The following is a 56,160-nucleotide window of genomic DNA, read 5'->3' as shown; positions in this document are numbered from 1 at the left end:
GCGCGGCTGCTGGCGACGTACATGTAGGGCGCGTCGTCGAGCAGGCTCTGGCCCAGGGCGCCGCTGGTCAGCGAACCGGCGGTGATCACCGTGTACGAGGTCGGGGCGCTCAGCAGGCTGGTCAGGCGCAGGCCAAGCTGCGCGCCGCTGGCGACGGTGGCCGCGCCCGACACCACCAGGCGGGTGTTGGTCGAGGTCGCCGGATCGGCGGTGAACACCAGCTTGCTCTCGGCGCCGAGGTTCAGGCTGGTGATGTTGATCGTTTCGGCCTTGGTCAGGCCCAGCGAGCCCTTGCCGATGGTGACGTCCAGCCGGCCGTCGCTGTCGCTGATCGAGCCGATCACGGCCGCGCCGCCGTCGATGCGGAACACGTCGGCGCCGTCGCCGAACGAGATGTCGCCCACGACGGTGCCGTTCAGCACGTTGAAGGTGTCGGCGCCCGAGCCGAAGCGGATGGCGCCGATGATGGCCGGCTCGTCGGCGTCGTCGACGCCGTCGCCGTCCGTGTCGGTGTCGGCCACGCCGTCGGCCCCGTCGTCGCCGTCGTTGACGCCGTTCTGGGTCAGGGTGACGCCGGTGGTGTTGCGGCTGACGTCGATGGCCACGGCCTTGCCGGTGACGACCTCGTTGCTGGCGTCGGTGTCGCTGTCGTCGGTGTCGAGATCGTCGTCCGTGGGCGAGATCGAGGCGATGATCGAGCCGGTGTTCTCGATCGAGGTCAGGCCGCCCGAATAGTCGATGACGCCGTAGGCCGTGCCCTTCTCGCCGACGACGGTCGCGTTGATCACGCCGGCGTTGCGCAGGGTGTTGGTCCCGCCGCCGGCCTCGATGGCCACGCCGCGGGCGTCGAACACGCCTTCGGAGACGCTGTAGGCGACGATCGTGCCCTTGTTCCAGATGGTCGGGGCGTTGCCGCCCGCGGTGACCCGGACGGCGGTGCTGTTGGCCTCGTAGGCCTGGGCGGTGATCGAGGCGTCCGAACGGAAGCCGCCGGCGATGTTGGTCGCCTGGCCGGCGTTACCGCCCAGTTGCACGCCGGTGGCCGTCACGCCGTCATACAGGCCGTTGGCCGTGATGGAACCCTTGGCGATCACGCCATAGGCGTTGTCGCCCGTGCCGACCGCGCCGACGGTGATCGCGCGGGTGTCGGAGCCGACCAGCAGGGCCGGGGCGGCGCCATAGACGGTCAGCGCGCTGTTGCCTTCCGAGGCGTCCTCGACGCCGTCGCCGTCTTCGTCGGTCTTGGTGGTGTCGTTGTCGGCCGGGCGGATGTCGAGCAGCACGCCGCCGCTGACGTTGCCGGCCACGCGGACGGCCGAGCCGCCCTGCAGCAGGTCGTCGGCGTCGAGCTTGTCGCGCACCGTCTTGTCGGTGGGGCGGCTGGTGTAGCGGTAGCCCGTGGCGCTGACGCCGCCCTGCACCACGAAGGCGCCGGTGACGTCGCCGTCGACGGCCACGCCGACCGAGTTCTCGCCCAGGACGCTGACGCCGCCGTTGATGGTGACCTTGCCGGTCACCGGGGCGGCCACGCGCACGCCGTAGCTGTTGTTGCCGGTGACTGCGATCGTGCCGCCGTTGGTCAGGTTGCCGACCAGGGCGCTCTCCAGCGAGATGCCCGCCGAGTTGTTGCCCTCGATGGTGATCGAGCCGCCGGTGGCCAGGATGTCGCCGGTGAAGGCGCCGGCGCCGGTCAGGCGGATGCCGTAACGGTTCTGGCCCAGCGCGAAGGCGCCGTCGATGTCGCCGTCCGAGTCGGCGTCGGTGGCGGTGTAGTCCTCGTCGAGCGTGATCGTGCCGGTCTGGGTGACCGTGCCGGTCGTGCCGCCATTGATCAGTATGCCCGTGGAATCGTTGACGCCCTGGGTCGTCAGCGAGCCGGTGTTGGTGACCTTATTGTTGCTGTTCAGCGTCACCAGCGCGCCGGAGGCCGTCAGCTTGATCGTGCCGCCCGTGTCGATCTTGACATCGTCGGCCGCGCCGCTGGTCCCAGCGGAACCGGTGGCGATCGGGGTCGTCCGTTCGGAATTGATGACGGTCTCGGCCTGCGCGGCCAAGGCCATGGCCATCAGAGGAGCGGCCGCGACCGTCGCGACCAGGACCTTGCGCTGCATACGAACCGACCACCCTAAGGAGAATACCCTCGACCCCCGAGATTGCGTCATGTTGCGGCGAAATTGCGGTGACCCGCCACAGTCGACACGTATCCAGGGGTTCCCCGTCTATCCCATGAGATCGGGCGGCGCCATATCTGCTTCGTCGAATCATCGCTTCGTCACAAAACTGGCCTACGAGCCTTGGTCCCGCCGTCGGGCCGTTCGAGGCCCGCGTCGCCAGATGGAGCCCGGACCCCCGCCATGCCCACCGTCTCCCCCCCTTCGCCGGTCGCGCCGGATCGCTGGGGCGGCCCCTTGGCGGGCGCATGGGCCGGGGCCTGGACGGCGGTCGCCGGCGGGCCGGTCGCCCTGGTGGCCATGACCGCGCTGGGCGCGGCCCAGCCGGGCGTGGCCTTGCCGGCCGCCGTGCTGCTGGGCGGCGGCGGCGTCTTCCTGCTGCGCCGCCTGCGCCGTCTGATCGAGGACGCCTCGCTGGTCGCCATTCCGGCCGCCGCGACCGCCGACCGCGCCCCGCCCTTCGCGGTGATCCTGGAGAACCTGCCCGAACCGTTGATGGTCATCGCCGCCGAAGAGGCCGACGACCTGACCGGCCGCCGCTTCGTCTTCGCCAACGCCGCCGCCCGCGAGCGTTTCCGCATCAAGGAGAGCGCCCTGCTGGTCACCGCCGTGCGCAGCCCCCAGGTGCTGGAGGCGGTGGACGAAAGCCTGTTCGGCGGCGTCGAACGCACCGTGGAATGGACCGGCGTCGGCTCGCAGGGCCGCGACTGGACCGCCCACGCCCGGCCGCTGGGCCGCGACGACCGCGGCTCGCAGTTGGCCCTGCTGGTGCTGCGCGACGAGACCGACGTGCGCCGCAGCGAGCGCACCCGCGCCGACTTCCTGGCCAACGCCAGCCACGAGCTGCGCACGCCGCTGGCCTCGCTGTCGGGCTTCATCGAGACCCTGCGCGGCCACGCCAAGGAGGATCCGGGCGCCCGCGACAAGTTCCTCGGCATCATGCAGGCCCAGGCCGAGCGGATGTCGCGGCTGATCGACGACCTGATGAGCCTGTCGCGCATCGAGCTGAACGAGCACATCGCCCCGGCCGGCCGCGTCGACCTGGCCATGGCCGCCCAGGACGTCATCGACGCCCTGGCCCCCCAGGCGCGCGACAAGCAGGTCAGCTTCGACGCCATCCTGCCGCCGCGCGGCTCGGCGGTGGTCGAGGGCGACCGCGACCAGATCGTTCAGGTGGTCCAGAACCTCGTCGACAACGCCATCAAGTACACGCCCAAGGACGGCGTCGTGCGGGTCGAGATCTTTCCCGGCCTGACCCCGGCCACGGCCGTGGCGCCGCGCGACCCGGCCGCCGCGCGGCTGTCGCTGCTGACCCCCGACCATTCGGAGTCGGAGTCGCTGTTCGCGGGCCTGCGGGTCGGCGACAAGGGGCCGGGCATCGCCCGCGAGCACCTGCCGCGCCTGACCGAGCGCTTCTACCGCGTCGAGGGCCAGAAGAGCGGCGACCGCTCGGGCACGGGCCTGGGCCTGGCTATCGTCAAGCACATCGTCAATCGTCACCGGGGCGGGCTGCACGTGGAGTCGACCCAGGGCGAGGGGGCGACCTTCGGCGTCTACCTGCCGATGGCCAAAACCTTGCCCGACAAGGACTTGGCCACAGCTGACGGGGCTGCTCCGGGCGGTGTCGTAAAACTGTCGTAGAAACGTCGCATAAGGTCGGCGCCCGGCCGGCATAGATCGGTCACGGGCGGGGCGGCGCAACGGGCGCCGTGCTCGCATCCTACGCGCAAGACCGCTTCACGCATGCTGACCTGGCTCTCGCTCCTCTTCCTGGCGCTGTTCGCGCTGGCGGCGTTCCTGCTCGGTCGGGGCCGAGCGCTCAAGGCCGCCGGCGGCGCTTCGGTGCGCCTCCACTCGCTGCCCAACTATTACGGCGCCTACGCCGCCCTCTGGGCCGGCGCGCCGGCCGCCCTCCTGCTGCTGCTCGGCGCCGTGTTCGGCGGCCGACTCGAGGAGGCGGTCCTGCAGGCCGAACGTCCGGCGGCCGTCTCGGCCCTGACGTCCGACCGCCAGGACGTCTTCTTCAGCGACGCCCGCGCCATCGCGGCCAAGGAGTCGCCGTCGGAGGTGGTCTACGAGGGCGAGCTGAAGACCGCGCTCGACGCCAAGGTCGCCGAGTCCCGCAAGATCACCGCCATCGTGCGCTACAGCACGATCGGCCTGGCCTCGCTGGTGGCCCTGATCGGCGTGCTGCTGGCCCTGCCTCGGGTGGGCCTCGAATTCCGCGCCCGCAACCGGGTTGAAGGCTGGATCAACGGCCTGCTGATCGCCTGCTCGGTCGCCGCCGTGCTGACCACCCTGGGCATCGTGCTGTCGCTGGTCTGGGAAAGCTGGCGCTTCTTCCAGAGCGTCAACCCGCTGTCGTTCCTGTTCGGCACCGAGTGGAGCCCGCAGATCGCCATGCGCGCCGACCAGGTGGCCTCGTCGGGCGCCTTCGGGGCCGTGCCGCTCTTCGCCGGCACCTTCCTTATCATGCTGATCGCCATGCTGGTGGCCGCGCCCGTCGGTCTCTACTCGGCGATCTACCTCTCGGAATACGCCAGCCGCAGCATGCGCTCGACGATCAAGCCGCTGCTCGAGATCCTGGCCGGGGTGCCGACCGTGGTCTACGGCTTCTTCGCCGCCCTGACCGTGGGTCCGCTGTTCCGCGCTGGCTTCAACGCCATCGGCGCGGTGCTGATCGGCGGTCCGCTGGACGGCGTCGGTCAGTACCTGATGGAAGTCCAGAACCAGATGGCCCTGGTGGCCGGGGTGGTGATGGGGATCATGCTGATCCCGTTCGTCTCCTCGCTGTCGGACGACATCATCAACGCCGTGCCGCAATCCCTGCGTGACGGCAGCTACGCCATGGGCGCCACCAAGTCCGAGACGGTCAAGCGGGTGATCCTGCCGGCCGCCCTGCCGGGCATCATGGCCGCCATGCTGCTGGCCGTGTCCCGCGCCGTCGGCGAGACCATGATCGTGACCATGGCGGCGGGCCTGCAGGCCAAGCTGACCGTCAACCCGCTCGACACCGTCACCACCGTGACCGTGCAGATCGTCACCCTGCTCACCGGCGACCAGGAGTTCGACAGCCCCAAGACCCTCTCGGCCTTCGGCCTGGGCCTGACGCTGTTCGTCGTGACCCTGGCGCTCAACATCATCGCCCTGCGCATCGTCCAGAAGTATCGGGAACAATATGACTGACGCCGCCATCACCGCCGGCGCCGCTCCGCACGGGCAGGGCCCCCGCGCGACGCTCTCGGCCGCCGAAGCCCGCCTGAAGAAGCGCTACCGCTCGGAAATGTGGTTCAAGGCCCAGGGCATCGCCGCCATCGTCGTGGCCATGATCTTCCTGGTCGTGCTGGTGGGCCGCATCGTCGCCCAGGGCTACACCACCTTCGAGACCCACTCGATCAGCGTGCCGGTCTACCTGAACCCGGACCGCATCGACCGCACCGCGCTCGACGGGGTCAACTACGACTACATCGTCGCCGAGGCGGTGATGAAGAAGCTGAACATCCAGGACGACGACCTGGGCACCACGTCGGGCAAGGTCATGGACCTGGTCTCGCGCGACCTCGGCTTCCAGCTGCTCGACAAGATCAAGGCCGACCCGTCGGTGATCGGCAAGACGATCACCGTCACCGGTCCGGTCAAGGCCGACGCCGACCTCTACTACAAGGGCGAGATCAAGCGCGCGACCGCCGAGGAAGACCGCAAGCTCGACAACCAGCAGCTCGGCTGGCTGGACCAGCTGGAGAAGAGCGGCACCGTCAAGGGCGGCTTCAACTTCGGCTTCTTCACCAAGTCCGACTCGACCGAGCCTGAACAGGCCGGCGTGCTGGGCGCGGTGGTCGGCTCGGCCCTGATGCTGATCATCACCGCCATGATCGCGGTGCCGGTCGGGGTGATGGCCGCCGTCTATCTAGAAGAGTTCGCCCCGAAGAACCGCTGGACCGACGTCATCGAGGTCAACATCAACAACCTCGCGGCCGTCCCCTCGATCGTCTACGGCCTGCTCGGCCTGGCCCTGTTCATCAACTGGCTGCACGTGCCGCGCAGCTCGCCGCTGGTCGGCGGCCTGGTGCTGGCCCTGATGGCCCTGCCGACCGTGATCATCGCCACCCGCTCGGCCCTGAAGGCCGTGCCGCCTTCGATCCGCGAAGCCGCCCTCGGCGTCGGCGCCTCCCGCGCCCAGACCGTGTTCCACCACGTGCTGCCGCTGGCCATGCCCGGCGTGATGACCGGCGCCATCCTGTCGCTGGCCCACGCGCTCGGCGAAACGGCCCCGCTGCTGATGATCGGCATGGTCTCGTTCGTGCCCGGCGTGCCGGAAGGCTTCACCGGCGCCTCGACCGTGCTGCCGGTGCAGGTGTTCATCTGGGAGAACGCGTCGGAACGCGCCTTCCACGAGCGCACCGCCGCCGCCATCCTCGTCCTTCTGATCTTCATGATCGTCATGAACGCCGCGGCCGTCATCCTGCGCCGCCGCTTCGAACGCCGGTGGTAGGATCCATATGACCGTCACCAACCCCAACGCTCTCGCCCTCGTCCAGGGACACGCCATGCCCACCCAGAACCGCGACGGCGGCGTCGCCGCGCCCGTCATCCACACCGCCGTGCCGCAAGGCCATGGCGTGGTCGAGACCCGCGACTTCAAGATCCGCGCCCGCGACGTCAACGTCTTCTACGGCGACAAGCAGGCCCTGTTCGACGTGGCGCTGGACATCCCGGCCAAGTCGGTCACGGCCTTCATCGGCCCGTCGGGCTGCGGCAAGTCGACCTTCCTGCGCTGCATCAACCGGATGAACGACACCATCCCGTCGGCCCGGGTGCAGGGCGCGATCGAGATCGACGGCGCCGACGTCAACGCCAAGAGCGTCGACCCGGTGGTGCTGCGCTCGCGCGTCGGCATGGTGTTCCAGAAGCCGAACCCCTTCCCGAAGACCATCTTCGAGAACGTCGCCTACGGTCCCAAGATCCACGGCATCGCCACCCGCAAGGACGAGCTCGAGGCCATCGTCGAGAGCAGCCTCAAGAAGGCCGGCCTGTGGAACGAAGTCGCCGACCGCCTGCATCAGCCGGGCACCGGCCTGTCCGGCGGCCAGCAGCAGCGCCTGGTGATCGCCCGCGCGATCGCCGTCTCGCCCGAAGTGATCCTGATGGACGAGCCCTGCTCGGCGCTGGACCCGATCGCCACGGCCAAGATCGAGGAGCTGATCGACGAGCTGCGCAGCCAGTTCTGCATCGTCATCGTGACCCACTCGATGGCCCAGGCCGCCCGCGTCTCGCAGAAGACGGCCTTCTTCCACCTCGGCAAGCTGGTCGAGAGCGGTCCGACCGAGGAGATGTTCACCAATCCTCGCGACAGCCGCACCCAGGACTACATCACCGGCCGCTTCGGTTAAGCGCAGGCGGAAGGAAACAGGACATGACCGAGCATACCGTCAAATCCTACGGCGAAGAGCTGAACCACCTGACGGCCGAAGTCACCCGCATGGGCGGCCTCGCCGAAGCCCAGGTGGCCGACGCCATCGAGTGCATCGCCCGTCGCGACGCGGGCCTGGCCCAGAGCGTGGTCGGCCGTGACGAGCGCCTCGACACCCTGCAGGTCGAGATCGAGCGCAAGGCGTTTCGCCTGATCGCCCTGCGTCAGCCGATGGCCGTGGACCTGCGCCACGCCGTCGCCGCCCTGAAGATCTCGATGAACCTCGAGCGCTGCGGCGACCTGGCCAAGAACATCGGCAAGCGCGCCCTGATCCTCAACGACGCCGAGCCGATGAGCGCCCTGACCCGCTCGATCGAGCGCATGGGCCGCCTGGTGCAGGGCCGCCTGAAGGACGTGCTCGACGCCTACACGGCCTCGGACGTGCAGCGCGCCATCAGCGTCTGGAGCAGCGACGAGGAAGTCGACGAGCACTACAACTCGATCTTCCGCGAACTGCTGACCTACATGATGGGCGATCCGCGCACGATCAACGCCTGCACCCACCTGCTGTTCGTGGCCAAGAACCTCGAGCGCATCGGCGACCACGCGACGAACATCGCCGAGAACATCCATTTCGAGCTGACGGGCGAGGAGATCATCTCCCAGCGTCCCAAGCTCGACGTGATCGCTCAGTAAGCCTCTGGAGGGCCGGTCGACGTGACTCCGTACGTTCTGGTGGTCGAGGACGAGGACGCCCTGGCCACTCTGCTGCACTACAATCTCGACAAGGAAGGCTACCAGGTCTCGGTGGCCGCCGACGGCGAGGAAGCCCTGACCCTGGCCAGCGAGCGCGCGCCGGACCTCGTCATCCTCGACTGGATGCTGCCCAAGGTCTCGGGCATCGAGGTCTGCCGCCGCCTGCGCGGCCGCACCGACACCCGCAACGTGCCGATCATCATGCTGACGGCGCGGGGTGAAGAGAGCGACCGCATCCGGGGGCTCGACACCGGCGCCGACGACTACGTGGTCAAGCCGTTCTCGATGGTCGAGCTGACCGCCCGGGTCCGCGCCGTGATGCGCCGCATCCGCCCGGCCCTGGCCGACGACCGCATCACGGTCGGCGACATCATCATCGACCGGGTGGCCCACCGCGTGAAGCGCCAGGGCAAGGAAGTGCACCTTGGCCCGACCGAGTTCCGCCTGCTCGACTACCTGATGCAGCACCCGGGCCGGGTGTTCAGCCGCGAACAGCTGCTGGACGCGGTCTGGGGCTCGGACGTCTATGTCGAGGCCCGCACCGTGGACGTCCACATCGGTCGCCTGCGCAAGGCCCTGAACGGCGCGGCCGAAGCCGACCCGATCCGCACCGTCCGCTCGGCCGGCTACTCGCTGGACGTCGAAGCGGCCTGACGAAAAGAGGGGACGGCGCGTCGCGCGCCGCCCCCGTTTCATCCGAAGCCTAGGCGCCGGTGTCGGCCAAGATGACCGCGTTGATCACCGAGGCGCCGTCGTCGCTCAGCCGGCGGGCGACGAAGTAGCGGCCGTCGAAATAGAGGTCCGCCAGCTTCCTGCCGGTCGCGCCGGCGCCGAACCAGAAGCCGTAGTTCGGCGCGCCCGCGCCCGTGGCCGCGGAGGCCTGGATGACGCTGAACATCGGCGCGGTCAGGGCCGCCGTCCCGACATTGAGCTTGCCGGTGTTGCGTTCCGACTGGGCGCTGACCGCCGCCTTGCCCGTGTAGTTGTACGGGTCGTGGATCACCACGCGGCCGGTGGCGATCAGGGCGTCGGGGATGTCGAACGTGGGCGTTCCCTTGCAGGGCAAGCCCAGATCGATCTTGCAGAGGCCGGTGAAGCCCGCGTCGATCTTGATGGCCACGCCGGCGTCGTCGAACACAGGATTGATGATCGTGACGTTGTCGGCGGTCGCGCCGACCCGGATCTTGATCGGCGCGACGCGGAAGATCGTACCGTCGATCACCGTGTCGCCGTTCTGGATGTCGACGCCGATGTCGGCGGCGACGATGCGGCCGCCCCGGATATTGGCGACCACCTCGCGATGGGCGCCCTGCACGTCGCCGCTGCCGGTGCTGTTGATCCGCACGCCGGTGCTCTGGGACTCGGTGTGCAGATTGACCAGATGGATGGCGTAGGCGCCGTTGAGGATGTCGACCCCGACATTGCCGTCGGCGGCGGGATAGTCGATCTGGCAGTCGGTGGCGAAGACGTCGTTGGCGCCGTCGAACACCATGCCGCGCGCGGCGCCGTAGGCGAAGAAGCGCTCGATGCAGGTGAACTCGTTCGTCCCTTCCAGATAGAGGCCGACGCCGGACCGCTTCAGGTTGGCCGGCGTGGCGTCGTCCACATGGGCGGTGACGAACGGCCAGAAGTGCACGTCGACGATGCGCGAGACGTCCCTGGCGCCCTTGAGCCGGATGCCGTTCTTGCCGTCCAGCCGCAGGTTGCTGAGATTGATCCGGCCGCCGTCGATGCCGGTCCCGGAGAGGCCCGTGCCGCCGGCTGGGGCGGTCATGTCGGCCAGCACGCAGGTGTCGAAGCCGGCGATGAAGGCGTTGCGCACGGTCGCGCCGGTGCGGTTGGCGGTGACGCCGACCCCGCTGTAGTCGGCCAGCAGGGCGGTGATCGCCGCGGTGGTCGTCGGCGGTTCGCTGGCGTCGGGCAGGTCCTGCACGATCGACAGGTTCTCGATCGCCGCGCCTCGGCCCAGGCTGAGGGTCGCGTTGGGCACGAGACGGATCAGCGAGGGGCGGTCGAAGATCGACTGGCCGACGCGGGGCTGTTCGGCGGCGACGTCGTCTCCGCTGAGCACGGCGTCCTGGGGCAGGGCGACCGAGGTGGCGACGCGATAGCGGCCGGCGGCCTTGACCTTGCCGCCGGTGACGGCGCCGGCCGTGTAGCTGGCGAGGGCCGATTGCAGGGCGGGGCCGTCGTCGCCGGCGCCGGTTCCGGCCGCGCCGTAGTCCTCGGCCGAGCGAATCTCGGCGATCTTGGCGTCGACGGATCGAGTCGTCGCGCCGGCGCCCGGTTGGGTGTAGGTGACCATGGGAAATATCCTGAACTTTGAAAAGGCTTGAAAAATGCCGCCGGCCAGGCCGTCGGTTCAGGTATTGTTCGGCATGGCTGCGACCATATCGGTCGCCGGGAGATCAGCCGCCCCGCAGCCGCTCCAGGATCCCGCAGTCGGCCACCGTGTCGCTGTGGCAGTGGTCGAGCATCTCGCGCAGGTCCTCGCGCATGGCCTGAAGGTCGGCGATCTTGCGTTCGACCTCGGCCAGTTGGTCGCGGGCCAGGGCGTCGACCTCGCCGCAGGGGCGGTCGGTCGCGTCGGCGAGATCCAGCAGGGCGCGGATGCGGTCCAGGCCGAACCCCAGGTCGCGCGAGCGCTTGACGAAGGCCAGCCGCCGCTCGTGGGCGGCCTCGTAAGCGCGGTAGTTGCCGTCGGTGCGCGGCGGCTTGGGCAGCAGGCCCATGCGCTCGTAATAGCGGATGGTCTCGACCGGTACGCCCGTGCGGCGGGCGAGGTCTCCGATTGAAAGCGCTGACATGCTCTTGACCCTGTAGCGACTACAGGGTGCAGACATAGGCCCTCTTTCGAGGAGGTCCAGAGATGGCCAACTGCTGCGGCGATGATCTGTGCAAGGCCGACGCCCCCGCGCCCTCGGGGCGCTGGCGGCTGGCGCTGTGGATCGCTCTGGTTATCAACGGCGGCATGTTCCTGGCCGAGGGGGTGGCGGGCCTCTTGTCAGGCTCGGCGGCGCTGCAGGCCGACTCCCTGGATTTCCTGGGCGACGCGGCCAATTACGCCATCAGCCTGGGCGTCGCGGGCCTGGCCCTGACCTGGCGGGCGCGGGCGGCGATGCTGAAGGGCGCGACCATGCTGGCGTTCGGCGGCTGGGTGTCGGCCATGACCGTCTGGGGCGTGATCGCCGGACGCACGCCCGAGGCGCCGGTGATGGGAACCCTGGGGCTGATCGCCCTGGTCGCCAATGTCGGGGTGGCGGCGCTGCTGTTCGGCTTCCGCACCGGCGACGCCAACATGCGCTCGGTGTGGATCTGCTCGCGTAACGACGCCATCGGCAACGTGGCGGTGATGCTGGCGGCCGCCGGCGTGCTGGGCACCGGTTCGCGCTGGCCCGACCTGGCGGTGGCCGCGGTGATGGCGGGCCTGGCCTTGCAGGGCGGCTGGCAGATCGTCCGTCAGGCGCGGGCCGAGCTGCGTCAGGCCAAAACGCAGGCCGAGGCGCCGCCCCGCTTCAGCGTGGCGGCGCGCAGCCGCGGCTAGGGCGTCGTCTCCAGCAGGCGCGCGTCGTACTGCCGGGCGAAGGCCAGCGGATAGGACTGGCTGACCTGGTAGCCGGGGCCGTCGCGCCGGCGCATCAGGTAGAGCACCCAGGTGTCGCCGACCTTGGCGATCGGCTGGCCGTCGTCGCAGGCCGTCGGCTGGGCCGTGCGGCCGATCTCGAAGGCGGTTTGGTCCGGCGCGCCGACCACCGCGCTGGTCGCCGTGACCTGGGCGCTCCAGGGCCGATCCCGGTCGCCCTGGTCCTGGTCCAGGCCGTCCGTGTAGAGCGCCTGGTCGACCCGGGCCAGGAGCACGGCGTCGTAGGTGGTCCGGCGGATACGATCCTTGGCCGGCATGTTGTAGTAGCAGGCCTGGGCGGCGCCGGCCGTGGTCAGGGCTAGCCCGGCGCTCAAGGCGATGAAAGTCAGGCGGCGCATGCAGCGTCTCCCCCGCGAAATCCCTCGACCGCAATCTTGGCGGGAATTGTGGCGGGCGCGCGGCGTCAGGCGCCGATCGCGGCCGTCACCTCCTCGGCCGTCACGATGGCGTGGGCGTAGGTCGGGGCGTTGATGGCGTGGGCCGCGTGCAGGGCCTCGTCCGAGAACGCCGCCGTGGCGTCGGTGACCAGGGTGACGTGATAGCCCAGCTCGGCGGCGAAGCGGCCGGTGCCCTCGATGCAGGTGTTGGCCACCAGGCCGATCAGGATCACGTGGGTGATCTCGCGCTGCTTGAGGCGGTAGTCGAGGTCGGTGTTGGCGAAGCCGCTCGACCCCCAGTGCTCGGTGACGATCACATCGCCGGGCAGGGGCGCGAAGTCGGGATGCCACTCACCGCCCCAGGCGTCCTTCTCGAACACCAGGGCCCGGGCGCTGCCCTGCAGATAGGGCGAGGGATGCTTCCAGCCGTCCAGATCGCCCAGGGCGAAGCGGTGGTGGGGCACGACGAACAGCGGTAGTCCCGCGCTCCGCGCCGCGGCGACCACGGCCTTCAGCCGCCCGTGCAGGCCTTCGGCCCCCTGGGTCGCCGCCACCCTGGGCCACAGCTTGCCGCCGTCGGCCAGGAAGTCGTTGTAGGGATCGACGAACAGCAGGGCGGTGCGGCCCTGGGGATAGGCGAGGCTCATGGCGGGGCTCCCGGCGGCGAGGCCGTCAGGAGGCGCGCGATCGGCGCGCAGGGCTTGGATGATCCGGTCGTGGCGGGGGCTTTTACCGCCTCCCAAACTCCCGTCATTCTCGCCCTTGTGGCGAGAAGCCCTCTCTCCGCCGCAAGGGCGGATGGAGCGGCGTGCTGAGCACGCCGCCTGCGCCTCACGTGGAAGCGGAACCAGGGGTTCCCGCCACAAGGGCGGGAATGACGGGATGGAAGGAGAGTGGCGTAGTCGCTGAGCCCCAGCCCCTAGACCGCTTCCCCCGCCAGGTCGCAGGCCTGGGCGATGCTGTCGAACAGGGCCGAGACGGTGATCGGCTTGGCCAGGTGCAGGTCGGCGCCGGCGGCGAGGCACGCTTCCACCTGATGGGGCATGGCGTTGGCGGTCAGCGAGATGATCGGGATGCGCGGCCGGCCGGCGGCGCGCTCGCGCATGCGGATCTCGCTGATGGCGGTCAGGCCGTCCATCACCGGCATCTGGGTGTCCATCAAGACGAGGTCGAAGGCCTGGCTTTCATAGGCCGCCAGGGCCGCCTCGCCGTCGGCGGTGATGACGAGATCGGCGGCGCCGTCGAGCATCAGCTCCACGACCCGTTGGTTGGTGGGGTGGTCCTCGGCCAGCAGCACGCGCAGGCGTTCCGGCGCGGGCGCTCTGGTCGGGCGGCGGGCGGGCGCGGGCTCTTCGGGGGCGGCGGTGTCCAGGCGGGCGGTGAAGGTGAAGCAGGCGCCCTCGCCGGGCGTCGAGCGGCAGGCGATGTCGCCGTCCATCAGTCGCGCGAAGCGCCGGGCGATCGACAGCCCCAGGCCCGAGCCGCCGAACCGCCGGGTGATCGAGCCGTCGCCCTGGACGAAGCGCTCGAACAGGCTGGCTTGCACCTGCGGGGTAAAGCCCTCGCCGGTGTCCTCGACCGTGACGACCAGGCGGATGGCCTCGCCCTCGATCTGAGTGCGGGCGTGGACGGCCACATGGCCCTCGCTGGTGAACTTGACCGCGTTGCTGATCAGGTTGCTGACGATCTGGCCGAACTTCAGGGCGTCGCCGCTGACCCGGTCGTGGAAGCCGTCGTCGAAGCTCAGCGAGAAGTTCAGGCCCTTCTGGTGGGCCAGGCCCTCGAAGGTGGCGGCGGTGGCGATCAGCGCGCCGCGCAGATTGAAGGGGGCGGGCTCCAGCCCGACCTCGCCAGCCTCGACCTTGGCCAGATCCAGAATGTCGCTGAGCAGGGCGTTCAAGGTGCGGCCCGAGCCCAGGATCACGTCCATCATCTCGCGCTGGCGCGGGGTCAGCTCGGTCTGGGCCAGCACCTGGGCCATGCCCAGCACGCCGTTCAGGGGGGTGCGGATCTCGTGGCTCATATTGGCCAGGAACTCGCTCTTGGCGATGCTGGCGGCGCGGGCGCTCTCCAGCGCCGCCTCCAGCGCCACGGCCGAGGCCTTACGCTCGGTGATGTCCTCGCTGATGATCAGCAGCAGCTTCTCGTCGCCCTCGCCGGGGATGGCGATCTTCTTGGTTTGCAGCCAGCGGTCGCCGTTGTGCGGGGTCTTCAGCGGCTCCTCGTCGATGACCCAGACCTCGTCGCTCTCCAGCACCTTGCGGTCCATCTCGGCGAAGAAGGCGGCCTGATCGGCGGGGAAGAAGTCGGCGTCGCGGCGGCCGATCAGGGCCTCGCGGGGCACGCCCAGCAGCTCTTCGCCGGCGCGGTTGACCAGCACGAAGCGGCCGTCGCGGCCGTTCTTGACCACCAGCATGGCCGGCACGCTCTCGACCACGGCGTCGAGGAAGGCCCAGGAGTGCAGGGCTTCCGGCGTCGACGGCGTGGCGGGCGCGCCGGCGTCGGCCGGCGCGGCGTCGCGCGCGTTCGGGAGATTGTCTCTGGCCATGACCTCGCGGTTCGCCCCCTAAGGCGCGTCCAGCCCCGACGCGCGTATTCGCACGCATGGAAGCCCGCGAGCGGCGCCGCGGGCAACGGCGCCAAGCGTCGCAGGCCAGGGCGCGGGACGATAGGACGCAGCCCGACCTTGACCCGGGGCCGCGCCCGCGCGACATCCCCGGCTCATGGAAAAGCTGACCATCCTCCTCGTCGGGTCCGGCGGGCGCGAGCACGCCCTGGCCTGGAAGATCGCGCAATCGCCGCTGTGCGGCCGCCTCGTCGCCGCGCCCGGCAATCCGGGTATCGCGGCCGTGGCCGAGCTGAAGCCGGTCAAGGCCACCGACGCCGACGGCCTGGTCGCTCTGGCTCAAGAGATCGGCGCGGACCTGGTGGTGGTCGGCCCGGAATCGGCCCTCGAAGTCGGCCTCGCCGACAAGCTCGCCGAAGTCGGCATCCCCTGCTTCGGCGGATCGCAGCGCGCGGCCCAGCTGGAAACCTCCAAGGCCTTCACCAAGGACTTCTGCAAGCGCCACGACCTGCCGACCGCCGCCTACGGCGTGTTCGAGGACGCGGCTTCGGCCGGGGCCTTCCTCGACACCCTGGAAGCCCCGTTCGTGATCAAGGCCGACGGCCTGGCCGCCGGCAAGGGCGTGGTGATCGCCGAGACCCGCGAAGCGGCCGACGCCGCGGTGGTCGACATGCTGGGCGGCCGCTTCGGCTCGGCCGGCGCCCGCGTCGTCATTGAGGAGTTCATGCACGGCGAGGAGGCCTCGCTGTTCGCCCTCTCCGACGGCAAGACCGCCGTGCTGTTCGGCGCGGCCCAGGACCACAAGCGCGCCTATGACGGCGACGAGGGCCCCAACACCGGCGGCATGGGCACCTATTCGCCGCCGCCCGTGCTGACCGACGCCCTGGTCGAGCAGGCCTGGCGCGAGCTGATCGTGCCGACCGTCGAGGGCATGGCCGCCGAGGGCAACCCGTATGTGGGCGTGCTCTATGCGGGCCTGATGCTCACCCCGACGGGTCCCAAGCTCGTCGAGTACAACGCCCGCTTCGGCGATCCCGAATGCCAGGTGCTGATGCTGCGCCTGGAGAGCGACATCGTCCCGATCCTGCTGGCGGCCGCCAAGGGCGAGCTGGCTTCGGCCGAGCCGCCCAAGTGGCGCGACGAGGCGGCGATCTGCGTGGTGCTGGCGGCCGAGGGCTATCCCGACGCCCCCAAGACCGGCGGCCTGATCCAGGGCGCCGAGGCCGACTACGGCCACGAGGCCGAGATCTTCCACGCCGGCACGACCCGCGACGCCGAGGGAAACCTCGTGGCCTCGGGCGGCCGGGTGCTCAACGTCTGCGCCCTGGGCGCGACGCTGCACGAGGCCCGCGACGTGGCCTATGCGGCGCTGGGGACGGTCAGCCTGGAAGGCGGGTTCTATCGCAGCGACATCGGCTGGCGGGCGCTCAGCCAGCACTAGTCGGATCCCTGGAAGAACCCTTCCCCCTTGATGGGGGAAGGGCAGGGTTGGGGGTGATCTGCTGAACTGGCCGCCCGCGCCAGCCGCCGACGCCGTAGCCACCCCCATCCCCGACCCTTCCCCCATCAAGGGGGAAGGGGGTTTTGTATTGCGCCCGACGTCGTCGTCTCTAAACTCCCATTCAAACAAATGTTGGGAGTGAAGCGCCGTGGCCGAGCCGTCCGCTCAGGAGCTGAATTCGGGCACCAAGCCGGTCGATCCGCGCCATGCGATCGACGAGGCCGCCCTGGCCGCCTGGCTGGAGGCCAATGTCGAGGGCTATGCCGGCCCGCTGGAGGTGCGCCAGTTCAAGGGCGGCCAGAGCAATCCCACCTACCAGCTGGTGACGCCGGCCAAGCGCTACGTCCTGCGCCGCAAGCCGCCGGGCAAGCTGCTGCCCAGCGCCCACGCGGTGGATCGCGAGTTCAAGGTGATCTCGGGCCTGCACAAGGCCAGCTTCCCGGTCGCCCGGCCCTACGCCCTGTGCATGGACGAGGGCGTGATCGGCACGATCTTCTACGTGATGGACAACGTCGAGGGCCGCATCCTCTGGGACGGGACCCTGCCCGACTATGCGCCGCCTGAGCGTCGGGCGATCTACGAGGCCCAGATCGACACCCTGGCGGCCCTGCACACCGTCGACTACGCCGCCGTCGGCCTGGCCGACTACGGCAAGCCGGGCAACTACTTCACCCGCCAGATCGACCGCTGGACCAAGCAGTACCGCGCCAGCGAGACGACCAAGATCGACGAGATGGACCGGCTGATCGAGTGGCTGCCGGTCAGCGCGCCCAGCGACGACCAGACCTCGATCGTCCACGGCGACTACCGTCTCGACAACATGATCCTGCATGCGACCGAGCCCAAGGTGATCGCGGTGCTGGACTGGGAGCTGTCGACCCTGGGCAATCCGCTGGCCGACTTCACCTATTTCCTGATGAACTGGGTGATGCCGTCGGATCAGCGCGGGGGGCTGGCCGAGATCACCGACCTGACGGCCTATGGCATCCCGACCATCGACGAGGCCGTGGCTCGCTACTGCGCCGCCACCGGGCGGCAAGGCCTGCCGCAGCTGGACTGGTACTTCAGCTACAACCTCTTCCGCCTGGCCGGCATCTGCCAAGGCATCGTCGGCCGGGTGCGCGACGGCACCGCCGCCAGCGCCCATGCGCAGCTGATGGAGGCCCGGGTGCCGGTGCTGGCCAAGGGGGCGTGGAGCTTCGCCAAGAGGGCGGGGGCCTAGGGCCTTTTCCGAGACCAAACACAGTTTGCTTTCCTGGGCCTCGTGCCCAGGATCCATGGTTCAGCCTGCTCAGACCTTTCGAGAACGGCCGAGGTCTGAGTAGCCGCCGGCATGGGCCCTCGCCACTAGGGCGAGGGAGGCGATGATTTTTGACGGGCCTTGCTGGGTGGCCCTCTCTCCGCCGAAAGAAAATGGCGTGACAGCCGCGCCCTGACCCCGCCATCCTGCCGCCAAACGCCCCTGGGGAGGGGCGAAACGTTCCAGAGGGGCCTAACTCCATGCGTATCCGTTCCCTGGCCGCCGCCGCGCTCGGCGTCGCGGCCGCCGCCCTGTCGTTCGCCGCCGCCCAGGCAGCGGGCCCGCTGACGTTCGTCCAGGCCGGCAAGCTGCTGGCCGATCCGGCCACCGGCAAGGTCGAGACCGCCAAGACCGTGGTCGTGCAGGACGGCAAGGTGGTGCGCATCGCCGACGGCTACGTGTCCGAGCCCGGCGGGGTGGTGGTCGACCTCAAGGACCGCTTCGTGCTGCCCGGCCTGATCGACAGCCACGTGCACCTGACCGGCCAGCAGGGCCCCAATTCGCGCCTCGACGAGGTGACCCAGTCTTCGGCCGACCAGGCGATGGTCGGGGCCGGCTACGCCCGCAAGACCCTGATGGCCGGCTTCACCACCGTCGCCGACCTGGGCGCCGACAACGACGCCATCTTCGCCCTGCGCGCCGGCATCAAGCGCGGCGACGTGGTCGGCCCGCGGATCATCGCCGCCGGTTCGGCCGTGTCGATCCACGGCGGCCACGGCGACATCAACGGCTTCCGCGAGGACGTCATGCACGTGCTGCGGCCGGAGTCGGTGTGCTCGGGTCCCGACGACTGCCGCCGCGCGGTGCGCGAGCAGGTCTGGCGCGGCGCCGACGTGATCAAGATCACCGCGACCGGGGGCGTGCTCTCCAACACCGCCGCGGGCCTCTCCCAGCAGTTCAGCGACAGCGAGCTGGCCGCCATCGTCGAGAGCGCCCACCGCATGGGCCGCCGAGTCACCGCCCACGCCCACGGCGTCGACGGCATCAACGCCTTCCTCAAGGCCGGCGGCGACTCCATCGAGCACGGCACCTATCTCGACAATGAAAGCATCGCCCTCTTCAAGAAGAACGGCGCCTATCTGGTGCCGACCCTGATGGCCGGCGACTTCGTGGCCCGCATCGCCGCCAGCCCGGGTAACTTCTTCACGCCGGCCCAGACCGCCAAGGCCCTGGAAGCCGGCCCCAAGATGCTCGACATGGCCCGCCGCGCCCACGACGGCGGCGTCAAGATCGCCTTCGGCACCGACAGTGGCGTCAGCGCCCACGGCGACAACGCCTATGAGTTCGTGCTGCTGACCCGCGCTGGGCTCTCGCCGATCGAGGCCATCCGCACGGCGACGGTGAACGCGGCCGACCACCTGGGTATTACGGCCGAGGCCGGCTCGCTGGCGCCCGGCAAGGCGGCCGACCTGATCGCGGTCGAGGGCGACCCGCTGGCCGATGTTTCCGTGCTCCAGAAGGTGGATCACGTGATCAAGGGCGGGGTGGTCGTCAAATAATCCCTCTCCCCTTGCGGGAGAGGGTGGCCTCCCGGAGGGAGGTCGGGTGAGGGGTCGATAGTCCGTTCCGCCGCGTCGGCTGAACGACGGGGTACAGCCGTTCGCGTTTGAGAGACCCCTCATCCGTCGGCTTCGCCGCCACCTTCTCCCGCAAGGGGAGAAGGATTACGCCAGGCCCGCCAGCACCCGCGCCAGCGCCTCCTCATCCTCGAACCGCGCCCGTACCGGCCAGGCGGCCACCCGGTCGCGCCAAGCGGGCGGCAGGCGGATCCAGTCCTTCTCCGTCGTGACCAGGCTGGCGCCCAGGTCCCGCGCCCGTTCGGCGAGGCCCCGCAGGGTGTCCTCGCTGTAGGTCCCATGGTCGGGGAAGGGGGCGAAGTCGACGAGATCGCAGCCGGCGGCCTGCAGGGCGCGTTCCACCTTCCAGGGTTTGCCGACACCGGCGAAGCCCACCTGCGGCCCGCCCGGCGGCGGGGCGGCCGGCTCCAGGCGGGCGATCAGCACGGGCTTCGACGCCAGCAGGGCCAGCAGTTCCGGATCGGCTTCAGCCAAGTCGGCCGGCAGCAGCACGATCACCGCGTCGGCTCTCGCCAGACCCACGGCCAGGGGCTCGCGCATCGGCCCGGCGGGGAACACCCGGCCGTCGCCGAACGGCCATTCGTCGTCGCGGGTCTCGCCGTCGACCACCACCAGCGACAGGGTCTTGGCCAGGTCCGGGTTCTGGTGGCCGTCGTCCATGACGATGACCTGGGCGCCGGCCGCGGCGGCGGCCTTGGCCCCGGCGACGCGGTCGCGCGAGATCCAGATCGGGAAGTCCTGGGCCAGCATCAGCGGCTCGTCGCCGACCTCGCCGGCCTTGTGGCGCGCGGGATCCACCCGCAGCGGTCCCTTCAGCGACCCGCCATAGCCGCGCGACAGGCCGTGGGCCGCCACCCCGCCGTTGGAGAGCACCAGCAAGAGCTCGCGGACGATCGGCGTCTTGCCGACCCCGCCGGCGGTGAGATTCCCGACGCAGATCACCGGCGCGCCGGGATCTTCTGGGCTGGCCTTGGCGATGCGACGGGCCGTGGCGCTCGCCCACAGCCAGGACAGCGGCGTCAACAGGGCGCGGGTCAGGGGGGCGGGGCCGCCTTCGCGGCGATACCACCAGCGCGGGGTCGAGAGCTTCATGCGGCCGCCTCCGGTACCAGTTCCAGGATGCGCGACAAGCCGGCCCGGGCGGCGTCGTCGCGGGCCTCGACGAAGGCCTTGGCGCGGGCGGCCTGGGCCTTCAGCCGTTCGGGCGTCTCGAGCAGGACCGACAGCCGCTCGCCCAGCACCGAGGCGTCGGCATAGGCCACGCCCTCGACGGCGGCGAGGTCGCCGAAAGCCGTCAGCCAGTTCTCCACATGCGGGCCGGAGACCACAGGGCAGTCCAGCCGCGCCGGCTCCAGCGGGTTGTGGCCGCCGATCCCGGGGACCAGGCTGCCGCAGACCAGCGCCAGGTCGGCCAGGCGGTACCACAGGCCCATCTCGCCCAGGGTGTCGGCGACGATCACCTCGGCCACGGCGTCGTGGACCTGGCTGCGGCGCACGGCCTCGAGGCCGCGCTCGCGGGCCATCTCCAGGATCTCCTCGCCGCGCACGGGATGGCGGGGCACGATCACCAGGCGCGGGGCCAGGTGGAAACCGGCCACGGCGTCGAGGATGACCTCGTCCTCGCCCGGATGGGTGCTGGCGGCCAGCAGCAGCGGCCGGTCGGTCAGCTGGAAGCGCAGGCGGGCGTATTCGGCCTCGTCGACCGGCAGGGAGGCTGAGCCGAACTTGAGGTCGGCTTCGCCGGCCACGCTTCCGCCAAGGCTGGCGAAGCGGTCGGCGGCGCGGCCGTCCTGGGCCAGGATCAGGTCGAAGCCCGAGAACAGCCAGGCGGCCGCCAGCGGGCGCGCCTGCCAGCTGCCGTAGCTCCTGTCCGACAGCTTGGCCGAGACGAGGGCCAGCTTCGTCCCGCGCGCCTTGGCGGCCAGCAGCAGGTTGGGCCACAGCTCGCTCTCGACGAAGACGGCCAGGTCCGGCCGCCAGTGGTCGAGAAAGCGCGCGGCGCCGCCCGGGGTGTCGACCGGCAGATACTGGTGGATCGCGCCGGCCGGCAGGCGCTTGGCCAGCAACTGCGCCGAAGTGACGGTGCCCGAGGTGACCAGGATCGCCGCGTGCGGCCGCTCGGCCCGCAGGCGCTCGACCAAGGGCAGGATCGACAGGCTCTCGCCGACGCTGGCGCCGTGCAGCCAGACCAGCACGCCGCCGGGGCGCGGGATGGCGGGCTTGCCCAGGCGTTCGTTCAGGCGGGCGGGGTCTTCCTTGCCCTTGGCGGCGCGGCGGCGCAGCAGGGCCGGCGCGATCGGCGTCAGGGCCGTGGTCGCGGCGCGGTACAGCGCCAGGGAGAAGGGCAGGCTCACACGCTGCCTTCGGCCGCCAGGGCGCAGGGGTGGGCGTGGCCGCCGCGCTCGATCTGGATGGTCGAGTGGCCGATGTTGAAGCGCTTGGAGAGCTCGCCGCAGACGTCGTGCAGGAACTGGTCGTGGTCGCTCTCGTCGGGCCGGACGATGTGGGCGGTCATGGCCGTCTCGGTGGTGCTCATGGCCCAGATGTGCAGGTCGTGCACCTCGGCCACGCCCGGACGGGCGGCCAGCCAGTCGGCCACGGCCTTGGGGTCGATGCCGCGCGGGGCGGCGTCCAGCGCCAGGTCGAGGGAGTCGCGCAGCAGGCCCCAGGTGCCCAGCACGATGACCACGACGATGGCCAGGCTGACCACCGGGTCCAGCCACAGCCAGCCGGTGGCCCACATCAGCAGGGCGGCGACCACCACCCCGGCCGAGACGGCGGCGTCGGCGGCCATGTGCAGGAAGGCCCCGCGCACATTGAGGTCGTCCTTGCTGCCGCGCATGAACATCAGGGCCGTGGCGGTGTTGATGGCGATGCCGATGGCGGCCACGACCATGACCGGGCCGGTCTCGACGGGCTGCGGATCGGCGAAGCGGCGCACGGCCTCCCAGGCGATGGCGCCCACGGCCACCAGCAGCAAAGCCGCGTTGGTCAGGGAGGCCAGGATCGTGCCCTTGCGCAGGCCGTAGGTGCGGCGGCCCGTCGGGGCGCGCTTGGCCAGCACGGCGGCGCCCCAGGCCAGCAGCAGGCCCAGCACGTCCGACAGATTGTGGCCGGCGTCGGCCAGCAGGGCCAGCGAACCGGTGACGAAGCCGGCGACGGCCTCGGCCGCCACGAAGGCCAGGTTCAGCGCCGTGCCGATCGCGAAGGCGCGCCCGAAGTCGGCCGGGGCGTGGCTGTGGCCGTGGTGACCGTGGGAATGCCCGTGATGGTGGCCGTGTCCGTGGCCATGGGCGTGCCCGTGATCATGACCCTGGTGGTCATGATCGTGGTCGTGATGGTCGTGATCGTGGCCCGGATGGTCGTGCGGCATGGGGTCTACATCCCACCAAGGGAGGCGGGGATCAATATTCGAAGGAACCTCCCCCTGTGGGGGAGGTGATCGCGTAGCGATCGGTGGGGGGAGTGACTGCGAACTCGCCCGATGCCTGGGAACCTGAAAACGGCCCCCCACCGGCCTTCGGCCGCCTCCCCCACAGGGGGAGGTTCCTATAGGCCCACGATCTCCTCAGCCCGCCGCGTCGCCGCCGACAGCCGGGCCTCCCACTCGCCCACGAGCGCCTCGGGATCGTCGCCGCGGCCCGCGCCGGTGGGGCCGTCCCAGACCATGGCGGCCTTGGCGAAGGGCAGGGGGATCAGCGTCTGGTCCCAGGAGCCCAGACGGATGCAGGGCTTGGCGGCCAGGCCGACGAAGATCACCGGCGCGCCGGTGAAGCGGGCCAGGGTCGGGGTGCCCTTTTCCATGTGCTCAGCCGGACCGCGCGGGCCGTCCGGCGTGATGGCGATGCCGCCGCCGTCCTTCACCCACTTGATCATGTCACGGAAGGCCTGCTCGCCGTGCTTGTTCTTGCCAAGATCCGACTTCTTGGCCGACGAGCCGCGGATCGAGGGAAAGCCGAGCTTTTCGACCGTACGGGCGATGAACTCGCCGTCGTTGGACAGCGAGATCAGGGCGCGCATGTCCTGGCGGGCCGGGCTCTGCGGCCAGCTGAGCGGCGAGAGCGGGATGCGCGAATGCCAGAAGCACAGGATCGCGCCCGTGCCCTGGGTGCGGCCCTGCGCCCACACGCCCTCGGCCTTGTCCTGGCCCTCGATGGTCATGCGCAGGGTGGCGAACACCAGCTTGGAATAGCCGGCGAAGATCGACGACAGGATCTTGATGACGATGGGCGAGCGCAGGGGCCTCAAGAGGCGGTCTCCTCTGAGGGGGCGTCAGGCGCGTGGTCGAGGTCCTGGGCCTTGGCCAGGCGGGCGTAGAGGCCCTTGGCGCGGACAAGGCCCGCGTGGGTTCCGGTCTCGACGACGCGGCCCTTGTCGATGACGTAGATGCGGTCGGCGTGCTTCACGGTCGACAGGCGGTGGGCGATCAGGATCGTCGCGCGGCCGGCCATCAGCCGCTCCAGCGCCGCCTGCACGAGGGCCTCGCTCTCGGTGTCGAGCGCGCTGGTGGCCTCGTCGAGCAGCAGGATCGGGGCGTTCTTCAGGAAGGCCCGGGCGATGGCGATGCGCTGGCGCTGGCCGCCCGACAGACGCGCGCCGGCCTCGCCGACCCGGGTGGCGTAGCCCTCGGGCAGGGCGCTGACGAAGTCGTGGGCGGCGGCCTGGGCGGCGGCGGCCTCGATCTGCGCGTCCGTCGCGTCCGGCTTGGCGTAGGCGATGTTGGCGCGGATGGTGTCGTCGAACAGGAACGGCTCCTGGGTCACCAGGGCGATGCGGTCGCGCAAGCTGGCCAGGGTCACCGAGCGCACGTCGTGGCCGTCGATGCTCACCACGCCGCCGGTCACGTCGTAGAAGCGCGGGATCAGGTTCAGGATCGAGCTCTTGCCGCCGCCCGAGGGGCCGACCAGGGCCACGGTCTCGCCCCGGCGCACGGTCAGCGACACGTCCGACAGGGCCGGGGCGTTTTCGCCATAGGCGAAGTCGACATGGTCCAGGCTCACCGAGCCGTCGCCGGCCGGCAGGGCCTTGGCGTCAGCGGGATCGACGATGGCCGGCTCGACGTCCAGCGCGGCGAACAGCCGGCGGGCGGCGGTGAAGCCTTCGCTGAACACGGTCTGCAGGTTGGAAACCTGGCGCAGCGACTGGCCGGCGACCAGCAGGCCGCCCAGGAAGCCCAGGAAGTCGCCGGGCGTGATGCCGCCGCCCAGCGCGCGCCAGCCGGCGTAGAAGAACACCGCCGCGACGATCATCATCGTGAAGGTCTCGGTCGTCGGGGCGGCCATGGCCTTGGCGTTGCTGCCCTTGATCAGATGCTTCTGGCGGCGATCGACCACCTCGGCGACGCGGGCCTGCTCATAGGCCTCGCGGTTCTCCATCTTGACGATCTTGACCCCGTCCAGGCTCTCCATGATCGCCGTCGACAGGTTGGAGGTCTCGCCCATGGCGCCCTTGGCGGCCTTGCTGGTCTTCTTCGAGAACCGCCGGGTGATCAGGCTGACCAGCGGCGCGATCAGCAGCACGGCCACGGTCAGGACGGGCTCGTAGCGCAGCATGGCCACGATGGCGCCGACCACGATCAGGGCCTCGCGCACGTAGTTGATGACGCCGGTGGTCGCCGCTTCGCGGATCAGGCCCGCGTCGTACAGCATCGAGGCGACGTACGAGCCCGAATGGGCGCCGCGCAGGCGCGAGAGGTCGGCCCGCACCAGCTTGCCGAACAGGGCGACCTGCACGTCGCCGACCAGGCCGTTGCCGATGGCGCTGATGACCCGGGCCTGGATCACCTGGCAGATCCCGCGCGCGACGGCGATGCCGACGATGGTCAGCGGGATCGCCCACAGGGCCCCGGGCTTGGGATGGCCGATCAGGTCGTCGACGGCCGGCCCGGTGAGATACAGCAGTCTGGAGGTCAGATAGGCGACGGCGGCGGCCGTCACGACCGACACCGCCAGCCCCTTCCAGCGCGGCCGCAGATAGTCGCGCCAGACCCGCGCGGCCAGGGCGCGGTTGGAAAGCTCGGTCTCGGCGGCGTCGGTCATGGGCGAGGGGTCGGATTTCGAAAGGGGGCTGTCAAGGACGCCCGCGCATCAGTGCTGGGCCAAACGACACGGGGTTTTGCAATAATCCCCTGTGGGCCCTATCTAGGCGCGTTTTCAGAGGATCGCCACTTGGCCGGTTTCGACCTTTCCACGCGCTGGGGGCGCTTCAAGACCTACCTCCACTACATGTGGAACGATCACGCCTATCTGCGCGTGGGCTTCACCAACGCCCATTGGGTCAGCCCCGAGCTCGTGCGCACCAACCAGCCCTGGCCGTTCCAGCTGGCCTGGTGGAAGAAGCAGGGCATCAAGACGGTGGTGAACCTGCGCGGCGGCTTCGACGGCAGCTTCTACGCGCTGGAGAAGGACGCCTGCGAGCGCCTGGGCATGAAGATGGTCGACTTCACCATCACCTCGCGCGAGGTGCCGATCCGCCAGCGGGTGCACGGCGCCAGGGAACTGTTCGAGACGATCGAGTACCCGGCCCTGATCCACTGCAAGTCGGGAGCCGACCGGGCGGGCATCATGAGCGTGCTCTACGCCCACTATCGCCTGGGCCTGCCGATCGAGGAGGCCAAGAAGCAGCTGTCGGGCCGCTACCTCCACATCAAGGAGGGCAACACCGGCGTGCTCGACTACACCTTCGACCAGTACCTGGAGCGCGGCGCGCCCAAGGGCCTGACCTTCACCCAGTGGGTGGACAGCGACGACTACGATCCGGTGGCGATGAAGAAGACCTTCCGCGCCGGCATGCTCGGCAAGGTGCTGACCGACAAGCTGCTGCGGCGGGAGTAGGCAGGAAGGAACCTCCCCCTGTGGGGGAGGTGATCGCGAAGCGATCGGAGGGGGGCGTAGCTGCTGAGACGGCCAACGCCTCGGCAGCTGAAAACGTCCCCCCACCGGCCTTAAGGGCCGCCTCCCCCAGAGGGGGAGGTTCTCTCAGATCAAGCCGCGCTCGGATCCAGCAGCTTGTGGGCGTGGATGATGAAGTAGCGGGCGTGGGCGTTGTCGACCGTGGCCTGCGCCTTGGCCTTCCAGGCGGCGTGGGCGTCGTTGTAGGTCGGGTAGGCGCCGACGAATTCCACCTTCGAGAGGTCACGGAACTCGGTTCCGGCGACATCCTTCAGTTCGCCGCCGATCACGAGATGAAGAAGCTGCTTGTCGGACATGGGGGAGCACGATCCTGCGGTAGATTATGATTATGGCAGGTCGATATGCCCGACGCGTGACAGGATCAACGGGTGAAGCGCCCTATTCGCGCAAACCAAGCTCGGAACCGTCGGATTCGGCTGGTTGTAGGCGAATTTTCGGCCGAGGTGATCGGTAAGCAACGCTCCGGCCTCGTCGCAGATCAGGTCGGCGGCCGCCAGGTCCCACTCGCTCTTGGGGCTCAGCGCGATCGCCGCGTCGAAGGCGCCGGCCGCCACCAGGCAGACCCGATAGGCGATGGAGTTGCGGGCCTCGATCCGCATCGGCGGCCAGGGCGTGCGCCAGGCCGGGTGGGCGAACATCTTGGCGTCGCCCAGCATGGCCGAGCCGTCCAGCGCCTCGGTCGGGCTGGGGGCGATGGCCGCGCCGTTCAGGGTCGCGCCGCCGCCGAGGGTAGCGGCATAGGTTTCATCCAGGGCCGGGGCGTGGACGACGCCGGCGATCGGGCGGCCGTTCTCGACCACGGCCACCGAGACGGCGAACCACGGCCGGCCCTTCATGAAGGCCACCGTGCCGTCGATCGGATCGACCACGAACTGGCGCGCGGTGTCGAGCCGGGTCGGATCGTCGACCGTCTCCTCCGACAGCCAGCCGTAGTCGGGCCGGGCGGCGCGCAGGCGCTCCTTCAGCAGGGCGTCGACGGCCAGGTCGGCGTCGGTGACCGGCGAGCCGCCTTCCTTCGACCAGATCTTCACGCCGCCTTCCCGAGCCTTCAGGGCCAGGGCGCCGGCCTCGCGGGCCGCGTCGAGGATCAGGTCGAGGTCGCTCATCATTTGCCCGCGATCGCCAGGCCGTCGACCAGCAGGGACGGGCTGTTGCTGGCCCCGCGGATCTCCAGGTCGGACCCCACGACCAGCCGGCCGTAGATGTCGATCAGGTTGCCGGCCACGGTGATCTCGGTGACCGGATAGGCGATCTGGCCGTTCTCGAACCAGAAGCCCGAGCAGCCCACCGACCAGTCGCCGGTGTTGCCGTTCAGGGACGGACCGAACATCGAGGTGATGAACAGGCCGTCCTTGGCCTGGCCCATCAGGCCGGCCAGATCGAGTTCGCCCGGCTCGAGCGTCAGGTTGTGGGTCGAGACCCCGGGCGGGCCGGCCGAGCCGCGCGACGCGTGGCCGGTGGTCTCCAGGTTCAGCTGGCGGGCGCTGGCGCTGTTGAGCAGCCAGGTGGTCAGCACGCCGTCGTCGATCAGGGCGCGATGCACGGTGGCCACGCCCTCGTCGTCGAACGGGGCCGAGCCCAGGCCGCGCACGCGGTGCGGGTCTTCGGTCAGCTGCACGCCGGCGGCGAAGATCTTCTGCCCCAGCTTGTCCTTCAGGAACGAGGTGCCGCGGGCGATCGAGGGGCCGGAGATGGCGCCGATCAGCGGGCCGATCAGCGACATGGCCAGGCGGTTCTCGAAGATCACCGGGGCGGTGGTCGAGCCGATCTTGCGGGCGTTGAGGCGCGAGACGGCCTGACGGCCGGCCTTGTCGCCGATGGCCTGGGGCGTGGGCAGGTCTTCGGCGTGACGCACCGAACGGCCTTCGCCGCCGCGCTCCATGCCCGCGCCCTCGCCGGCGATGGCCGAAGCCGAGAGGCCAAAGCCCGTGGCCGCGTGCAGGCCCGAGAAGCCGTCGCTGGTGACCAGGCGCCAGGCCGTGGAGCTCCAGCTCGACGAGCCGCCGTCGGAATTGGTCACGCCCTCGACCGCGCGGGCGGCCTCTTCGGCCTCGCGGGCCTGGGTTTCCAGGGTCTCGGCGGTGGGTTCGTAGGCGTCGACCAGGTCGAGCTCGGGGAACGGGCCCTTGGCCAGGCGGTCGCGAGGCGCGAAGCCGGCGTAGGGATCCTCGGGGGCCAGGCGGGCCATGGCCACGGCGCGCTCGATCAGCTTGGCGCGGGCCTCGGGGCTGACGTCGGAGCCGGAGACGGTGGCGCTGCGGCGACCGACGAAGACGCGCAGGCCCAGGTCCTTGGCCTCCTCGCGCTCGACTTCCTCCAGCTCGCCCAGGCGTACGCCCACCGACAGGGATTGGCGCTCGGCGAACACGGCCTCGGCGGCGTCGGCCCCGGCCTTGCGCGCGGCGGCGACGACGTCATGCAACAGGTTTTCGTCCATGGGGCCTTATGACGAGCCGGGGCGGGCGGAGCAAGCGCCGCCGGCCCCGTGAAATTCAGGGAATGGCGTAGAACAGCAGGATGACGCCGCCGAAGACATAGGCCAGCCAGGTGCAGATCATGCCGACGGCGCGCGGGATCGACACCCCGCCGCTGCGCGACAGGCCCACGGCGTGGATCAGGCGGCCGGCGAACAGCACGAAGCCGACGCCATGCACGGCGATGATCGGCGCGCCGACCACGGCCAGCACCGCCAGCACGCCAAGGCCCGTGGGGATGTATTCGCTGGCGTTGCCGAAGGCGCGGATGGCCTGGGCCAGCTCCGGCACGCCGCCGTCGCCCAGGGCCACCTTGTGCTTCTGGCGCAGGCGCACGACCAGCAGCGACAGCACCAGCAGCAGGAAGACGTGCAGGCCGGCCCAGAGGGCGGCGGCGTGGCCGGCGGCGGAAACGTCCATGGCGCGGACCCTTCGGAACAGAAAGCGGGGCCGCATATGGGCCCGGCTTCCGCCCGGAAGGCAACTGGTAACGTGGCGTAAGGTTGAGTGTGGGGTCAGCGCAGGCTGTAGCCGCCGTCCGCGAACAGGGTGGTTGCGGTGGTGAAGCCGTTGCTCAGCAGGAAGAGCACCGCCTGGGCGATCTCGGCCTCGCCGCCGGGGCGGCCGACCAGCGAACCCGCCGTCTGACCGGCGAAGGCGGCCTCGCGCGCCTCGGCGGGACGGCGCGCCCAGAGGTCGCCGTCGATCGTGCCGGGGGCGACGACGTTGACCCGCACCGGCGCGAGGTCCACCGCCAGGCCGCGTCCGAAAGCCTCGATCGCGCCGTTGGCGGCGGCGTAGAGGGCCGCGCCTTTCGGTGGCCGGGCGCTGGCGGCGCCGGACATCAGCACCACCGAACCGTCGGGCGACAGCTTCGGCGCGGCGGCGCGGACGCAGCGCACCTGGCCCCAGAACTTGCCGTCGAACGGCGAGGCGATGGGCCGCTTCGTCGGGATGGTCGAAGGGGGCGATCGTGTAGGTCGCGGCCGGGGTGAACAGGTGGTCGATGTGGTCGAGGGGGGCGAAGAACCGCGCGACCGAGGCCGTGTCGAAGAGGTCTATGGTCGCGGCCTGGGCGTTGGGGCCGAGCTGCTGCTGGGCCGCCTCCAGCCGGTCGGCCGAGCGTCCGCCGATCACCACGCGGCCGCCGCCATCGACGAACGCCTTCGCGGTGGCCAGCCCGATCCCCGAGCCGCCGCCGATCACCACCAGGGTCTTTCCATCGTACTGCATGGCCGGAAGGCTAGGCGGCGGACGAGCACGACGGAAACGACTTGAATTCCGATTATTCCGGACTTCAGTGCGGGAATGATCTTACTCCCCTCCCTCGACCGCTATGGCGGCGTGCGGGCCTTCGTGGCCGTGGCCGAGCACGGCGGTTTCGCCGCCGCTGCGCCGGCGCTGGGCCTGTCGCCCTCGGCCGTGGGCAAGGCGGTGCAGCGGCTGGAGGCCCGGCTGGGCGTGCGCCTGCTGGCCCGCACCACCCGCAGCGTCGCCCTGACCGAGGACGGCCGCGTTTTCCACGCCCGCTGCGTCGCGGCCCTGGCGGGGTTGGCCGAGGCGGAAGCCGAGTTGCTGCAGGGCCGGGGCGAGCCGTCGGGCCTGCTGCGCGTGGCCCTGCCGCCGCTGCTCGGCCGGGCCTTCGTCATGCCCGTGCTGCTGGAACTGGCCGCGCGCTGGCCGGCCCTGAAGCTGGAGGTGACGTTCGGCGCGCGGGCGGTGGACCTGACGGCCGAGGGCGTGGACCTGGCGGTGCGCATCGGCGACCTCGACGACCGCGCGGGCCTGGTGGCGCGGCCGCTGGGCGTGCAGCGGCGCGTAGTCTGCGCGACGCCGGCCTATCTTGAGGCGCGAGGTCGGCCGAAGACGGTCGAGGACCTGCTGGGTCACGACTGCCTGGTCGAGGCCCGCGATGGCCGCCCGACGCCCTGGCCCTATGCCGATACGGACGGGACAGCGCGGCTGCTGGCGGTCGACGGCCGCCTGCGGATCGGCGACGCCCTGGTCCTGGCCGAGGCGGCGCGAGCCGGAACCGGGATCGCCATGGTCCCCCGCTGGGTGGTTGCCGAGGATCTCGCCGCCGGCCGGCTGGAGACGGTGCTCGACGGCGTGTTCGACAGTCCCCTGCCGGTGAACCTGGTCTGGCCGCGTACGCCGTATCCGAGCGCCAAGCTGCGGGCGGCGGTGGACGCGCTGGTCGCGCGGTATGGGGCGGAGCGGCCGTGGGAGGTTTGATCTGCTCCCTCTCTCTTTGAGAGAGGGAGGGGCCCGCGCCGCAAGGCGTGGGAGGGTGAGAGGTAACAAACTTGCAGAATGAAGCGCGGGGCTTTCAGGCTGCTGCTTTTCGCGGTTGGCCGCCTTTTCGGATTTGCTTGTTGACGGTGTAACCCCTCACCCTCCCACCGCTTCGCGGCGGGCCCCTCCCTCTCCCTATGGAAGAGGGATCAAGGAGCCGCCGCCCTACTTCTCCCGGGCGATGGGGTAGAGCAGGTGGCGCTGGTCGTAGAAGGGCGTGCGCTTGTAGAACCAGGCCAGGCGCGCGTCGGGGTCGGCGGCGAACTTGGGGTCGGCGGCCAGCTTGGCCTCGAACTCGGCTTTCAGCGCCGGATCGGCGGCCATCATCTTCTCGGCCAGCGGGGCGATGGCGTAGGGCTCGATATATTCGACGCGGCTCAGCACCTCGGGGACCATGCCCCAGGCGAAGACGCTTTCGCTCGACTGCGGCTCGAGCAGCAGCACGACGAGGTCGCCCAGCGGCTGGTCGGTGGGCACGCGCACCGAGCCCTTGGGGAAGGTCCAGTCGCGGGCCTCGGTGGTCACCTGCTCGACGCTCATCTGCACGTGGCCTTCGTTGGCGCGGGGCGCGAGCGTGGGGTCCACGAGGCGCAGCATCTCGACCGGGATGACCTTGGGTGCGTCGAGCGTCTCGACCTTCACCCCGTGCAGCTTCAGCCGCTCGATGATGTCGGCGCGATAGCTGGGCACCCAGTAGGCCTTGGGACGGGCCAGCTGCAGCGTCGGGTGCGAGCCGTAGAACGGCAGCTGCCAGAGTTCGGGGTCCGGTTCGCCCAGCCAGCGGATCTCGGTCTTGCCCGAGGCGACGCTGTCATAGGTCTCGTAGCGGATGCCCTTGAAGGCGCGGGTCGTGGTCGGCTTGTCGTCGGCGACGAAGTTGGCCGGGATGGTGGCCGGGCGCAGGGCGCTGTCGGCGGCGACGGCGGTGCGCAGCGTGTCGCCCTTCTGCGCCAGCAGCTTCAGCGCCGTCTCGATGAAGACGTAGGTCCCCAGCACCCGCTGGGCGTGGGGTTTCAGGCTGTGGTTCTCGATCAAGATGGTCGGCACGTGGGCGGCCGAGCCCCAGCCGTTGGAGAACCGCTCGCCCAGGCCGCCGTCAGACAGGCCGGCCTTGGGGTTACGCTCGTCGACGCCGAACACCAGCTCGCCGGGGATATGGCCCTCGGCCTCCAGGCTCTGGTTCATGGCCGGCTTGAAGGCCTCGTCCAGCCACTTGGCGGTGGCCGGCGAGCGCGACCAGACGCCGTCCTCGCCGTTGTAGCCGTAGGTGACGTCGTACTGGTAATCCATGCCGTCGGTGACGTGGACGTCGACGTAAAGGTCGGCGTGGTACCTGGCCTGGAGCCGCTTCAGCGCCTGCATCTCGGGCTGGTCGAGCTTCATGAAGTCGCGGTTGAGGTTCTGGTTGGTGGCGGTGTTGCGCCAGCCCTGGATGCGCGGCCCGCGCTGGTTGGGCCGCGAATAGGGACCCGAGCGCTCGTGACCGTCGACCGACAGGATCGGGATCAGCACCAGATTGACCTTGTCGAGCAGGCCGTCCTTGCCGTGAAAAGCCATGTCGCGCAGCAGCATCATGCCCGCGTCCTTGCCGTCGATCTCGCCCGGGTGGATGCCGCATTGCACCAGCAGCAGCGGCTTCTTCGGATCCAGCTTGTCGCCGTCCTTGCTGGCGATCACCGCGAAGATCGGCCGGCCTTCCGGCGAGACGCCGAAGTCCTCGACGCGCACCAGCTTGGTCGCCTTGTCGAGCCGGTCGAACCAGGCGCGGGTGTCGGCGTAGGTCGGCGAGAAGTCGTGTTCGGGATCGGCCTCGAAGGCGGTGACCCACGGATCGGCCTTGTCGCGGATCAGCGCCTGGCTGGCGCCCTGCCAGTGCGGCGCGGGCGGCAGGAAGGCTTCGTCCCAGGGGGCGACGTTGGGCGGAGTCTGGGCTTGAGACATGGCAGCGCTCGCGGACAGCAGAAGGACGGCGGTGGCGATCGGAAGGATGCTTCGCATGAGCCCTTTCCTTCACCATGCCCAGGCATGCGACAAGCGGTCAGTCTTCGAAGACGCGCCTTAGGATATCGAGAAGCTCCGAAAGGACGGCTTGCTCCAACGTTCCGACCTTGCGCAACATCCGTTCCCGATCAACCGACTTGATCTGGTCGGGCAACAGAAGACCACGTCTCCCTGCAAACTCCACCAGCGGCCGAAAAGGGGATGGGCGGCTTCCCGTCGTCATTGGCACGACGATGTGAACGGGCAGATGGTTCAGCCCGTCGGGGGACACCACCACGCACGGGCGTGTCTTCCTAATTTCGCTGCCGACAGTCGGATCCAGCCGAACCAGCCAGATATCGCCGCGCGTTACCACACCCAGTCCTTATCGTCGGTCAGAGGCGCGTCCAGCCACTCCCGTTCCTCTTCGGTCAGCCCTTCGGCGGCAATGGCCTTCGCCGCCTCGGCCCAGCCCTCGCGCGGGTCAGCCTTTACGGGCGAGAGGAAGACCCGGCCATTCTCGGCCACAAAATTGATGCGATCGCCGAGCTTGGCGCCGAGTGTCTCCAACACGGGCTTAGGCAGGATCACCCCCGCCGAATTGCCGATTTTGCGGATAGCCGAGGACATGACCTACTCCGTTCCAACAGAGTAATAACACGACGGCAGGGCGCGCACCATCCGCCCCCTAGCCTGCCGCTCCCTCTCGCCAGGCCTCGGCCTCTTCCAGCCAGACGACGAACCCGCACGGCGCTGACGTCTCGTCGGCCGCTGAGATCGTGGATCGCACGGCCTCGTCGATGTGGGCCAGACGCTGCTCGAACGACAGAGCCTGGGTTTCCCGGATCAGGTCGCCGCCGACCAGCGTCAGGTCCACGCGGGGTATCTCCAGCCCGTCGCGAAGCTCGAACACCTCCACGCCATAGACCACCTGGGCCTTGGCCTTGGCGTAGCCGAGCAGCTGGAGAAGCGCGTCGCGGTCGAGCAGGTCCGAGCCGCCGCCGGAGGCCGCGGCCGCCAGGATGGTCTCAAGTTCCGCGACGCTCTTCAGCTTCACGGCTTGGGTTTCCAGATCGGCTTGCCCTCGCCCGGCAGGCCCAGGCGCGACCACTTCTCGCTGACCGCGTCGACCACGGCCTGGTCCATGCGGATCTCCTCGCCCCACTCGCGATTTGTCTCGGGCTCCCACTTGTCGGTGGCGTCGAGGCCGATCTTGGAGCCGAGGCCGCTGACCGGGCTGGCGAAGTCGAGATAGTCGATCGGGGTGTGCTCGATCACCGTGATGTCCCGCGCGGGATCCATCTTGGTGCTGATCGCCCACATCACGTCCTTCCAGTCGCGGGCGTTGATGTCGTGGTCCACGACGATCACCCACTTGGTGTACATGAACTGGCGCAGGTAGCTCCACACGCCCAGCATCACCCGCTTGGCGTGGCCCGGATAGGCCTTCTTCATCGACACCACGGCGATGCGGTAGGAGCAGCCCTCGGGCGGCAGCCAGAAGTCGACGATCTCGGGGAACTGCTGGCGGATCAGCGGGATGAACACCTCGTTCAGCGCCTCGCCCAGCACTGAGGGCTCATCCGGCGGACGGCCGGTGAAGGTGGTCAGGTAGATCGGGTCCTTGCGCATGGTGATCGCGGTCACCTGGAAGACCGGGAAGGTCTCGACGCTGTTGTAGTAGCCGGTGTGGTCGCCGTAGGGGCCTTCCTCGGCGTGCTCGTCGAGCAGGACGTGGCCCTCGATGACGATCTCGGCCTGGGCCGGCACCATCAGCGGAACGGTCTTGGCCGGCACGAGGTCGAGCTTGGCGCCGCGCAGCAGGCCGGCGAACTGGTATTCCGAAAGCGTGTCGGGCACCGGCGTCACGGCGGCCAGGATCGTGCCGGGATCGGCCCCCAGCACCACGGCGCAGGGCAGGGGCTCCTTCTTGCCGGCCTTCTTGTGGCGGGCGTAATGCTGGGCGCCGCCGCGGTGAGCCAGCCAGCGCATGATCGCCTTGTCCTTGCCCAGCACCTGCATGCGGTAGATGCCGAGGTTGAAGTCGTCCTCGCGGTCGTCGCTGGGGCCCTTGGTGACCACCAGGCCCCAGGTGATCAGCGGCGCCGGCTCGCCCGGCCAGCAGGTCTGCACCGGCAGCTTGGAGAGGTCGATCTGGTCGCCCGTCAGCACGACCTCCTGCACGGGCGCCTTCTTCACCGTGCCCGGGCGCATCGACAGCACCGTCTTGGCCAGCGGCAGCATGTCGATGGCGTCCTTCAGGCCCTTGGGCGGCTGGGGCTGGCGCAGGAAGGCCAGGAGCTCGCCGACTTCGCGCAGCTCGCCGGCGGTGGTGCGCGGCTCGCCGCCGAGCGTGACCCCCATGGCCACGCGTTTGACCGTGCCGAACAGGTTGGCCAGAGCCGGCATCGACGAGCGGCTGCCGTCGGGCAGCAGCACGTGCTCGAACAGAACCGCCGGGCCGCCGGTCGCCAGCAGGCGGGTCTGGATCTCGGTCATTTCGAGAACGGAGGAGACCGGCTCCTTGACCCGCACCAGTTCGCCCTGGGCCTCCAGCACGTCGATGAATTCGCGAAGCGAGCGATAGGCCATGGGCGGGGAGAACTCCTGGAACGCGGCGGAACCTAGAAGTCGCGGTGCGTCGGGGCAAGGTGGTGAAGGGGGCGTCGAGCGCGCGTGGAGAAAGGATGCAGGCCAGGCTTCGTCCTAGGCGCCGCACGCGGGGCGTGATCTCTGCTGCTCGAAGGTTGCAGGAGTCCGTCGATGACCGATCAAGCCGTCGAAGCCGATCCGCGAGCCGTCCGCCGGGCGGCGGTGCTGCGCCTGATCACGGGCCTGGCCCAGGGTCTGCTGCTCTATTGGCTGTACCAGGCCGATGAGCGCAAGTTCTGGCCCGACGGCCAGCCGATGGTCTATGCGGCCTTCCTGCTGGCCGTGCTGTTCGCGCCGTTCGTGGTGCTGGCCGGCCTGTCGACCATGCGCTGGCGCAGCCTGGCCGCCTGGAAGGCGGTGGTCGTGCTGCTCGCGGCCGGGGTCGGCGCCTATGGCGTGTGGAGCGGCGATCCGTCGGCTTCGGGCGTCAACGGCCTGGGACCCTTGAGCTTCCTGGGCGTGGCCGCCCTGATCTTCATCGGCCATCATCTGGTCGAGCCGGCCGACATCGAGCGGCGGCCGATCGCCGGCTATGCCAGCTATTTCGACATCACCTGGAAGCACGGGGTGCAGCTGGCGCTGGCGGCTGGCTTCACCGGCGCCTTCTGGCTGCTGCTGTGGCTGGCGGCGGTGCTGTTCAAGCTGATCGGCGTCGGGGCCATCGAGACGATCATCCAGACCAAGCTGTTCGCCATCCCGGCCACCACCACCATATTCGCCGCGGCCGTGCAGCTGACCGACGTGCGCGCCGGCCTGGTGCGCGGGGTGCGGACCGTGGCCCTGACCCTGCTGGCCTGGCTGCTGCCGCTGATGGTGCTGATCGCCGGGGCCTTCCTGCTGACCCTGCCGTTCACGGGTCTGGAGCCGTTGTGGAAGACCCGCAGCGCCACGGCCAGCCTGCTGGTCGCCGCCGCCTTCCTGACCCTGCTGACCAACGCCGCCTACCAGGACGGGAACGAGGCGACGGCCGTGGTGCTGAAGTGGGCGGCGCGGCTGGCGGGCCTGCTGCTGGTTCCGATCGTCGCCCTGGCGGCCTACGGCCTGTCCTTGCGCATCGGCCAGCACGGCCTCAGCACCGATCGGATCATCGCCGCCGCCTGCGTGCTGGTGGCGGCCGGCTACGCCCTGGGCTACGCGGTCGCCGCCGTGCGGCCCGGCGCCTGGATGAAGACCCTGGAGGCGACCAACATCGGCATGGCCTTCGTGGTCATCGCCGTGCTGCTGGCCCTGGTGACGCCCCTGGCCGATCCCCGCCGGCTGTCGGTGAACGATCAGGTGGCGCGGCTGGAAGCTGGCAGGGTCAAGGCCAAGGACTTCGACTACGACTTCCTGCGCTTCCGCAGCGGCCGTTTCGGGCTGGACGCGCTGAAGCGCCTGGCGGCCGGTCCCGACGCCTCCGTCGCCAAGGCGGCCAAGGCCGGCCTAGCCCGCGAGGCGGCCGGGCCTGCGCCCGGAAAGGCCGAGCCCTTGGCCGAAGTGATCGTCTATCCCAAGGGCCGGACCCTGCCGAACGGCTTCGAGGGCCTGGCCGATCTGAGCGACTCGCCGTGCCGCTTCGCCGCCAAGCCGTGTTCGGCCCTGCTGCTCGACGTCGATGCGAACGGGACCGAGGAGGTGCTGCTGTCGAGCGGCGCGGCGCTCGACGTCTTCGAGCTGCGCGACGGTCGCTGGAAGAAGGTCGGCTACGCGTCCAGCCGTTGTGGCCGGGTGGCCGATATCGCCGCGGTGCTGGAGGGCTCCGACGGGACCGCGACGACCGCGCCCTCGCCCTTGCGCGACGTGGTGATCGGGGACATCCGGATGGAGATCCGGCCGCAGGGCGACGCCTGCAACGTGACGGCGGAGGAAGCCCTGGCCTCGCGGCCTAAGCCGCCCCCTCGCTGACCGCGTTCAGCCGCGCATAGACCCCGCCGGCCGCCTTCAGTTCGGCGTGGCGGCCTTCCTCGACGACGCGGCCGTTCTGGAAAACCAGGATGCGGTCGGCGCCGCGCACGGTCGACAGGCGGTGGGCGATGACGATCGTGGTGCGGCCCTGCATCAGGGCCTCGGCGGCCTCCTGGACCAGGGCCTCTGTCTCGACGTCGAGCGACGAGGTGGCCTCGTCCAGCACCAGGATCGGGGCGTCGGTGAGGAAGGCGCGGGCGATGGCCACGCGCTGGCGCTCGCCGCCCGACAGCTTGATGCCGCGCTCTCCCACCAGGGTGTCGTAGCCGTGCGGCAGCTTCAGGATGAAGTCGTGGGCGCGGGCCTTTTTCGCGGCCTCCACCACCTGGTCGAAGGTCGCGTCGGGGCGGCCGTAGGCGATGTTGTCGAGCAGGGAGCGGTGGAAAAGGGCCGGGTCCTGCGGCACCACGGCGATGGCGCGGCGCAGGGAGCCCTGGGTGACCTTGGCCACGTCCTGGCCGTCGATCAGGATCCGCCCGCCCTGCAGGTCGTGCAGGCGCTGGATCAGCTTGACGAAGGTCGACTTGCCCGAGCCGGTGGGGCCGACCAGGGCCACCTTCTCGCCCGGTGCGATGTCCAGCGAGAAGCGGTCGTAGAGCGGTGCGCCGGCGTTGCGGTAGGCGAAGGTCACGCCCTGGAAGGCCACGGCGCCGGGGCCGGCGACGAAGTCGGGCGCGCCCGCGACGTCGGCGATCTGCGGCGGCAGCTTCGACCAGGCCGCGACGTCCTCGGAGTCGTCGATGCCCTTCTGCAGCATGCGGATGTTCTCACCCATGTTGCGCAGATAGCCGCTCATCAGCAGGAAAGCCGTCATGGCCGCGACGATGTCGCCGGCGCCCGCCTGGCCGCGCATCCACGACCAGACCATGGCCCCGGTCAGGCCCGCCTGCAGCACGACCAGCAACAGGTTCTGGCCCAGCCAGACGTCGGTGAAGCGGTTCCAGGTGACCATCACCGCGTCGCGCCAGGCGGCGGTGACCTGGGCCAGGCGCTGGGTCTCGCGATCCTCGGCGCCGAAGGCCTTCACGGTCGGGTTGGAGGTCACGGCGTCGGCCAGGGCCCCGCCGATGGCGGAATCCAGGGCGTTGGACTTCAGGTTGGCCGGCCGCACATAGCGCTCGGTGATCCACAGGTTCACCGACAGATACAGCAGCACCACGACCAGCGAGATGGCGCCGGCCAGCGGCTGCTTGACCAGCATCACGCCCGACAGGCCCAGCAGCACGATCATGCTGGGCACCAGCCAGATCGTGAAGGCGTCTGTGACGCTGTCGTATCCCCACATGGCGCGGGTCAGCTTGCGCACCGTCGCGCCGGCGAAGCTGTCGGCGTGCCAGTCGGACGAGAAGGCCTGGACGCGGGCGAAGCCCTCGTTGGTCATCTCCTCCATGTTGCGGGCGGCCAGCGGGATCCAGAACCGGTGGGCGATGTTGCGGATCAGCGAAAAGGCCAGGTAGACGCCGACGAAGACGGCCCAGGCCCCCCAGGCGCGCGACTTCTCGCCGGCCACCACGACATTGACCAGGTGCTCGGCGGCGGTCGGCAGGGCCACGTCGAAGCCCACCGCGATCAGGGTCAGCACCACCCCGGCGGCGAAGATCAACTTCCGGCGCAGCCAGAAGCGCGCCAGGAAGCCCAGCACCTGGGTGTTGGACAGCGCCCGGCGGCGGCCCTGGGTCTCGTCCTCGTCGTCGAAATCGCTCATGGCGGGCTAGATAGGCCCGTTGGAGCCGGCTGGGAACGTCCCGCCGACAGGCTGCTGCCAGGTTTCGAACCTAGCGGCGCGCCTCGGTGGCCATTCGAACCGCCAGGCCGCCCAGCACGCTGGCCATCAGCCAGCGCTGGACCAGGGCGAAGCTGGGGCGGGTCGCCAGGAAGGTCGCGATCGAACCGGCAGCCAGGCAGATCAGGCCGTTGATCGTCAGGCTGACGGCGATCTGGGTGCCGCCCAGCAGCAGCGACTGGCTGAGCACCGCCCCGTGCCTGGGGTCGATGAACTGCGGCAGCAGCGACAGATAGAGCATCGCCGCCTTGGGATTGAGCAGGTTGGTCAGGAAGCCCATGGCCATCAGCTTGGCCGGCGGGTCCTTGGGCAGCTCGCGCACCTGGAAGGGCGATTGGCCGCCCGGCTTGATCGCCTGCCAGGCCAGCCAGCCGAGATACAGCGCGCCGCCGAACCGCAGGATGTCGTAGGCGATCGGGGCTGCCATCAGCAGGGCGGTGATGCCCAGCGCCGCGCAGACCAGATAGACGATGAAGCCCGCCGCCGTGCCGACCAGCGACACGATCCCGGCCCAGCGTCCCTGGCAGATCGAACGGCTGACCAGATAGAGCATGTTCGGCCCCGGAGTCAGGGCCATGCCCAGGCACACCAGGGCGAAGGCGATCCAGGTCTTGGCGTCGGGCATCGGGGTTTTCCTGAAAAGCGGACAAGAAAAAGGGCCGGTCGCTTTCGCGGCCGGCCCTTGGTCTGTTTGGCTGTCGCCGAAGATCCTTAGTGGATGTCTTCGTTGATGAGGCCGACCTTGTACCAGCCAGCGGTCTGCAGCTGGTTCAGCACGCCCATGAAGTCGGCGTACATGACGTCGGCGTCGGCGCGGATCATGACGCGCTGATCGTCCTTCGGGCCGGCTTGGCCTTGGGCGGTGAACTTGGCGTCCAGGTCGAACTGCAGGTTGTCGAGGCTGGTTTGCTTGTCCGCGATGAACAGAGCGCCCGACTTCTGGATCGAGATGAAGACCGGTTCCTTCGGCTTCGGCGCGCCGGGGGGCGGCGGAACGGCCGGCGGCAGGTCGATCTTGATCGAGGTCACGGCCATCGGCACGGCGACCATGAAGATGATCAGCAGAACGAGCAGAATGTCGACGAAGGGCGTGACGTTGATTTCTGAATTCTGGTTCAGCGAGTAGCGACCGCCGCCGCCGCCAGCAAGTTTAGCCGCCATAGCCTGACTGTCTCCCGGGGACCGCCCCCAGGCGGTCCAGAAATTGTTAGATGCCACGTCTGGCGCAGACGAGCGCGGAAGTAAAGCCCGACGACGCGCCGCAATGGCAACCCCTTTTGTGAGTCTTTTTGGCCTAACGCCGTTCGGAAGAGCGTTTTGGGCGCCAGGCTTCGCGCCCCGCGCGACTAGCGTTCGCATCCAGGCCGCGCTAAGCCCCCGCGCATGATCTTTTCCTTCGACGCCTACGTCACCGCCGCCCTGTTCGATCGCGCCGGACGCGCCGGATTCGCCCTGGGCGACGGCACCGTCCGATTCGAGGCCGAGGGCGGTTTCGTCACCGTGGAAGCCCACGGCGGACCGCTCGGCGGGGCCGTGCTGGCCGCCTGCGTGCACCCCTCGGGCCGGGGCCTGGTGACCGGCGGCGACGACGGCCGCGTGGTCTGGAGCCGCGTCGAGGGCGACGAGGTCGTGGCCACCCTGCTGGCCGAGGTGAAGGGCAAGTGGATCGAGCACGTGACGGCCAGCGCCGCCTCGGGCCTGATCGCCTTCACCGCCGGCAAGGAAGTGCATGTGCTGGACTCGGCCGACGCCGAGTTCCGCCGCACCTATGTCCACGAGAAGACGGTCTCGGGCGTGGCCTTCGATCCCAAGGGCAAGCGCCTGGCCGCGGCCGGCTACGGCGGGGTGTCGCTGTGGTGGAGCCGCATCGCCGACCAGAAGCCGACGGTCATGAAGTGGGCCGGCAGCCACGTGGCCCTGGCCTACAGCCCCGACGGCAAGTTCCTGGTCTCGGCCATGCAGGAAAACCAGCTGCACGGCTGGCGCCTGTCGGACGGCAAGGACATGCGGATGGGCGGCTATCCGGCCAAGATCAAGAGCCTGGACTTCTTCGACAAGGGCAATCTCTTGGCCACGGCCGGCGCCAACGGCGCGGTGATCTGGCCGTTCGCCGGCGCCAGCGGCCCGATGGGCAAGGAAGCCGCCGAGATCGGCTTCTCGCGCGACTCGCTGGTGGTGCAGGTGGCCGGCATCGACGCCCTGCCGGTGATGATCGCCGGCCAGGACAACGGCCGCGTCTGGGCCGCGCACATGCGCTCGGGCCGCATCGAGACCCTGAAGGCCGAGAAGGGCGCCCCGATCAGCAGCCTGTCGGTCAACGCCGACGGCTCGCGCCTGGCCTGGGGCGACGAAAGCGGCGAGGCCGGCGTGCTGAGCGTGCCGGATATCTCGGTGCGGAATTTCTGACGACAATCCCTCTCTCTTTGAGAGAGGGAGGGGGCCGCCGCGAAGCGGTGGGAGGGTGAGAGGTTTCACCGTTGGCCGGTGACCCTCGATCCCTCCCGACGGGCGTTGTGGCGCCGCGCTTGAGGCTGCGTGTCTTCGCTGTTGCTGAAGGTCAGGCTTTCTCGTCCGAGCCTCGTTCGGATAGGGTGTAACCTCTCACCCTCCCATGGCTTCGCCATGGGCCCCGCCCTCTCTCAAAGAGAGAGGGATCAATTGGGCCAGGTCGCCTCGCTCGCGCCCAGTACTTCTCCCGCAAGGTAGAGCGAGCCGCAGATCAGCACGTGTGGGACGGGGTCGAGCGCCAGGGCGCGGCTGAGGGCGTCGTCCAGCCCGTCGCAGGCGGCGGCGCGCAGGCCGGCCAGTTCGGCGGCGGCGGCGGTTTCGGCGGCGCTGGCGGCGGCGTGGCCTTCGAAGGTGACGGTGAAGACCTTGGTCGCGATCCCCCGGAAGGCGCCGAAGAAGCCGGTGGCGTCCTTGTTGGCCAGCAGGCCCGAGATCAGCGCCACCGGGCGGCCGTCGCGGGCGGCCAGATCGGCCACCGCGCGGGCCACGGCGCGGCCGGCGTGCGGGTTGTGGCCGCCGTCGAGCCAGAGGTCGGCTCCGGCGCTTTGAGCGGCTTCCGCGTAGGGGCCGGCCGTCAGGCGCTGGAAGCGGGCCGGCCAGACCGTGCCGGCGATCCCCCGGCCCATGGCCGCCTCGTCGATCCGGGGATCATCCAGGGCCAGCAGGGCGGCGACGGCGAGGCCGGCGTTGGCGAACTGGTGCTCGCCGGGCAGGGCGGGAGCGGGCAGGTCGAGCAGGCGATCCTCTGTCTGCACCAGCAGGCGGCCGCGCTCCTCCCAGGCGTCGAAGTCACGGCCCATCAGGGTCAGCTCCACCCCGGCCAGGGCGGCGGCGGTCTCCAGCACGCCGTCCACCGAGTCTTGCTGGCGAGCGCTGACGGCCGGTGCGCCCGGCTTGATGATGCCGGCCTTCTCGACGGCGATTTGCTCGATGGTGTCGCCGAGGAACTCGCGGTGATCCAGATCGATCGGGGCGATCACACTGACGGTCGGTTGGGCGATCACGTTGGTGGCGTCGAGCACGCCGCCCAGCCCCACCTCGACGATGCAGAGGTCGGCCGGGGTCTCGGCGAAGGCGACGAAGGCCGCGGCCGTGGTGATCTCGAAGAAGGTGATGGCCTCGCCGGCGTTGGCGGCTTCCACACGCTCCAGCACGTCGGCCAGGTGGGCCTCGGTGATCAGCGTCCCGGCCAGGCGGATGCGCTCGACGAAGCGCACCAGGTGCGGCGAGGTGAAGACGTGGACCTTGAGCCCCGCGGCCTCGGCCATGTGGCGCAGATAGGCGACCGTCGAGCCCTTGCCGTTGGTGCCGGCCACGTGGATCACCGGCGGCAGGCGGTCCTGCGGGTTGTCGAGCGCCGCGCACAGCCGGCGCATGCGGTCCAGCGACAGGTCGATCTTCAGCGGGTGCAGCGCCCGCAGGCGCTCCAGCGCGGCGTCGTGGGCGCGGAGGTGGTCGGTCATGGGAGCCCCGAAAGCTCCTCCCCCGTGCAACGGGGGAGGTGGCGCGGCGCTATCAGCGCCGTGACGGAGGGGGCGAGGGACGGAGTGCGGTGCGCGCCGCCGCCCCCTCCACCGGCTTCGCCGGTCCCCCTCCCCCGCAGGCGGGGGAGGAGCTAAATCAAGCCGCCTTGCGACGGCCCAGCATCAGGGTGCCGAGGATCGAGCCGAGGGTCTCGGGCAGGTCCTTGCGGGCGGTGACGCGGTCGACCATGCCCTTTTCGACCAGGTATTCCGAGCGCTGGAAGCCCGGCGGCAGGGTCTCGCGGATGGTCTGCTCGATGACGCGGGGACCGGCGAAGCCGATCAGGGCGCCCGGCTCGGCCAGATGCACGTCGCCCAGCATGGCGTAGGAGGCGGTGACGCCGCCGGTGGTCGGATCGGTGAGGACCACGACATAGGGCAGGGCCGCGTCGTTCAGCTCGTTGATGGCCAGGGTGGTGCGGGCCATCTGCATCAGCGACAGGGCGCCTTCCTGCATGCGCGCGCCGCCGGCGGCGGTGAAGGCGATCAACGGCACTTCGCGGGCCAGGGCGGCCTTGGCGGCGGCGATGAAGCCTTCACCGGCGGCCATGCCGAGCGAGCCGCCCATGAAGGCGAAGTCCTGGACCAGGACCACGGCGTCTACGCCGGCGATCTTGCCGTAGCCGATGGCCATGGCGTCCTGCTCGCCGGTGCTCTTGCGGGCGGCGGCCAGGCGGTCCTTGTAGGGCTTGCCGTCCGAGAACTTCAGCGGGTCTTCCACGACCGACGGGGTCGGCAGGGCCTCGTATTCGCCGTCGTCGAAGGTGAACTTGAAGCGCGCCTCGGGACCGATGCGCATGTGGCGACCGGCCGGGGTGACCCACAGGGCCGCCTCCAGGTCGGAGCGATAGATCATCTCGCCCGTGTCGGGGCACTTGACCCACAGGTTCTCGGGCGTCTCGCGCTTGGCGAAGGCGCCGCGCACGCCGGGCGCGATCCGAGACAGCCAGCCGCCGCGACGGTCGGTCGAGGTCTTGGCCTTGTCGCCCTTCTTGGGGCCTTGGGGTTCAGCCATAGCCATAGCCTTAAAGCCTCATGCCGTTCCGACTCGCGCCGATCGCACAGCCTTAGCCAGCTCCGACGCCTTGGAAAGAACCTTTTGGGTCACGTTTTCGTTCAGTTTCGCCGCCGATGCGATTTCGTCCACCAGGGCCGAGCCGACGACGACGCCGTCGGCCACGCGGGCCACTTCGGCGGCGCGCTCGGGGGTCTTGATGCCGAAGCCGACCGCCACCGGCAGGCCCGAGGCGGCGCGCAGGCGCCCGACCGGCTTGGCCACCGCGTCGGCGTCGGCTTCCAGCACGCCGGTCACGCCGGCGACGGAGACGTAGTAGATGAAGCCCGAGGTGCGCTTGACCACGGCCGGCAGGCGCGCGTCGTCGGTCGTCGGCGTCGCCAGGCGGATCAGGTTCATCTTCGCCGCTTCCAGCGCGTCGGTCAGGGCGTCGGCCTCTTCCGGCGGGCAGTCGACGATGATCACGCCGTCGGCGCCGGCGTCGGACGCGTCATTGGCGAAGGCTTCGAAGCCGTAGGACAGCACCGGGTTCAGATAGCCCATCAGCACGATCGGCGTGACCGTGTTGGTCTCGCGGAAGCGGCGGACGATGCCCAGCACGTCGCGCATCTTGGTGCCGGCGGCCAGCGAGCGCTGCGAGGCCAGCTGGATGGTCGGGCCCTCGGCCATCGGGTCCGAGAAGGGCATGCCCAACTCGATGACGTCGGCGTGCTCGGCCAGGCCCGTCAGCAGCTCGAACGAGGTCTCCAGGTCCGGGTCGCCGGCCATGATGTAGGCGACGAACAGGGCCCGGTGGTCGTTTTCCCGCTGGAAGGCGCGTTCCAGGCGCGTGCCGTCGCGATAGCTGGTCGTCATTAGATCGTCCGTCCCAGGGCGTCGGCCACGGTGAAGATGTCCTTGTCGCCGCGGCCCGACAGGCAAAGCACGATGACGCCGCCTTCGCCGATTTCCTTGGCCAGCTGCGGCAGCTTGGCCAGGGCGTGGGCGCTTTCCAGGGCCGGAATGATGCCCTCGAGCTCGGCGCACAGCTGGAAGGCCTTCAGGGCCTCGTCGTCGGTGCAGGTCAGGTACTGGGCGCGGCCGATGTCGTGCAGGAACGAGTGCTCCGGACCGATGCCCGGATAGTCGAGGCCGGCGCTGATCGAGTGGGCGTCGATGATCTGGCCGTCGTCGTCCTGCAGCAGGTAGGTCTTGTTGCCGTGCAGCACGCCCGGGCGGCCGCCGGTCAGCGAGGCGGCGTGCTTGTCGGTGTCCAGGCCATGACCGGACGCTTCCACGCCGTAGATCTTCACCGTCTCGTCGGCGAGGAAGGGGTGGAACATGCCGATGGCGTTCGACCCGCCGCCCACGCAGGCGACGACGGCGTCGGGAAGGCGGCCTTCCAGTTCCTGGATCTGCTCGCGGGTCTCGCTGCCGATCACGGCCTGGAAGTCGCGGACCATGGCCGGATAGGGGTGCGGGCCGGCGGCGGTGCCGATCATGTAGTAGGTGTCGGCCACGTTGGTGACCCAGTCGCGCATGGCCTCGTTCATGGCGTCCTTGAGGGTCGCGGCCCCCGAGGTCACCGGACGCACTTCGGCGCCCAGCAGGTTCATGCGGAAGACGTTGGGCTTCTGACGGGCGACGTCGACGGCGCCCATATAGACCACGCAGGGCAGGCCGAAGCGGGCCGTGACCGTCGCGCTCGCCACGCCGTGCTGACCAGCGCCCGTCTCGGCGATGATCCGGGTCTTGCCCATGCGCTGGGCCAGCAGGATCTGGCCCATGCAGTTGTTGATCTTGTGCGCGCCGGTGTGGTTCAGCTCTTCGCGCTTGAAGTAGATCTTGGCGCCGCCGAGATGCTTGCTCAGGCGCTCGGCGAAATAGAGCGGGCTCGGCCGGCCCACATAGTGGGTCAGGTAGCCGCGCAGCTCCTTCTGGAATTCCGGATCGTTCTTGGCCTCGGTGTAGGCCCGGTCCAGCTCGAGCACGAGCGGCATCAGGGTCTCGGCCACATAGAGGCCGCCGTAGTCGCCGAAGCGCCCCTTGGCGTCGGGATAGGCGGACCAGTCGTTAGGCTTTGCGGGAGCGTTCACGGGCGACTTCCAGAGTTCAGGCGCGCTTTACGGCGTCCAGGAACGCCGTGATGAGAGCCGGGTCCTTTAGGCCGGGACCGCGTTCCACGCCAGAGGAAACGTCCACCAGCGGGGCGCCGGAGGCGCGCACGGCCTCGGCCACGTTCCAGGGATCGAGCCCCCCGGCCAGGAAATGCGGGCGAGAAAATCGCCGGCCTTCCAGCAGGCTCCAGTCGAACCTTGCGCCGGTGCCGCCGGGCAGGGCCGATCCTTCCACCGGCTTGGCGTCGAACAGGAACTGCTCGGCGACGGTCTCGAACGCGCGGGCCTGGTCGACGTCGGTCGACGAAGAGACGGAGAAGGCCTTGATCACCCCGGCGCCGCTGCGCTGCGCGATCTCGCGGACGCGGGCGGGCGTCTCCTTGCCGTGCACCTGGATCAGGTCGGGGCGCATCGTGGCCATCAGGCGGTCGACCAGGGCGTCGTCGGGATCGACGGTGACGGCCACGGTCTGCACGCCGCGGCCGCGCACCGGCTGCACCAGCCGCTCGGCGGCTTCGGGCGTGACGTTGCGGGGGCTCTTGGCGAAGAAGACGAAGCCCAGATAGGCCGCGCCGCCGTCGAAGGCGGCCTTCACCGTCTCCGGCGTCGAGAGCCCGCAGATCTTGGCCTTGGTGGTCATGGCCGGGGAGTTACGGTGGGGAAGGCCTCAGCGCAACCCCGTGCAACCTTCATTGGAGCGTGAAGACCCCGTTGACCGCCTTCCACTCGGTGGGACCGATCAGCCGGTTGTGCGCCACCTGCACCGAATGCAGCACCCCGTCGAGCTCGCGGCTCCAGAAGTCGAGGAAGCCTTTCAGGGTGGGGAACTTCGGGGCCAGGTCGTACTCCTGCCAGACATAGAGCTGCAGCAGGTGCGGATGGTCGGGCAGGTGGTAGCAGATCTGGGCCGTGGTCAGGCCGTAGCCCAGCATTTGCAGCTCGAACGCGCGGGTGGTCATCGAAAGCACTCCGACAACGGGTAAGCGTCACCGAAGAACCGTCCGCCCGGGAGCTGAGTCGCTCAAGAGGGCAGGGCGTCGCAGGGAGTGTTTCCCCTCCCGCTTGCCTCTTCTCCCGTCATTCCCGCCCTTGTGGCGGGAACCCTGGGTCCGCTCGCACGTGAAGCGCCAGCGGATCGCTGGCGATCCGCCCCCACTGCGCCTGCGGCTGAAAGAGGGCTTCCCGCCACAAGGGCGGGAATGACGGGCTTAAAAGAAGGCGGGAGAGGGATCCGTCATCAATCCCGCACCAGACCCCCGTCCACCACCAGGTTCTGGCCCGTCACCGCCCGCGCCCAGGGGCTGGCGAAGAACAGCACCGCGTCGGCGAATTCGGCCGGGGTGGTGACCGAGCGCAGCGGGGTCATGCCGGCGATCAGGTCGAAGACCGGCTCGGGCGTGGCGGCGCTGGCGCCGGTGACGCGCAGCAGGCCGCCCGACACCATGTTGACGGTGATGCCGGCGGGGCCGAGGTCGCCGCAGGCGGTGCGGGTCAGCGACAGCAGGGCCGCCTTCACCGCCGTGTAGTCGTGATAGGGCACGACCGGGTTCTGGAAGAGGTTGGTGCCCACGTTGATCACGCGGCCAAAGCCGGCGTTGGCCATGTCGGGGGCGGCAGCCTGGATGACGTTCAGCGCGCCCTTGAGCACCGTCGTGTTCTGCTTCTCGAAGTCTTCCCAGGCGATGCTGGCCAGGTGCGCGCGGGCGTCGCCGTTGAAGCTGTAGTCCAGGGCGTTGTTGATCACGGTGGTCACGTGCGAGCCGAAGGCCTGTTTGGCGGCGGCGAACATCGCCTCGACGGCGGCGCGGTCGGCGACGTCGGCCTGGACGGCGATGGCCTTGGCCGGCCCGCCCAGTTCAGCCGCGAGAGCCTCGGCGGCGTCCTTGCTGGCGCGGTAGTTGACGACGACGCGGGCGCCGTGGCGAGCGAAGGCGCGGGCGATCTCGGCCCCCAGGCCCCGGCCGGCGCCGGTGACGAGGACGATCTGGTCGGACAGCTGCATTCTATACTCCTGGAACTCGGCCCAGCGGTCCCTTAGCGCCGTTCGTCGAGGCTGGCGACGACCCCCAGCTCCGGCGAGGGCGGGTTTGGCAGGGGGACCTGGGCCTCCAACCGGCAGACCAGGCCCTGGGGCCGCCAGTCCATCCGCGCCTGGCCGCGCAGTTCGCCGCGCAGGCTGCGCTCGATCAGGCGGGAGCCGAAACCGCGTCGGGCGGGCGGGGCGGTCACCGGCGGCCCGCCGGTCTCGGTCCAGGTCAGGCACAGGGCGCGGGCCTCGGCGTCGAAGCTCCAGGCGACGGCCACCGCGCCCTCGGCCGTCGAGAGCCCCCCGTATTTCAGGGCGTTGGTGGCCAGCTCGTGGAAGATCAGCGACATGGTCAGCGCCCCGCCCGGCGGCAGGAAGCAGGCCGGCCCCTCGACGGTCACCCGGCCGGCGGCGGCGGTGAACGGGGCCAGCGCCCGCTGCGCCACCTCGCGCAGTTCGGCCCCGTGCCAGCTCTCGCGGGTCAGCACGTCGTGGGCCAGCGACAGGCCCAGCAGCCGCGACTCGAACTTCTCGAAGGCGGTGATCGGATCCGGCTCGTTGCGCAGGGTCTGGGCGGCCATCGACTGGACGGTGGCCAGGGTGTTCTTCACCCGGTGGTTCAGCTCGTTGATCAGCAGGCGCAACTGGCCCTGGTGGCGCTCCTGCTCGACCTCGATCCGCTTGCGGGTGGTGATGTCGGCGATGATGGCCACGAGGTAGGGCCGCTGGCCGGGCGGCTGCACGCGCGAGACGTTGAGGCGGATCCACAGGCTCGACCCGTCGCCGGCCCGCAGGCGGCGCTCGGCGTGATAGGTGTCGGTGCGGCCGGCCAGCAGCGAGCGGACGTGGCGCTGGGCGTCCGGCAGGTCTTCCGGCTCGATCAGCTCGGCGGCGTCGCCGGCCAGCAGGTGGTCGCGGTCGTGGCGGGTGATGGCGCAGAAGCGGTCGTTGACCTCCAGGAAGGCCCCGCTCGGCGCGATCCGCGCCACGCCCATGGCCGCCTGGTCGAACAGCGCCTTGTAGCGCGCCTCGGCCGCCTCCAGCCGCAGGCGCGCCTCGACGGCGGCGGTGGCCACCTCGGTATAGAGCACCAGCCCGCCGATCGCCCCGTCCTCGGTGCGCCAGGGGGCCATCGACCAGCGGATCCACTCGACCCGGCCGTTGCGATCGACATAGCGGTCGCCGGCGTCCTCGCGCAGCTCGACCCCTTCGGCGATCACCCGGGCGTGCAGGTCGCGCCAGTGCTGGGGGATCTCGGGAAACACCTCGTAGTGCACGCGGCCCAGCAGCGGCAGGTCGGCCGGCAGGCCCTGGTCGGTCAGGTACTGGGCCGAATGGGCGAGATAGCGCATCGACCGGTCGAAGATGGCGATCCCCAGCGGCGCATGCTTCAGCGCCGTGGTCAGGCTGGGCGAGTCCTGCGCGATCATCGGGCGGGCGGCGGCTCCGGCTACGGACGGCGAGAGCGCGCATCATGGCCCCGTTCGCGCGTGGCGCGCTAGACATGATCCTTCTCCCCTTGCGGGAGAAGGTGGCGCCGACAGGCGTCGGATGAGGGGTCTCTCAAACGTTGGACGCCCCGCCCACCCAAATCCGCAAAATCCCCGCGAAAGCGGGGACCCAGGCTTTTTCTGCCACCCACGGCGCTCGACGACAAAACACCTGGGTCCCCGCTTCCGTGCCCTCGCTGGCGGCCCTTTGGTGCCGCCGCCGCCATCGTTGTCGCTTAGGTCACCTTCAACCTCGGCATGGCCGCCCCCAAGCGCTACGGCCAGTCCCCGACGGGGGGGGGGGGGCTGGCGATGGCGGCGGCGAAGGCAGTGATGAGTGGGGCAGTGAGGTATATTGTCAGTACTCCAAGGGGGGGGATTTTATCCTGTTCGACATTTCGCTCAGCATCGCCACAGCTCTGTGCTCGTCAGTTTCGAGTGCTTTTCGGGCATTATCCAGAACTCTATGCAATTCTGCGGGATTAATTCTTCTTCCTAATTCAAATCCCAGTGCGCTTGGGAATATTGTTTTGTAACTATCCGATACGGCCTTTTTGGTTGGAGATATCGCTATATAGTTAAGCAAGAACTCTGGCCTCATGACAGGGGATGGCACCTGTTTGGGGTGGTAAAAGTCCTTCAATGCGCGCATGACCGCCCGCTCGTTTGTTAGCCAATAGGTTTTGTATCCTAATGGGTGGGGGGTTTTCGATTCTTTTCCGTTTTTTCTCAGTTCGTATACTCTTAATATAAGTGTCGCGTCGTTCTTTGACCTAATCTCTGCTTTTGCTTTGCTAGGGTCTCTGGCGGAAAGGATGGCGGAGGATAATCCCGATATGGCATCTGGATCTATATTCTTTCTTGTGTCCTCTTCATCTTCGTATTCCATTCCGAATCTTGAGCATAGATATGTACGAAACCCATCAATGGCTGTTCCTTGGTGTAGCTCTTGATGCTCCAAGAAGGTGCCTAGGAAGCTCTTCCAGCCGCGCGGCTTCTGGCCGTCGCTTATTCCCAGTTTTGCGTAAAAATACGATCTGATAAGTATGCGGTCGATTTGAAGTGCTGTGTCTTCATTTATTATTGGCTCTATTCTGGAGTAGTGATTTATAAATTCAGCATCTGCAGCAACTAGATGTGTGTATGCTTCTTCAATTGCAATATCCGTCAATATTAATGTTGATCCCGCATCTTTGATGATTTTTAGTGCATTTACTGTAGACTGCTGCTCTGACTTGAGAAATTGCTCCGATAGTGCGTGCACGATCATGTCTGCGCCAACTATTAGGCGCATGTTTGAGGCCATTGTGTTAAAATATTCTATTACATTTGGGTCATTTTTCAGTATGAATAGTAGAAAATAGGTCCGGCCTAATCTAGAAAGGTATAGCCTTTCCTCTTCTCCTCCATTTAAAATAACATTTCTGATGGATATGGATACCCAATCTCTTATGGAAAAAGATGCGGTGCCAAAAGATTTTTCCGAAAAAACGGCGTCATCAATTTGGTCTACTGCCTGTATTTCTGGCTCTAAATCGCTATTTCCGAGGGCGTATGTGCTTAAAGATAGGCCTTGGGTACTATATAGAGATTCAAGTGCGGTATGTACGCAGTTAACTGCCTTTTTGGCATGCTTAACCATGTCGTCGTCTTTGAAAGTTGTCGCGTAATCTAAAAGTAGTTTTTCTGATACCGACTCCTTGATGGAAGCGTCTTCAATATTTTCGTCAATTAATTTTTTCCTCTCTTCATACCGAAGCGCAAAAGAATCCTCCTTTTTGTGCCAGCTAATTTCTCTTCCTGTTGGGTTGCCCTTTGAAGAAAGGGTGGATAGGCGAGAGTTGAATATACTATTTATAAATTTGGACGCGGTTGGTATTGCTCTTGTAATTTTATCTAATATTTGAGATCTAGACAAAAGTATTCCTTTATCTGGATCCGTTCCTTCAAGGGACCATAGTATAAGTGAGTCTGTAACGGTTATAAGTAGTGATGTCTTGCTCCTTCTGCTCTCGAGTTCCTGACCTAGAAACGCGCACAAGGTTTTTTCATCGAAAGGGTATTTTCGATCTTTAGTTGCGGATCCGAAATTGTGAAGGAAGGATGCGGCTGGCGCGAGATACGAATTAAAGGCAGATATTGTGCCGACGGAATTATTTATATGCGCGACTATATAGTCCTTGCTTCTTATTCTAATCGTGCACGAAAGTTCGTGAGATAAATCCTCTTCCAGTTTATCGATAAGTGATATCTCGGATGAGAAATAGAATAACACTTGAGTCGGTTGTCTTCCGAATTCTAAAAGTCTCTTTACCGTGTGTCGGATCTTATCTTCTATCTTGAAGGTTTTGGAGATTTGGAGGAACGACGAGGTTCTGGTTGAGGATTCGAAAATTGTTTCCTCGAAGCCGTCGGCTCCACCATCGTGAAATCCCCCTAGCGGCACGAAATCTGTGCCCATGATCGAGGCGTGAAAAGATTGAGCAAATCTTTCGAAGTTAAAGTAATCAACTTCGTCAATTGCGACGGCGCAAACCCTGTGATCAATGGTGTTCATTTTATGGGGCCAAATTTTCCATAATTGCTACAATTCGAGTTCTGTAATCCTGCTCCCCTACTCCCCCGCCTCCACCGGCTGATCGTAAGCCGCCATCATCGCCATGTTCAGGATCTTCGAGACCGAAGCCCCGAGCGGGCAGATCTGCACCGACTTGGAGAGGCCCAGCAGCACCGGCCCGATCACCGTGGCGCCGCCCAGCGACTGGACGAGCTTGGTCGAGATCGAGGCGGCGTGGATGGCCGGCATGATCAGGATGTTGGCGCTGTCGGTCAGGCGCATGAACGGGTAGGCGAGGCGCTTTTCGGGGTCGAGGGCGAGTTCGGGGGGCATTTCGCCCTCGTATTCGAAGTCGACGCCCATCTCGTCGAGCGTGGCGACGGCCTCGCGCACCTTGTCGGAGCGCTCGCCCATCGGGTTGCCGAAGGTCGAGTAGCTCATGAAGGCCACACGCGGCTTGAAGCCGAGGTTGGAGACGGCGCGAGCGGCCTCGCAGGCGATCTCGACCAGCTCGTCGGCGTCGGGCAGTTCGGTGACGTTGGTGTCGGCCACGAAGATGGTGCGGCCCTTGGCCAGCACGACCGACATGCCCATGATCCGGCCGCCGGGCGCGGGATCGACGACGCGCAGAACCTCGTCCAGGGCCTGGTCGAAGCTGCGGGTGACGCCGGTGACCATGCCGTCGGCCTCGCCCATGCTGACCATCGAGGCGGCGAAGCTGTTGCGGTCCTGGTTGATCAGGCGCTGGACGTCGCGCTTGAGGAAGCCCTGGCGCTGGAGCCGGGCGTAGAGGGCGTCGACATAGTCCGGGTTGCGGTCGGAAAGCCGGGCGTTGTGGATCTCAAGCCCCGAGGTCTCGGGGTCCAGGCCCACCAGGCGCATGTTCTCGTGCACCAGGTTCTCGCGGCCGCAGAGGATGGCCTTGCCGTAGCCGCCGGCCTGGAAGGCGTAGGCGGCGCGGATGACGCTGGGCTCCTCGCCCTCGGCGAAGACGATGCGCTTGGGCCGGGCCATGACCGAGCCGGCGATCTTCTGCAGGAAGCCGGCGGTGGGGTCGAGGCGCTGGGCCAGGCTCTGGCGGTAGGCCTCCATGTCGGCGATCGGCTTGCGGGCCACGCCCGTGTCCATGGCCGCCTGGGCCACGAACGGCGGCACGTACCAGATCAGGCGCGGGTCGAAGGCCGAGGGGATGATGTAGTCGGGGCCGAACTTCAGCTGGCGGCCGTGATAGGCGGCGGCGACTTCATCCGGCACGTCCTCGCGGGCCAGCATCGCCAGGGCCTGGGCGCAGGCGATCTTCATCTCATGGTTCACGCGGCGGGCCCGCACGTCGAGCGCGCCGCGGAAGATGTAGGGGAAGCCCAGGACGTTGTTGACCTGGTTGGGATAGTCGCTGCGGCCGGTGCCCATGATCGCGTCCTTGCGCACGCGGTGCACCTCTTCCGGGGTGATCTCCGGATCCGGGTTGGCCATGGCGAAGATCACCGGATTGGGCGCCATGCTGGCGATCATCTCCGGGGTGAAGGCGCCCTTGGCCGACAGGCCAAGAAGAACATCCGCGCCGGCGACGGCTTCTTCCAGGGTGCGCTTGTCGGTGTCGACCGCGTGGGCGCTCTTCCACTGGTTCATGCCCTCGGTGCGGCCGCGATAGAGTACGCCCTTGCTGTCGCAGGCGATGACGTTCTCGGGGCGCACGCCCATGGCCTTGATCAGGTCCATCGAGGCGATGCCGGCCGCGCCTGGGCCGTTCAGCACCACCTTGATGTCGGCCAGGTTCTTGCCGGTGATGTGGCAGGCGTTGATCAGGCCGGCGGCGCAGATGATGGCGGTGCCGTGCTGGTCGTCGTGGAACACCGGGATGTCGAGCAGCTCCTGCAGCTCGGTCTCGATGCGGAAGCACTCGGGGCTCTTGATGTCTTCCAGATTGATGCCGCCGAAGGTGACGCCGATGTTCTTGACGACGGTGATGATCTCGTCGGCGTCCTTGGTGGAGACCTCGATGTCGATGGAGTCGACGTCGGCGAAGCGCTTGAAGAGCACGCTCTTGCCCTCCATCACCGGCTTGGAGGCCAGGGCCCCCAGGTCGCCGAGGCCCAGGATCGCCGTGCCGTTGGAGATCACCGCCACCAGGTTGCCCTTGGAGGTGTACTCGTAGGCCATGTCGGGATCGGCGGCGATCGCGTGCACCGGCACGGCCACGCCGGGCGAATAGGCCAGGCTGAGGTCGCGCTGGGTGGCCATCGGCTTGGTGGGGGTCACCGCCAGCTTGCCCGGTTGCGGGTGGCGGTGGAAGGCCAGGGCCTCCGCGTCGGTGAAGGTCTTGCGTTCCGCGTCGCTCATGGCGGCGTTTCCTGTCCTGCGTAGCCAGTTGAAATGGACCCGCCGAACGATGCGACGCGCCCTTATGCACGGACCAGCCTAGCGACGGCGTCCCGGCGCGACAACCGCGCAATCATCGATGGTATCGCTACAAACGCTTGTTGGGATTGGGTTTGCGGCATGTGGGACACTGCCCCCGCGTAAGCCGGCGAGCGGGGCGCCGGATAAATCCGTTGACCGGGCGGAGGGGCTGGGCGACGAGGCGCGAGCTCGTTTCGTGGAGAGAACGCCCATGTCCGCCCCCCCCGTCAGGATCGCCGTCGCCGGAGCCCTGGGCCGCATGGGCAAGGCCGTGGCCGCCACGCTGGAAGGCCGCGCCGACGCGGTGACCGTGGCCCGCTTCGACCGTCCGGGTTCCGAAGGCGAAGGCCTGGTGGCGCTGGAGAGCGCCCTGGCCGACGCCCAGGCGATCATCGACTTCACCATCCCCGAGGCTTCGGTCGCCCTGGCCGAGACGGTGGCCCAGGCCGGCGGCGGCATCGCCCTGGTGATCGGCTCGACCGGTTTCACCCCCGAGCAGGACGCGCGGCTGGAAAAGGCGGCCCAGACCGTGGCCATCGTGCGCTCGGGCAACTACTCGCTGGGCGTCAACATGCTGATGGGCCTGGTGCGCCAGGCCGCCGCCCTCCTGCCGGCCGCCGACTGGGACATCGAGGTCTTCGAGGCCCACCACAAGCGCAAGATCGACGCCCCGTCGGGCACCGCCCTGATGCTGGGCCAGGCCGCCGCGGAAGGCCGCGGCGTCGTTCTTTCCGAGGTCGAGGACCGCGCCCGCGACGGCGTCACCGGCGCGCGCACCGAGGGGAACATCGGCTTCTCCGTCGTGCGCGGCGGCGGCATCATCGGCGAGCACAGCGTGATCTTCGCCGGCGAGAGCGAAAGCCTGACCATCGCCCACTCGGCCATCGACCGGGGCCTGTTCGCGCGCGGCGCCGTGGCCGCGGCGGTGTGGGTGCAGGGCAAGCCGCCGGGGATCTACGACATGCAGCAGGTGCTGGGGTTCAAGGCGATCTAGCCGCCTAGTCTCCCGTCGTTTCCGCCCTGGAACCGGGGCTCCTCCGCTACCGACACCGCAAGCGGACGGGTTTGGTGTCGGCAGATGGGGGAGTGATCACCGAAACCCTCTCTCATGGAGAGAGGGAGGGGCCCGCGCCGCAGGCGTGGGAGGGTGAGTGGGTAGGCGAAGCCCCTGGACGATCCTGGCGCTGTTGCGGGCGAAGTGCCGG

At 68.8% G+C, this 56,160-nt stretch carries 49 protein-coding genes and 1 pseudogene (1 of these 50 cut by a window edge); 15 read left to right on the top strand and 35 right to left on the bottom strand.

From position 1 onward, the window contains the following. Positions 1 to 2,111: the 5' portion of an autotransporter domain-containing protein gene (locus tag AC07NS_RS04420; protein WP_494601728.1), read on the bottom strand. Its footprint begins 1,126 nt before the window's first position; only the first 2,111 of its 3,237 coding nucleotides appear in the window; it begins with the start codon at positions 2,109 to 2,111; its stop codon lies beyond the left edge, outside the window. A 243-nt stretch (positions 2,112 to 2,354) separates the two neighbouring features. Between AC07NS_RS04420 and AC07NS_RS04415 the strand changes: the two genes are divergently transcribed. The 6 genes from AC07NS_RS04415 (at position 2,355) to phoB (ending at position 8,991) form a co-directional block, all read left to right on the top strand. Then, positions 2,355 to 3,812, top strand: a complete 1,458-nt coding sequence (locus AC07NS_RS04415; RefSeq protein ID WP_494601726.1) for a sensor histidine kinase — start codon at positions 2,355 to 2,357, stop codon at positions 3,810 to 3,812. A gap of 102 nt (positions 3,813 to 3,914) precedes the next feature. After that, a complete protein-coding gene (gene pstC, locus AC07NS_RS04410; RefSeq protein WP_494601724.1) occupies positions 3,915 to 5,357 on the top strand; it encodes a phosphate ABC transporter permease subunit PstC in 1,443 nt (480 codons plus the stop codon). Further along, entirely contained in the window at positions 5,350 to 6,663 is a 1,314-nt protein-coding gene (gene pstA / locus AC07NS_RS04405; RefSeq protein ID WP_110121097.1) for a phosphate ABC transporter permease PstA, read from the top strand. Before pstC ends, pstA begins: the two co-directional genes overlap by 8 nt. Before the next feature lie 55 nt (positions 6,664 to 6,718). Further along, positions 6,719 to 7,561 (top strand): phosphate ABC transporter ATP-binding protein PstB, encoded by an 843-nt coding sequence (gene pstB, locus AC07NS_RS04400; RefSeq protein ID WP_370444041.1) that lies wholly within the window; start codon positions 6,719 to 6,721, stop codon positions 7,559 to 7,561. A gap of 23 nt (positions 7,562 to 7,584) precedes the next feature. Continuing rightward, positions 7,585 to 8,277, top strand: coding sequence for a phosphate signaling complex protein PhoU (phoU, locus tag AC07NS_RS04395; RefSeq protein ID WP_110121099.1), 693 nt, complete (start codon positions 7,585 to 7,587; stop codon positions 8,275 to 8,277). Positions 8,278 to 8,298: 21 nt separating this feature from the next. Continuing rightward, complete coding sequence (gene phoB / locus AC07NS_RS04390; RefSeq protein ID WP_110121100.1) at positions 8,299 to 8,991, top strand: phosphate regulon transcriptional regulator PhoB; 693 nt, start codon at positions 8,299 to 8,301, stop codon at positions 8,989 to 8,991. Positions 8,992 to 9,040: 49 nt separating this feature from the next. Here the strand turns inward: phoB and AC07NS_RS04385 are convergent, their stop codons facing one another. Together AC07NS_RS04385 and AC07NS_RS04380 are read right to left on the bottom strand one after the other, a co-directional pair. Beyond that, entirely contained in the window at positions 9,041 to 10,642 is a 1,602-nt protein-coding gene (locus AC07NS_RS04385; protein WP_494601721.1) for a hypothetical protein, read from the bottom strand. Positions 10,643 to 10,745: 103 nt separating this feature from the next. Beyond that, positions 10,746 to 11,144 (bottom strand): MerR family transcriptional regulator, encoded by a 399-nt coding sequence (locus AC07NS_RS04380; protein WP_494601719.1) that lies wholly within the window; start codon positions 11,142 to 11,144, stop codon positions 10,746 to 10,748. A 62-nt stretch (positions 11,145 to 11,206) separates the two neighbouring features. Here AC07NS_RS04380 and AC07NS_RS04375 point away from each other — a divergent pair, with 62 nt between their 5' ends. Continuing rightward, positions 11,207 to 11,881: a cation efflux transmembrane domain-containing protein gene (locus AC07NS_RS04375; protein WP_494601718.1), complete on the top strand. Its 675-nt coding sequence runs from the start codon at positions 11,207 to 11,209 to the stop codon at positions 11,879 to 11,881. On the opposite strand, the gene AC07NS_RS04370 is transcribed toward AC07NS_RS04375, so the two are convergent. The 3 genes from AC07NS_RS04370 to AC07NS_RS04360 all read right to left on the bottom strand — a co-directional run bounded on the left by AC07NS_RS04370 (position 11,878) and on the right by AC07NS_RS04360 (position 14,905). Further along, positions 11,878 to 12,318: a hypothetical protein gene (locus AC07NS_RS04370; RefSeq protein ID WP_494601716.1), complete on the bottom strand. Its 441-nt coding sequence runs from the start codon at positions 12,316 to 12,318 to the stop codon at positions 11,878 to 11,880. The genes AC07NS_RS04375 and AC07NS_RS04370 overlap by 4 nt on opposite strands. Positions 12,319 to 12,383: 65 nt before the next feature. Beyond that, a complete protein-coding gene (locus tag AC07NS_RS04365) occupies positions 12,384 to 13,004 on the bottom strand; it encodes a cysteine hydrolase family protein (protein WP_494601715.1) in 621 nt (206 codons plus the stop codon). 272 nt (positions 13,005 to 13,276) lie between these two features. Continuing rightward, entirely contained in the window at positions 13,277 to 14,905 is a 1,629-nt protein-coding gene (locus AC07NS_RS04360) for a PAS domain-containing sensor histidine kinase (RefSeq protein WP_494601713.1), read from the bottom strand. A gap of 175 nt (positions 14,906 to 15,080) precedes the next feature. On the opposite strand from AC07NS_RS04360, the gene purD reads away from it, so the two are divergent. The 3 genes from purD to AC07NS_RS04345 all read left to right on the top strand — a co-directional run bounded on the left by purD (position 15,081) and on the right by AC07NS_RS04345 (position 19,223). Beyond that, complete coding sequence (purD, locus tag AC07NS_RS04355) at positions 15,081 to 16,364, top strand: phosphoribosylamine--glycine ligase (RefSeq protein ID WP_494601711.1); 1,284 nt, start codon at positions 15,081 to 15,083, stop codon at positions 16,362 to 16,364. A gap of 208 nt (positions 16,365 to 16,572) precedes the next feature. Next, entirely contained in the window at positions 16,573 to 17,646 is a 1,074-nt protein-coding gene (locus tag AC07NS_RS04350) for a phosphotransferase family protein (protein WP_494601709.1), read from the top strand. Positions 17,647 to 17,924: 278 nt separating this feature from the next. After that, a complete protein-coding gene (locus AC07NS_RS04345) occupies positions 17,925 to 19,223 on the top strand; it encodes a metal-dependent hydrolase family protein (protein ID WP_494601708.1) in 1,299 nt (432 codons plus the stop codon). 165 nt (positions 19,224 to 19,388) lie between these two features. Here the strand turns inward: AC07NS_RS04345 and lpxK are convergent, their stop codons facing one another. From lpxK to AC07NS_RS04320, 5 genes are all read right to left on the bottom strand, one after another. Then, positions 19,389 to 20,393: a tetraacyldisaccharide 4'-kinase gene (gene lpxK, locus AC07NS_RS04340; RefSeq protein ID WP_494601707.1), complete on the bottom strand. Its 1,005-nt coding sequence runs from the start codon at positions 20,391 to 20,393 to the stop codon at positions 19,389 to 19,391. After that, complete coding sequence (locus AC07NS_RS04335) at positions 20,390 to 21,655, bottom strand: 3-deoxy-D-manno-octulosonic acid transferase (RefSeq protein WP_494601706.1); 1,266 nt, start codon at positions 21,653 to 21,655, stop codon at positions 20,390 to 20,392. Before AC07NS_RS04335 ends, lpxK begins: the two co-directional genes overlap by 4 nt. After that, positions 21,652 to 22,674 carry a cation diffusion facilitator family transporter gene (locus AC07NS_RS04330; RefSeq protein ID WP_494601705.1) on the bottom strand — a complete coding sequence of 341 codons (1,023 nt, stop codon included), beginning with the start codon at positions 22,672 to 22,674 and terminating at the stop codon, positions 21,652 to 21,654. The genes AC07NS_RS04335 and AC07NS_RS04330 overlap by 4 nt, the downstream gene beginning before the upstream one ends. A gap of 176 nt (positions 22,675 to 22,850) precedes the next feature. Further along, on the bottom strand, positions 22,851 to 23,549 hold the full coding sequence (locus AC07NS_RS04325) for a lysophospholipid acyltransferase family protein (RefSeq protein WP_494601703.1): 699 nt from the start codon (positions 23,547 to 23,549) through the stop codon (positions 22,851 to 22,853). Continuing rightward, the gene (locus tag AC07NS_RS04320) at positions 23,546 to 25,339 is read right to left on the bottom strand and encodes an ABC transporter ATP-binding protein (RefSeq protein WP_494601701.1); all 1,794 of its coding nucleotides are present in this window, start codon (positions 25,337 to 25,339) and stop codon (positions 23,546 to 23,548) included. The genes AC07NS_RS04325 and AC07NS_RS04320 overlap by 4 nt, the downstream gene beginning before the upstream one ends. A 129-nt stretch (positions 25,340 to 25,468) precedes the next feature. Between AC07NS_RS04320 and AC07NS_RS04315 the strand changes: the two genes are divergently transcribed. Continuing rightward, on the top strand, positions 25,469 to 26,134 hold the full coding sequence (locus AC07NS_RS04315) for a protein tyrosine phosphatase family protein (RefSeq protein ID WP_494601700.1): 666 nt from the start codon (positions 25,469 to 25,471) through the stop codon (positions 26,132 to 26,134). A 149-nt stretch (positions 26,135 to 26,283) separates the two neighbouring features. Here the strand turns inward: AC07NS_RS04315 and AC07NS_RS04310 are convergent, their stop codons facing one another. From AC07NS_RS04310 to AC07NS_RS04285, 6 genes and pseudogenes are all read right to left on the bottom strand, one after another. Beyond that, on the bottom strand, positions 26,284 to 26,508 hold the full coding sequence (locus AC07NS_RS04310; RefSeq protein ID WP_494601698.1) for a DUF4170 domain-containing protein: 225 nt from the start codon (positions 26,506 to 26,508) through the stop codon (positions 26,284 to 26,286). 30 nt (positions 26,509 to 26,538) lie between these two features. After that, on the bottom strand, positions 26,539 to 27,318 hold the full coding sequence (locus tag AC07NS_RS04305; RefSeq protein WP_494601696.1) for a 3'(2'),5'-bisphosphate nucleotidase CysQ: 780 nt from the start codon (positions 27,316 to 27,318) through the stop codon (positions 26,539 to 26,541). After that, the gene (locus AC07NS_RS04300) at positions 27,318 to 28,649 is read right to left on the bottom strand and encodes a TldD/PmbA family protein (RefSeq protein ID WP_494601694.1); all 1,332 of its coding nucleotides are present in this window, start codon (positions 28,647 to 28,649) and stop codon (positions 27,318 to 27,320) included. Before AC07NS_RS04300 ends, AC07NS_RS04305 begins: the two co-directional genes overlap by 1 nt. Positions 28,650 to 28,704: 55 nt before the next feature. Continuing rightward, a complete protein-coding gene (locus AC07NS_RS04295; RefSeq protein WP_110121118.1) occupies positions 28,705 to 29,106 on the bottom strand; it encodes an MAPEG family protein in 402 nt (133 codons plus the stop codon). 95 nt (positions 29,107 to 29,201) lie between these two features. Next, positions 29,202 to 29,624: an SDR family oxidoreductase gene (locus AC07NS_RS04290; RefSeq protein WP_494601868.1), complete on the bottom strand. Its 423-nt coding sequence runs from the start codon at positions 29,622 to 29,624 to the stop codon at positions 29,202 to 29,204. Between the two features lie 79 nt (positions 29,625 to 29,703). After that, positions 29,704 to 29,919, bottom strand: a pseudogene (locus AC07NS_RS04285) (SDR family NAD(P)-dependent oxidoreductase); the annotation flags it as partial. 75 nt (positions 29,920 to 29,994) lie between these two features. On the opposite strand from AC07NS_RS04285, the gene AC07NS_RS04280 reads away from it, so the two are divergent. Then, positions 29,995 to 30,921, top strand: coding sequence for a LysR family transcriptional regulator (locus AC07NS_RS04280; protein ID WP_494601693.1), 927 nt, complete (start codon positions 29,995 to 29,997; stop codon positions 30,919 to 30,921). A gap of 225 nt (positions 30,922 to 31,146) precedes the next feature. Here AC07NS_RS04280 and AC07NS_RS04275 read toward each other — a convergent pair whose 3' ends face one another. From AC07NS_RS04275 to AC07NS_RS04255, 5 genes are read right to left on the bottom strand one after another with little or no spacing between them, the layout of a single operon-like run. Further along, positions 31,147 to 32,979: a M14 family metallopeptidase gene (locus AC07NS_RS04275; protein ID WP_494601691.1), complete on the bottom strand. Its 1,833-nt coding sequence runs from the start codon at positions 32,977 to 32,979 to the stop codon at positions 31,147 to 31,149. Positions 32,980 to 33,019: 40 nt separating this feature from the next. Further along, positions 33,020 to 33,337 (bottom strand): type II toxin-antitoxin system PemK/MazF family toxin, encoded by a 318-nt coding sequence (locus tag AC07NS_RS04270; protein WP_494601689.1) that lies wholly within the window; start codon positions 33,335 to 33,337, stop codon positions 33,020 to 33,022. Next, positions 33,331 to 33,591 carry an AbrB/MazE/SpoVT family DNA-binding domain-containing protein gene (locus tag AC07NS_RS04265; protein ID WP_494601687.1) on the bottom strand — a complete coding sequence of 87 codons (261 nt, stop codon included), beginning with the start codon at positions 33,589 to 33,591 and terminating at the stop codon, positions 33,331 to 33,333. Before AC07NS_RS04265 ends, AC07NS_RS04270 begins: the two co-directional genes overlap by 7 nt. A gap of 58 nt (positions 33,592 to 33,649) precedes the next feature. Beyond that, positions 33,650 to 34,018, bottom strand: a complete 369-nt coding sequence (locus AC07NS_RS04260; protein ID WP_494601685.1) for a hypothetical protein — start codon at positions 34,016 to 34,018, stop codon at positions 33,650 to 33,652. Beyond that, on the bottom strand, positions 34,015 to 35,553 hold the full coding sequence (locus tag AC07NS_RS04255; protein ID WP_494601683.1) for a UbiD family decarboxylase: 1,539 nt from the start codon (positions 35,551 to 35,553) through the stop codon (positions 34,015 to 34,017). Before AC07NS_RS04255 ends, AC07NS_RS04260 begins: the two co-directional genes overlap by 4 nt. Before the next feature lie 171 nt (positions 35,554 to 35,724). Between AC07NS_RS04255 and AC07NS_RS04250 the strand changes: the two genes are divergently transcribed. Further along, positions 35,725 to 37,497: a DUF4153 domain-containing protein gene (locus tag AC07NS_RS04250; RefSeq protein ID WP_494601681.1), complete on the top strand. Its 1,773-nt coding sequence runs from the start codon at positions 35,725 to 35,727 to the stop codon at positions 37,495 to 37,497. Here AC07NS_RS04250 and AC07NS_RS04245 read toward each other — a convergent pair. The 3 genes from AC07NS_RS04245 to AC07NS_RS04235 all read right to left on the bottom strand — a co-directional run bounded on the left by AC07NS_RS04245 (position 37,478) and on the right by AC07NS_RS04235 (position 40,501). Next, positions 37,478 to 39,262 (bottom strand): ABC transporter ATP-binding protein, encoded by a 1,785-nt coding sequence (locus tag AC07NS_RS04245; RefSeq protein WP_494601679.1) that lies wholly within the window; start codon positions 39,260 to 39,262, stop codon positions 37,478 to 37,480. The genes AC07NS_RS04250 and AC07NS_RS04245 overlap by 20 nt on opposite strands. A 70-nt stretch (positions 39,263 to 39,332) precedes the next feature. Beyond that, positions 39,333 to 39,965 carry a LysE family translocator gene (locus AC07NS_RS04240; RefSeq protein ID WP_494601677.1) on the bottom strand — a complete coding sequence of 211 codons (633 nt, stop codon included), beginning with the start codon at positions 39,963 to 39,965 and terminating at the stop codon, positions 39,333 to 39,335. A gap of 86 nt (positions 39,966 to 40,051) precedes the next feature. Then, entirely contained in the window at positions 40,052 to 40,501 is a 450-nt protein-coding gene (locus AC07NS_RS04235) for a biopolymer transporter ExbD (RefSeq protein ID WP_494601675.1), read from the bottom strand. Positions 40,502 to 40,723: 222 nt separating this feature from the next. Here AC07NS_RS04235 and AC07NS_RS04230 point away from each other — a divergent pair, with 222 nt between their 5' ends. Continuing rightward, the gene (locus AC07NS_RS04230; protein WP_494601673.1) at positions 40,724 to 41,746 is read left to right on the top strand and encodes a WD40 repeat domain-containing protein; all 1,023 of its coding nucleotides are present in this window, start codon (positions 40,724 to 40,726) and stop codon (positions 41,744 to 41,746) included. A gap of 248 nt (positions 41,747 to 41,994) precedes the next feature. On the opposite strand, the gene AC07NS_RS04225 is transcribed toward AC07NS_RS04230, so the two are convergent. The 10 genes from AC07NS_RS04225 to AC07NS_RS04180 all read right to left on the bottom strand — a co-directional run bounded on the left by AC07NS_RS04225 (position 41,995) and on the right by AC07NS_RS04180 (position 54,895). Continuing rightward, entirely contained in the window at positions 41,995 to 43,311 is a 1,317-nt protein-coding gene (locus AC07NS_RS04225) for a bifunctional folylpolyglutamate synthase/dihydrofolate synthase (protein WP_494601671.1), read from the bottom strand. A gap of 157 nt (positions 43,312 to 43,468) precedes the next feature. Then, complete coding sequence (locus AC07NS_RS04220) at positions 43,469 to 44,392, bottom strand: acetyl-CoA carboxylase carboxyltransferase subunit beta (protein WP_494601670.1); 924 nt, start codon at positions 44,390 to 44,392, stop codon at positions 43,469 to 43,471. Positions 44,393 to 44,404: 12 nt separating this feature from the next. Continuing rightward, a complete protein-coding gene (gene trpA / locus AC07NS_RS04215) occupies positions 44,405 to 45,241 on the bottom strand; it encodes a tryptophan synthase subunit alpha (protein WP_494601668.1) in 837 nt (278 codons plus the stop codon). Beyond that, entirely contained in the window at positions 45,241 to 46,461 is a 1,221-nt protein-coding gene (gene trpB / locus AC07NS_RS04210; protein WP_494601666.1) for a tryptophan synthase subunit beta, read from the bottom strand. The genes trpA and trpB overlap by 1 nt, the downstream gene beginning before the upstream one ends. 16 nt (positions 46,462 to 46,477) lie before the next feature. Beyond that, a complete protein-coding gene (locus tag AC07NS_RS04205; RefSeq protein WP_494601664.1) occupies positions 46,478 to 47,122 on the bottom strand; it encodes a phosphoribosylanthranilate isomerase in 645 nt (214 codons plus the stop codon). Between the two features lie 49 nt (positions 47,123 to 47,171). Continuing rightward, positions 47,172 to 47,441: an usg protein gene (locus AC07NS_RS04200; RefSeq protein ID WP_494601663.1), complete on the bottom strand. Its 270-nt coding sequence runs from the start codon at positions 47,439 to 47,441 to the stop codon at positions 47,172 to 47,174. 278 nt (positions 47,442 to 47,719) lie between these two features. Next, the gene (locus tag AC07NS_RS04195) at positions 47,720 to 48,484 is read right to left on the bottom strand and encodes a 3-oxoacyl-ACP reductase (protein ID WP_494601661.1); all 765 of its coding nucleotides are present in this window, start codon (positions 48,482 to 48,484) and stop codon (positions 47,720 to 47,722) included. A gap of 32 nt (positions 48,485 to 48,516) precedes the next feature. After that, entirely contained in the window at positions 48,517 to 49,938 is a 1,422-nt protein-coding gene (locus AC07NS_RS04190) for a sensor histidine kinase (RefSeq protein WP_494601659.1), read from the bottom strand. Positions 49,939 to 50,356: 418 nt separating this feature from the next. Next, a complete protein-coding gene (locus AC07NS_RS04185) occupies positions 50,357 to 52,555 on the bottom strand; it encodes a hypothetical protein (protein ID WP_494601657.1) in 2,199 nt (732 codons plus the stop codon). A 57-nt stretch (positions 52,556 to 52,612) separates the two neighbouring features. Continuing rightward, complete coding sequence (locus AC07NS_RS04180; protein ID WP_494601656.1) at positions 52,613 to 54,895, bottom strand: NADP-dependent malic enzyme; 2,283 nt, start codon at positions 54,893 to 54,895, stop codon at positions 52,613 to 52,615. A gap of 271 nt (positions 54,896 to 55,166) precedes the next feature. Here AC07NS_RS04180 and dapB point away from each other — a divergent pair, with 271 nt between their 5' ends. Then, positions 55,167 to 55,949 (top strand): 4-hydroxy-tetrahydrodipicolinate reductase, encoded by a 783-nt coding sequence (gene dapB, locus AC07NS_RS04175; protein ID WP_494601655.1) that lies wholly within the window; start codon positions 55,167 to 55,169, stop codon positions 55,947 to 55,949. Positions 55,950 to 56,160 lie beyond the last annotated feature (211 nt).

Source organism: Caulobacter sp. GW821-FHT10A10 (assembly GCF_059415745.1).
This window is presented reverse-complemented; position numbering and strand designations above follow the sequence as displayed.

Excerpts from the sequence above, each read along its gene's own strand:
- AC07NS_RS04375 (WP_494601718.1), top strand. The coding sequence starts at position 11,207 with ATGGCCAACTGCTGCGGCGATGATCTGTGCAAGGCCGACGCCCCCGCG.
- AC07NS_RS04345 (WP_494601708.1), top strand. The coding sequence starts at position 17,925 with ATGCGTATCCGTTCCCTGGCCGCCGCCGCGCTCGGCGTCGCGGCCGCC.
- AC07NS_RS04245 (WP_494601679.1), bottom strand. The coding sequence starts at position 39,262 with ATGAGCGATTTCGACGACGAGGACGAGACCCAGGGCCGCCGCCGGGCG.
- trpA (WP_494601668.1), bottom strand. The coding sequence starts at position 45,241 with ATGACGACCAGCTATCGCGACGGCACGCGCCTGGAACGCGCCTTCCAG.
- AC07NS_RS04240 (WP_494601677.1), bottom strand. The coding sequence starts at position 39,965 with ATGCCCGACGCCAAGACCTGGATCGCCTTCGCCCTGGTGTGCCTGGGC.
- AC07NS_RS04230 (WP_494601673.1), top strand. The coding sequence starts at position 40,724 with ATGATCTTTTCCTTCGACGCCTACGTCACCGCCGCCCTGTTCGATCGC.
- AC07NS_RS04195 (WP_494601661.1), bottom strand. The coding sequence starts at position 48,484 with ATGCAGCTGTCCGACCAGATCGTCCTCGTCACCGGCGCCGGCCGGGGC.
- AC07NS_RS04185 (WP_494601657.1), bottom strand. The coding sequence starts at position 52,555 with ATGAACACCATTGATCACAGGGTTTGCGCCGTCGCAATTGACGAAGTT.
- AC07NS_RS04205 (WP_494601664.1), bottom strand. The coding sequence starts at position 47,122 with ATGACCACCAAGGCCAAGATCTGCGGGCTCTCGACGCCGGAGACGGTG.
- AC07NS_RS04365 (WP_494601715.1), bottom strand. The coding sequence starts at position 13,004 with ATGAGCCTCGCCTATCCCCAGGGCCGCACCGCCCTGCTGTTCGTCGAT.
- AC07NS_RS04295 (WP_110121118.1), bottom strand. The coding sequence starts at position 29,106 with ATGGACGTTTCCGCCGCCGGCCACGCCGCCGCCCTCTGGGCCGGCCTG.
- AC07NS_RS04320 (WP_494601701.1), bottom strand. The coding sequence starts at position 25,339 with ATGACCGACGCCGCCGAGACCGAGCTTTCCAACCGCGCCCTGGCCGCG.
- dapB (WP_494601655.1), top strand. The coding sequence starts at position 55,167 with ATGTCCGCCCCCCCCGTCAGGATCGCCGTCGCCGGAGCCCTGGGCCGC.
- AC07NS_RS04370 (WP_494601716.1), bottom strand. The coding sequence starts at position 12,318 with ATGCGCCGCCTGACTTTCATCGCCTTGAGCGCCGGGCTAGCCCTGACC.
- AC07NS_RS04190 (WP_494601659.1), bottom strand. The coding sequence starts at position 49,938 with ATGATCGCGCAGGACTCGCCCAGCCTGACCACGGCGCTGAAGCATGCG.
- phoU (WP_110121099.1), top strand. The coding sequence starts at position 7,585 with ATGACCGAGCATACCGTCAAATCCTACGGCGAAGAGCTGAACCACCTG.
- AC07NS_RS04310 (WP_494601698.1), bottom strand. The coding sequence starts at position 26,508 with ATGTCCGACAAGCAGCTTCTTCATCTCGTGATCGGCGGCGAACTGAAG.
- AC07NS_RS04265 (WP_494601687.1), bottom strand. The coding sequence starts at position 33,591 with ATGTCCTCGGCTATCCGCAAAATCGGCAATTCGGCGGGGGTGATCCTG.
- AC07NS_RS04300 (WP_494601694.1), bottom strand. The coding sequence starts at position 28,649 with ATGGACGAAAACCTGTTGCATGACGTCGTCGCCGCCGCGCGCAAGGCC.
- pstC (WP_494601724.1), top strand. The coding sequence starts at position 3,915 with ATGCTGACCTGGCTCTCGCTCCTCTTCCTGGCGCTGTTCGCGCTGGCG.
- purD (WP_494601711.1), top strand. The coding sequence starts at position 15,081 with ATGGAAAAGCTGACCATCCTCCTCGTCGGGTCCGGCGGGCGCGAGCAC.
- AC07NS_RS04200 (WP_494601663.1), bottom strand. The coding sequence starts at position 47,441 with ATGACCACCCGCGCGTTCGAGCTGCAAATGCTGGGCTACGGCCTGACC.
- pstB (WP_370444041.1), top strand. The coding sequence starts at position 6,719 with ATGCCCACCCAGAACCGCGACGGCGGCGTCGCCGCGCCCGTCATCCAC.
- AC07NS_RS04380 (WP_494601719.1), bottom strand. The coding sequence starts at position 11,144 with ATGTCAGCGCTTTCAATCGGAGACCTCGCCCGCCGCACGGGCGTACCG.
- AC07NS_RS04250 (WP_494601681.1), top strand. The coding sequence starts at position 35,725 with ATGACCGATCAAGCCGTCGAAGCCGATCCGCGAGCCGTCCGCCGGGCG.
- AC07NS_RS04280 (WP_494601693.1), top strand. The coding sequence starts at position 29,995 with ATGATCTTACTCCCCTCCCTCGACCGCTATGGCGGCGTGCGGGCCTTC.
- AC07NS_RS04275 (WP_494601691.1), bottom strand. The coding sequence starts at position 32,979 with ATGCGAAGCATCCTTCCGATCGCCACCGCCGTCCTTCTGCTGTCCGCG.
- AC07NS_RS04220 (WP_494601670.1), bottom strand. The coding sequence starts at position 44,392 with ATGGCTATGGCTGAACCCCAAGGCCCCAAGAAGGGCGACAAGGCCAAG.
- AC07NS_RS04330 (WP_494601705.1), bottom strand. The coding sequence starts at position 22,674 with ATGCCGCACGACCATCCGGGCCACGATCACGACCATCACGACCACGAT.
- AC07NS_RS04255 (WP_494601683.1), bottom strand. The coding sequence starts at position 35,553 with ATGGCCTATCGCTCGCTTCGCGAATTCATCGACGTGCTGGAGGCCCAG.
- AC07NS_RS04180 (WP_494601656.1), bottom strand. The coding sequence starts at position 54,895 with ATGAGCGACGCGGAACGCAAGACCTTCACCGACGCGGAGGCCCTGGCC.
- AC07NS_RS04385 (WP_494601721.1), bottom strand. The coding sequence starts at position 10,642 with ATGGTCACCTACACCCAACCGGGCGCCGGCGCGACGACTCGATCCGTC.
- lpxK (WP_494601707.1), bottom strand. The coding sequence starts at position 20,393 with ATGAAGCTCTCGACCCCGCGCTGGTGGTATCGCCGCGAAGGCGGCCCC.
- AC07NS_RS04225 (WP_494601671.1), bottom strand. The coding sequence starts at position 43,311 with ATGACCGACCACCTCCGCGCCCACGACGCCGCGCTGGAGCGCCTGCGG.
- AC07NS_RS04305 (WP_494601696.1), bottom strand. The coding sequence starts at position 27,318 with ATGAGCGACCTCGACCTGATCCTCGACGCGGCCCGCGAGGCCGGCGCC.
- AC07NS_RS04360 (WP_494601713.1), bottom strand. The coding sequence starts at position 14,905 with ATGGCCAGAGACAATCTCCCGAACGCGCGCGACGCCGCGCCGGCCGAC.
- AC07NS_RS04235 (WP_494601675.1), bottom strand. The coding sequence starts at position 40,501 with ATGGCGGCTAAACTTGCTGGCGGCGGCGGCGGTCGCTACTCGCTGAAC.
- pstA (WP_110121097.1), top strand. The coding sequence starts at position 5,350 with ATGACTGACGCCGCCATCACCGCCGGCGCCGCTCCGCACGGGCAGGGC.
- AC07NS_RS04415 (WP_494601726.1), top strand. The coding sequence starts at position 2,355 with ATGCCCACCGTCTCCCCCCCTTCGCCGGTCGCGCCGGATCGCTGGGGC.